Source organism: Mesorhizobium sp. LSHC412B00 (assembly GCF_000503035.1).
In the GTDB taxonomy this organism is placed as follows: domain Bacteria; phylum Pseudomonadota; class Alphaproteobacteria; order Rhizobiales; family Rhizobiaceae; genus Mesorhizobium.
This window is the reverse complement of record NZ_AYWB01000007.1, coordinates 62,672-118,953: the sequence shown is the minus strand read 5'-3', so window position 1 is coordinate 118,953 and position 56,282 is coordinate 62,672. Positions and strand designations below refer to the sequence as shown.

The following is a 56,282-nucleotide window of genomic DNA, read 5'->3' as shown; positions in this document are numbered from 1 at the left end:
CAGCTCGCCGACTTCCTCGACAGACCCGGCGAGAACGACACCACCATCATTTTCGTCGCCGGTCACGGCATCAACATCGACGAAGACTATTATTTCATCCCCACGGACGGCCGCAAACAGGATGCCGACCGCTGGAAGCGCTCCTCGCTGGTCGACTGGGGCGACATCCAGAAATCGGTTGAGCGGGCCAAGGGCATGCGCTTCATGCTGCTCGACACCTGCCACGCCGCCAACGCCTTCAACCCGCGCCTGGAAAAAGACGCGCAGGACGCACGCATCGTCGTCTTCTCGGCCACCGCTGCCAACAACACCGCCGCCGAGCTGCCCGAGCTCGGCCATGGCGTCTTCACCTATTCGATCCTCGAAGGCCTGCGCGGCCGGGCCAAGACCTCCGACGGCGGCGTGACGCTGTTCGGCCTCGCCGACTATATTTCGCGCGAAGTGCTGCGGCTGACCGCGTCCAAGCAGAAGCCGTTCTACTATGTCGGCGGCGTGGAGAACATTGTGCTGGCTGAGCCGTGAGAGGTCGGCGCCCAGGCACCCCCCTCTGGCCTGCCGGCCATCTCCCCCGCAAGGGGGGAGATCGGCAGCTGCTTTGGCAGCGCTTTTTTCTTCAACGTCGGAGATTCCCGAAAACCGCAGAAAAGCTAATCTCCCCCCTTGAGGGGGAGATGTCCGGCAGGACAGAGGGGGGTGCCTGGGCGCGGACCAGCATTCTGATCTTTGCCACCGCCTTGCTTATCCTCTCAGTGCTTCAAGCGTCTGCCGCCCCCATCACCTGCCCGCCCGGCGACACAAACTTCCCGTCCTTCTACTCCGACCCCACACTCTTCACCGACGCCATCGCCGCCGTCGCCAGAATCGAGCCGTCCAACCAACGCCTCACCGGCATCACAGTCCCCCACCACCTGCTCGTCGCAGATCTCGTCGCACTCGGTTTCCACGCCGCGTCCGGCTTCCGCTACAAGCGCATCGTCATCCTGTCGCCGGACCATTTCCACAAGACGCAGAAACTCTTCGCCACCACGACGCGCGGTTTTGAAACAGTGCTCGGTCCAGTCCAGGCCGACACGGAAGCCGTGCACCTTCTGGAAGCGAACAGCGACATGGTCGAAGACTCCTGCCTGTTCGCCAGGGAGCATGGCGTGCAGGCGATGCTGCCTTTCCTGCATCACTATTTCCCCGAAGCTGAAATCGTGCCGGTGGCGATGTCGGTCAAAGCCAAGCGAGCCGACTGGGACCGGCTGGCGCAGGCGCTGAAAGCGATCGTCGACAAGGACACGCTGATCGTCGAATCCACCGATTTCTCGCATTATCTGCCGCAGCACGAAGCCAGGCGTTTCGACCAGCAGACGCTGAACATGCTCGCCGCCGGTTCGCTCGACGGCATCGCGGCGCTGCGCCAGCCGGATCACGCCGATTCGGTCGGTGCGCTCTACATCCAGACCAGGCTGCAGCGCGAACTGTTCGGTGCTGCGCCGCTGGTCGTCGCCAACGAGAACTCGCAGGCGCATTCAAGCGACTATGTCGAGCGCACCACCAGCTATGTCGTGGCGCTGTTCGGCGCCTTCGGCCCCGGCATCAACAATCCTGCCCGTCCCGACGACAAGCTCTACTATTTCGCGGGCGACGTGAATTTCGGCCGCGCCATGAAGAAGATCCTGGTCCGCGACGGTGTTGCCGAGAAGATCGTCGAAAGCGTGCTGGCCCTGACCCGCTCGCGGCCGCTGATCGTCAATCTCGAAGGCGTCATCCTGCCCAACGTCCCTGAAGCGATCGACGACATGACGCTGGCCATGCCCGCAGACCTCGCCATCGACATGCTCAAGAAATTGCATGTCGCCGCTGTCAGCCTCGCCAACAATCACGCCTACGACCTCGGCCCGTCAGGCTATGCCGAGACGCTGGCCGCACTCGATGCGGCCGGCATCGCCCATTTCGGCCAGGGCGAGACGCTGGCGCTTGCCGATCTCGACCTGGTCGGGCTGACCGACATCGATACCAACTGCTCCAGGAACACCGACCTTCTGACGCCTGCTTTGCTCGACCGGCTGCTGCACGACAATGCCGAGCGGCCGGTGATTGCCTTCGTCCATTGGGGCCGCGAGTACAAGACGGAGCCGTCGCCGCGCGAGGAGATGCTTGCCGACCAGATGCGGCTGCGCGGTGTCACGGCAATCGTCGGCGGTCATCCACATGTATCGAGCGAGGCGATCCTGCCGCTCGGCGGCGGCGATGTTGCGGAGATCTATTCGCTCGGCAATTTCCTGTTCGACCAGAAAGCCGAACGATCGTCCGGGTCGATGCTGGAACTCAGGGTGTTCAGCCAGGACACGATCTTTGCCCGGCTGATCCCGCTGCCCAATTTTTTCGAGATGGGCTCGAAATGACGCGATTCCCGAAAGGACGTGACAGGACCTCAACAGCCTTGCAGATCTTCCGGCAGATAGCAGACCGCCGGCTTGGTGCTGGTTTCGAACAGCGACTGCTTCGGCCTGAAATAGAAGAACGTGGCCGGCTTGCTCTCGCGTGTGCTGCCATCGGCGAAATGGGCGGCGATGCTGAAGCGATGGATCGACGACATTGACGACCACATTTTCAGCCGTGCCGTGTAGGCGCTGAGATTCTTGTTGCCGCGCACCGGCATGGGGATGCTGTAATCGGTCTTGCCGATCGGAAATTCGATGTTCTGGTAGCGCAGCGCTTCGGGCGACGCGCCGCCGCCATCGCCGCATTCGGCGAGCGATTCTGGGACCTCGATGCTGACCAGCGAGACGATGACGCGAAACGGCTCGCTCTGCTGGTAGACAGCGCCCTGATCGTCCGCCCAGGAATAATCGAGCTTGCCAATCCCGGTCACGCTCATTTTCTCGACGCTGCCGCTGATGTAATCGGCAACGTCGCCGAACTTGACCTTGTTGGCCACCTGGGCGCGGCAGACATCCAGGCTGTCCCTTGACGGGCAGGTGAAGCGCTCGGTCTCGAGCGTGGTTGTGTCGACGCCGGCTTCAGTCAGCACGTCCTTGATCGAGACGTCGACGCCATCGCCGAAAGTGCCGATGTCCTTCGTGAACATGCGGCTCGGCTCGCCGGTCGCGTTGTCCTCCTCGTCGGTCCTGGTGAACTGGATCGACATCTTCATGTCTTTCACGTCGCCCCAGCCATTGTTGACGATCGAGAAGTCGGGGCGGAAGCCGACGCAGCCATAGTGCTCGCTGATCGACAGCATCGGCTTGCGGTAGGCCTCGCTCGCGGCCACCTTCATTTCCAGGCTGTCGATCTTGACCCTCGACTGGTCGGTGGTCTTGAGGTCGACTTCGGCGAAGGCCGGCGCCGTCTCCCAGTCCATGCCTTCATAGACATTGCCGGTACGAATCTCTCCGGTGCCGTTCCAGGCATCGTTGTACTGGTCCGACACCGGATAGATCGCGATGTCTTCGTCGCGCACCAGATGCTGGTACTGCATGTCGGCCTGCTGCGTCATGCGCTGGTCGACGGCAATGCCGATCTCGACCTTGTCGGCGGAACCGCCGCCGGTCTGCGCCTTGAGCAACCCGCCCACTCTGGCATCGGCCAGCACGTCGGGGCGCGCACCGCCGATCTCCTTGCCCATCGCCCATTGCGACCAGTAGACGGTGCCGCCGGGCAGCCGGGTGCGGCCCTTGCCGTCCTTCAGCCCATCGGCAAAAGAGCCGACGAATATCTCGCCTGTCTTCGTCTCCAGCCTGCCCTCGCCATTCGGCACACCGGCCCTGAATTGCCCTTCATAGCGATTGCCGTCGGCATCGACATGGATCGCATGGCCGTCGAGCTGGCCGGCGACCCAACGGCCGTCGAGAACCTCGCCTGAACGCAGCTCCAGCCGGCCTTGTCCTTCGGGGCGGCCATTCCTGATCTCGCCGAAATAGCTGGAATAGATCGTCTTGGGGTCATAGCTCGCCGAGCCGCGTACGCGCCAGACCAGCCTGCCCTTGCCGTTGACGGTGCCGTCGGCTGCGACGGTGCGGTCCGGCGACACGCCGGCTGCCGGCTCCCAGGTGAAATCAAGACCCAATTCCGGGTGGGAATCCCAGACCCGTACATTCTTGCGCAGCACCGAACGTGTTTCGCTTTTATAGAGGATTTGCACCCGCTCGGCCCAGGCGCCATCGGGTGTGGCACCGCCTTGATCGGCCATAGCGGAAAAGCATGTCAGTGCGGCCAGCATGGATGCAGCCGCCATCGCTTTGACTCCGAAGATCATTCTTGCCCGCGCCATCTTACCCAACCCCTTGGATCGCCTAGCGTAAGCACCGCTGTAACACAGTGCAAGAGAGGTGTTTCGATACAAAAAAACCGGCGGCAGGAACGTCCCGCCGCCGGTTTGGTAGTGCTGGTTATCGCCGCTGTTTGCCGGCGAAAGATCGGGCCTTATTTGTACAGGCTGTTGATCCACGCCACGTTGGCAGCGTTCAGGCGCACCGCAGTGTTGGCGTTGGGGCTTTCGGCCACGTTCACGCCGGTGACGACGCGCTGCTTGGCGCCATTGTCGTAGGCGTAGACCGAGCTGCCGCTCGACCCCGGATAGGTGTCGCAGTCGTACTGGAAATACTCCGCGCCGACGTTTTCGGCTTTCACTTCGCAGGTCGCCTTCCACATCGTTCCCATCGGCTTGTCGCCGGGATAGCCAACGATGTTTGCGGTGAAATCGCCGAGGTTCTCATAGTTGGCATAACCCAGCCAGCCGAGATTGGTGCCGACATCCTGCTTCAGCGTAATGATGCCGAGGTCCCACGGAATGACCGAGCCGTAGTAACCCTGATAATTGTCGATGAAGCCCTGCAGGATATAGACGCTCTCGTAGCTGAAAGCGCCAAACGGTGCATCGTCGGCGGTGTTGCCGTTGAGCGACGGCACGAAGATGACGTCGTCGAGCCAAGCCTTGTCTTCATTGCTGTAGAGGCAATGCGCGGCGGTGAGCACCGTGCGCGGACCGATCAGGGTTCCCGAGCAGCTGCCGTAACCGCTCTTGGCTTTGCCTTCGATATACCCGATCGCGGTGAACGGGTAGGTCTTGGTGTTCTTGATCTGCTCGCGATCGTCGGCCCCGAACACCTGGCGGCCGGCTTCGTCGCCGCCCGTCAATCCGGTCTTGTCGGCGTTCGGTGTGTTGGCGGGCGCGTTCAATTCCTTGATGACAAGGTCCTTCAGCGTCTCGCCTGCATCGATCTTGATGTCCTTGCCATCGGCGGAACGTCCGACGATGCCATAGGATTTGACCGCCGTGCCCTCGTCGGTCAGCGGCGCTGCCCGGCTGGCTTCATCTTCGGTCAGTTTCGGCGGCGCGATCGGCTTTGCACGGCCGGGCTGGTAGTCGCCCGTTCCGAGATCGCGCATGCTTTCGCCATTGCCGGCATTCGCTGAGCCGGGATCGGCGGCGAAGGCAGGCATCGTCCACAGTGCGGTGGATAGCAGTGCGGACGCAATGATAGTGCTTGTCAGTTTCGTCATGGTGAGACTCTCCCAAAAGTCAGCAAGGAGTGGAGCAAAATACAGAAATATTGTCGAGATCGTGGTGGAGTTAAAAAATTAGTTTGGTTACCCGCCCGTATCGGATCATCGGTCCGGGCGGCCTCGTTAAAGCCCTCCGCCAAACGCACCCGCGTCGATATACTGCCTAAAATAATCCAACATTGGCAATGACAAATCGCTTCCACGTAGCCCGTGGGGGGCTATAGGGTTTGGGTGGGCTCTGCCCGATGGGGCACGATTAGCAAAAGTGGTATTTCGGTTTTATAACCGCGCGGATGTCGTTCGTTCTGGCAGAAGGCGATCGAGGTACCGCTACCGCTTCTGTTGGTTATGCGTCATGGCGGCATGGCTCGGCAATTTTCATCTCAGGAGGGTTTCAAGGTGAACATTATCCATCGGTTCAGGCCGCTTGCCGCTGCATCGCTGCTGGGCATCGCGGCCGCTTTCCCCGCCGTCAACGCGCTCTATGCAGCCGACGACGCCGCCAGGCCGGAAGCGGCGGTCTCGCCGATGCAGCGCGTTGCCGAATCCCGGGACAAGGCCAAGGCCGAGAATCCCGACGGGGCCGACCGCGTCTATGGCGGCAAGGAAGCCGACAAAGGGGCCTATCCGTTCCAGGTGGCGCTGCTGACCAGCGCCCGGCTGGACCCCAGCCCGGCCTCGCAGCCGAACGCGCAATTCTGCGGCGGCAGCCTGATTGCTCCGCAATGGGTGCTGACGGCGGCGCACTGCCTCAACGACAAGGGCCGGCCGATTTCGCCCGACACGGTGACCGTGCTGACCGGCGCCACCGATCTTACCGAAGGCAAGCGCTACAAGGTGGTCGAGGTCATCGTCAACGAGGGCTACAGCGAACAGACGCTGGACAATGATCTCGGCCTGCTCCGGCTGGCGGAGCCCGCCGATGCGCCGGTCATCAAGATCACCAATGAGCCGACGCCAGACAGCGGCAAGACCACGGTCATCGGCTGGGGCAAGATGCAGGACGGCACCTTCCCGACCGCGCTGATGGTGGCCGATCTCGATCTCGAGCCGAGCGCTGCCTGCAACAGCGGCATCAAGTCGATCTATGCGCATGACCTGAAGGCGGCACTTGGCGATCTCTCGCATCGGATGCGTTATTCGGAAAAGGGCATCGATGCCGCCGCCAATGCGATCGCCGCCGATATGTCGGATCCGCTGACCAAGAACATGATCTGCGCCGGCACCGACAGCGGCGAACGCGACGCCTGCAACGGCGACAGCGGCGGTCCGCTGTTCATGACCGGCGCCAACGGTCCGGTCCAGGTCGGCGTCGTCTCCTGGGGCGAAGGTCCGTCCGACGGCACCGCCGCTTGCGGCCACAAGAATGCCTATGGCATCTACACGCGATTGGCCAACTATACGGGTTGGATCGAAGCCAAGATGAAGACCCCGGCTCCGGCAGCCGCGGCGGCGCCCAAGGCCGGTCTCGGCACGGCCAAGAAGCCCTGAACGGGCCCGAAGCTTGATAAACGCAAAACGGCGGGATCTTTCCCGCCGTTTTGATTCATGTCCGGTGCCGGCTGTTCCGCTTACTTCCGCGGCGGGCCTTTGCGCTCGGCCGACGCCGCCCACAGATTGATGTCGGACTCGCGTGCGTAAGTGTCGATTTCGGCGAGCTCGGCATCGCTGAACTCGAGCACCTTGAGCGCGCCGACGCAGTCCTCGACCTGTTCGGGCCGGCTGGCGCCGATCAGCGCCGAGGTGACCCGGCCCTTGCGCAGCACCCAGGCCAGCGCCATCTGCGCCAGCGTCTGGCCACGCTTGCCGGCGATCGCGTTCAGCGCCTGGATGTTAGCGATGGTCTTTTCGTTGATGAAGGCGGGCCGCAGCGACTTGCCTTGGCTGGCGCGGCTACCCTCGGGGATGCCGCCGAGATATTTGTCGGTCAGCATGCCTTGCGCCAGCGGCGAGAACACGATCGATCCGACACCGAGCCCTTCCAGCGTATCGAGCAGTCCGTCCTCTTCGACCCAGCGGTTGAGCATCGAATAGCTCGGCTGATGGATGATGCAAGGCGTGCCGAGCTGCTTCAATATGTCGGCCGCCTCGCGCGTGCGCTGCGAATTGTAGGACGAAATGCCGGCATAGAGCGCCTTGCCAGAACGCACCGCATGGTCGAGCGCGCCCATCGTTTCCTCAAGCGGCGTATCCGGATCGAAGCGGTGCGAATAGAAGATGTCGACATAGTCGAGCCCCATCCGCTTCAGGCTCTGGTCGAGGCTCGCCAGCACATATTTGCGGCTGCCCCATTCGCCGTAAGGCCCTGCCCACATCTCATAGCCGGCCTTGGTCGAGATGATCAGCTCGTCGCGATAGCTGGCGAAGTCGGTGCGCAATATCTCGCCGAAGGCGATCTCGGCCGAGCCCGGCGGCGGACCGTAATTGTTGGCGAGATCGAAATGGGTGATGCCGAGATCGAAGGCCTTGCGCGCGATCGCCTGCTTGGTCTTGTGCGGCGTGTCGTTGCCGAAATTGTGCCACAGGCCGAGCGAGATCGCCGGCAGTTTCAGGCCGGATCGCCCACATCTGTTGTAGAGCATTTTCTCATAGCGGTGTTCAGCCGGCTGCCAGCGCATGGGTACAGATCCTGGATTGTATGGGTGTCGGCGCGAGCGCGCCGACACCCTTCTACCTCATTTCTGCTTCGCCAACAGTTCTTTTGCGTCCTTGACGCCGAGTGCAGCCGGCCGCTCGCAGCTGGTCTGCATGGCGACGAACTTGCCGGTCTCGCCCGACCGCAACAGGCCGGTCATGACGTCGACGGCATGCAGCGCGAGCTCCATCGAGCAACGATGCGGCCGGCCCTCGGCGATCGCCAGCGCCATGTCGGCAAGGCCTGCGGTGCGGTAGTTGGCCATCATGCCCTGGCCGTGCATTTCGTTGGGCACGCCGAACGGATGCTGCCATTTCGGCAGTTTCTTCACCGGTTTTGCCGCCTTGGTTATGCGCACGTCGCCACCGAAGAAATTCGGATCCGGCACGAACACCGTGCCCGTCTCACCATAGAGTTCCATCGGCGCGTGACCATGCGCCCAGACGTCCCAGCTGGTGTTGAGCGTGATCACGGCGCCGTTCTCGAACTCCAGCAGGCCGTGGATCGTTGTCGGCGTGTTGACCGGGATTTTCTCGCCCGCGCGCGGTTTCGACGAGATCGTGCGCTCCTTGGCAGGCGTTGTCGCGAAGGCCGCCACCTGCTTCACCGGCCCGATCAGCTGGATCAGGTTGGTGATGTAGTAGGGCCCGATGTCGAGCACCGGCCCGGCGCCCGGCTGGAAGAAGAAATCGGGATTGGGGTGCCAGTGCTCCATGCCGTGGCCCATCACATGACAGGTGCCGCTGGTGATCTTGCCGAGCGCGCCGGTGTCGATGAGGTTGCGCACCAGCTGGTGCGCGCCGCCGAGGAAAGTGTCCGGAGCCGAACCGATGCGCAGCCCTTTCTTCTCGGCCCGGCTCTTGAGGTCGAGGCCTTCCTTGACCGACAGCACGAACGGCTTTTCCGAATAGACGTGCTTGCCGGCATCGAGGATCTGCTTCGACACCCCGTAGTGCACCGCCGGGATGGTGAGGTTGACGATGATGTCGATCTCGTCATCCTTGAGCAGTTCTTCGACGGTCTCGGCGCGCAGCTTGAACTCCTTCGCCCGTGCCTTGGCCGCGTCCATGTTGATGTCGGCGCAGGCGCGCATCTCGATGCCGCGAAACAGAGGCGCCAGCGAGAAATACGCTTTCGAGATGTTGCCGCAGCCGATGACGCCGATACCCAGTTTCTTTGCCATGATGATTGTTCCTAGTAAGCCTTGACGGATGCGAGCGAGCGGCTGGCGAAGCGCTCGATGTCGTTGGGGTTGTCCTGTTCCATGACGTAATATTTGGCCGCGCTCTTCGCCTGAAGTGTCTTGATCAGGCCGGCCCAGTCGATGGTGCCGTGGCCGACATCCGCCCAGCCGTCCTCGTCAAGGCCTTCGCCTGACTTGGCCATGTCCTTGACATGGACGGCGCTGATGCGCTTGCCGTGCTTTTCGATCCACGGCAGCGGATCAACGCCGCCGCGGATTACCCAGGCGACGTCCATCTCCCAGCCGATGTCGGGCGCAGCCGACAGGATGTGATCCTGCGGCACCGAGCCGTCGGCGAGTGTCTTGAACTCGAAATCATGGTTGTGCCAGGCAAAGCCGTAGCCGGCTTTTTTTGCGGTCTCGCCGACCTTGGCCAGACGCTCGCCAAAGCCGCGCCAGCCGGCAGCGTCGGCCGGCCGCTGCTCGGCCAGCAGATAGGGACAGATGACGAGCGTGATGCCGAGTGCGTCGGCTGTTTTGCGTACGCCGTCGAAATCATTCTCCAGCGCATCGATCGAGAAATGTCCGGTCGGCATCGAAAGCCCGTTCTTGTCGAGTTCGGCGCGGAACGCCTTGGGGTCGTCATAGACGCCGCCGAAACCTTCGACTTCCTTGTAGCCGAGCTTACCAAGCATTTTCAGGATGCCGTCCCACGGCTTGAAATTGCGGGCGCTGTAGAGTTGGAATGACCAGTTCATCGTCTCTGTCCGTTTCTTGGGTGGTTAAGGCTTGGGGATGTTTTCGGGGGATCGTTTTCGCGAGATCGTTTTAGGGGGATCGTTCTTGGGAGGATGGTTTGCGGATGATTCTAGAGGGTCACAGGCGATTGCCGGTCGCAGCGTCGAACAGCGAGGCGCGCGCCGGATCGAAACCGAACTGGATCGGATCGCCGCCGCGCAGCGTCCGTTCCGCCTCGACGCGGAAGGAGAGGTTGCGGCCGGCAAGCTTCGTCCACACCAGCGTGTCGGAACCCATCGGCTCCACGATCTCGACCGAACCGCCGGCTGAAAACGGCATCGACTTCGCCGCGTCACCGAAAGCGATATGTTCAGGCCGGATGCCCAGCACGCAAGCGCCGGCCGGGCGCTCCGTGCCGTCAAAGGTATAGCGATCGAGCGGCACCGAAACACCGTCAGTCCTGAACACTGGAGCAGCACTGGCCTCCAGCTCCCCTTCGAGGAAATTCATCGCCGGCGAGCCGAGGAAGCCGGCGACAAACCGGTTGACGGGCCGGTTATAGATCGTCTGCGGCGCGTCAAGCTGCTGGATGACGCCGCCGCGCATGACCGCGATACGGTCGGCCAGCGTCATCGCCTCGATCTGGTCGTGGGTGACGTAGATCATGGTGTTCTGCAGCTTGCGATGCAGAAGCTTGATTTCGACGCGCAGTTCCGAGCGCAGCTTGGCGTCGAGATTGGATAGTGGCTCGTCGAACAGGAAGACGTCGACGTCGCGCACCAGCGCCCGCCCGATCGCCACGCGCTGGCGTTGGCCGCCGGACAAGGCCGCGGGCTTGCGCTGCAAAAGCGGCTCGATCTGCAGGATCTCGGCGGCGCGGGCGATGCGCTTGGCGATCTCGTCCCTGGGCACGCCGGCAACGCGCAGGCCGAACGACAGGTTCTTCTCCACCGTCATTTGCGGATAAAGCGCATAGGACTGGAACACCATGCCGATGCCGCGATCCTTGGGCTCTTCCCAGGTGACGTTCTTGCCCTTGATGAAGATGCGGCCTTCGGAAATATCGAGCAGCCCGGCGATGCAGTTGAGCAAGGTCGACTTGCCGCAGCCCGAGGGACCGAGCAGCACGATGAACTCGCCCTCTGCGACCTCGAGATTGAGGGTCTGCAGCACCGATACAGAGCCGAAGTTCAGGGACAGGTCCTGGATCGAAACGCTGGTGCCGTTGGCTGCCGTCATCGCCATCACCCTTTCACCGCACCGGCGGCGATGCCGCGCACGAAAAGCTTGCCGGAAATGAAGTAGACGATGAGTGGCACAAGGCCGGTCAGGATGGTGGCGGCCATGTTGACGTTGTACTCCTTCACGCCTTGCACCGAATTGACGATGTTGTTGAGCTGCACCGTCATCGGATAGGTGTCGGGGCGGGTGTAGACGACGCCGAACAGGAAGTCGTTCCATATGCCGGTCACCTGCAGGATGATGGCGACGACGAAGATCGGCAGCGACATCGGCGCCATGATCCGCAGGAAGATGCCCCAGAAGCCGGCGCCGTCGACCCGTGCCGCCCTGAACAGCTCTTCCGGCATCGAGGCAAAATAGTTGCGGAACAAAAGCGTGAGGATCGGCATGCCGAAGATGGAATGGACGATCACCAGGCCGCTGAGGCTGCCGTAGAGGCCGATCTCGCGCAGGATGATGACGATCGGATAGATCATCACCTGATAGGGGATGAAGGCGCCGACGATCAGGATGACGAAGAATGTGTCGGCGCCCTTGAAGCGCCAGTTGGCCAGCGCATAGCCGTTCACCGAGGCGATCGCGATCGACAGCAGCACTGACGGCACAGTGATGCGCACCGAATTCCAGAAGCCGCGCGAAAGCCCGTCGCAATTGAGGCCGGTGCAGGCGGTCGCCCACGCCTTCACCCACGGTTCGAACGTGATTTCGAGCGGCGGCGAGAAGATATTGCCCATCCGTATCTCGGGCATGCCCTTGAGCGAGGTTACGACCATCACGTAGAGCGGCAGCAGATAGTAGACCGCCACAACGATCAGCGTGCCATAGAGGAAGATATTGCGGCGCGAGAAGACATGCCGCGGCTTCGGCCCGCGCGGCCCGGAGGCTTCGCGCTCGGCGGCACCCGCGCTGGCGGGCAAAGGGACGGCCGGGTCAGCCACGCTTCCTGCCTCCAAATTCAAGGTAGGCCCACGGCACGACGACGATCACCACCGAGAGCAGCATCATGGTCGAGGCGGCAAAGCCCTGGCCAAGATTCTGTGCGAAGAACATGTAGTCATAGACATATTTGGCCGGCACTTCGGAGGCGATTCCGGGGCCGCCGCTGGTCTGGGCGACAACGAGGTCGTAGACCTTGACGATGCCCGACGCGATGATGACCAGCGTGGTGATGAAAACCGGCCGCATCATCGGGATGACGATGAACAGATAGGTCTTCCACATCGGGATCCCGTCTACCCGCGCCGCCTTCCAGATGTCCTCGTCGATGCCGCGCAGGCCGGCCAGCATCAAGCACATGATGAGCCCGGTGCCTTGCCACAGCGCCGCAATCGAAATGCCGTAGATGACGATGCTGGAATTGTAGAGCGGGTCGAAGTTGAAGCTCGTCCAGCCGAGGTCCCGCACCACATGCTGGATGCCGAAATCCGGATTGAGCAGCCACTGCCAGACCAGGCCGGTGACGATGAAGGAAAGCGCGAACGGATAGAGGAAGATGGTGCGGAACGTGTCCTCGAAACGGATCTTCTGGTCGAGAAGCGCTGCAAGCAGGAAGCCGATGACCAGTGAGAACACCAGCGAGATCGCGCCGTAGATCAAAAGGTTCTCGATCGAGATCAGCCAGCGCGGCGTCGCCCAAAGCCGGTAATACTGGTCGAGCCCGGCGAAATTCAGCCGTGGCAGCAGCTTCGAATTGGTAAAGGAATAGAACACCGTCCAGACGGTGCCGCCGACGAAAACCACCGACGCGGTGAGGATCATCGGGATCGAGGCGACCTTCGCATTGATGTTGCGGAACAGCGGGTTGGGGCGTTCGCTCTTGCTCATCTCGTCAGCCGGCTGGGTAAGGGCGGTGCGATCCCGGCCCTGCTTTCGCAAGGCCGGGAGCGAGGTGTATTGCCTCCAACGTCAGTCTGCCGAAGCGATGAGGTCGGCGAAGCGCTTCTGCGCGTCTTCGATGGTCAGGTCCGGCTTGGCGAAGAATTCGGCGAAGAGATCTTCCTTCTGCTTCTGGGTATCCTGCGAAAGCAGTTGGTCCGTCCACGGGATGACGGCGCCCTTGGCGAGGATGGCCAGACCCTTCTTCATGCAGTCGTTCGCCGCATTGAGATCGACGTCACCGCGCACCGGCAGCGAGCCCTTCTTGAGATTGAAGGCGACCTGAGTCTTAGGGTCGAGCAGCGTCTCTGCCAACACCTCCTGCGCCTTGGACTTGTCGGCATCCTTGAGCAGCGGGAAATAGAAGGCGTCGCCGCCGGTGGCGATAACTTCGTTCAGACCGAGGCCCGGCAGGCAGGCATAGTCCTTGCCGGCGACCTTGCCGGCAACCTGGAACTCGCCTTGCGCCCAGTCACCCATGATCTGGCCGCCGGCCTTGCCGGTGATGACCAGATTGGTCGCCTGGTTCCAGTCCTGCACATTGGTGTTCTTCGCCATCTTGCGGGCATCGTCGGCGGCCTTGAAGACCTTGGCGATCTCGGGCCCAGCGGCGAACTTGGCGTCCTTGTCCTTGTAGACCTTGAGGAATGCATCGGTGCCGCCGACCGCCGCCAGCAGCACATCGAAGGCGCCGGAAGATTGCCAGGCTTGTCCGCCGACAGCGAGCGGGATGATGCCCGCCTTTTCCAGGGCGGGCGCTGCCGCCACGAATTCATTCCAGTCCTTCGGCAGCGGCACGCCGGCCTTCTCGAAGGCTTCGTTCGACAGCCACAACCACTGCCAGGAGTGGATATTGACCGGCACGCAGTAGATCTTGCCGTCTATGGTGCAACTGTCGAGCAGGCTCTTCGGCCGCAAGATTTCCGTCCACTTGCCCTTGGTGGCGACATCGGTGAGGTCGCGCATCAGGCCGGCCTGCACCAGTTCTTCGGCCTGCCGGCCGTGATTGAACTGGGTGGCGCCCATCGGATCGCCGCCGGTGATGCGGCTGATCATGATCGGCCGTGCCGTGCCGCCGGATCCGGCAATGGCGCCGTCGACCCAGTGATTGCCGGTCGCGTCAAAGGCCTTGGCGAATTCCGCAACCGCCGCCGCCTCGCCGCCCGACGTCCACCAATGGGTGACTTCCAGGTCGGTGGCGGCCGCCGGGCCGGCAAGCTGAAGCGCGGCCGTCGCGGCAAGGGCAGCGGTCAAAAGTCTATAGCGCATTTCGGTTCCTCCCAGAATCTGAAACGTTACAGATTTTCGATACGGCAATTATGCGGTGCGTGCAACCCCTGAGATAAACGCGCTCGAATGTTTTTTCGAGGCGCGAACAAATTCGTTGCGTGCAAACCGGCAAACTCCGCGCAAAACCGGGTGCTGCGCTGCAAAATCATGCTGCAGCGCAAGAAAACCGTCTCGAACCTGATTGTCGCGCAACGTTTCTGGCCGCCAAAACCCTGCCAAAACCATGGCTTGAGAGACCCACGCGCTGCGATATTGGAAATCTGTAACGTTTCAGTATATTGAGGCCTGACGGCGAAGAACCGTGCCACATCGTCATCGAAGCGATTGTCGGCTGGTCCGGCGGCTGCTATGCGCCTGACGGGGCGGGACGAATGGACAGGGACCATACGGAGAAGGACGACGAGGCGTCGGCGCATGAGCGGCCGACGCTGAAAACGCTTGCCTTCATGACCGGGCTCGGCGTCACCACCGTCTCGCGCGCGCTCAAGGATGCACCCGAGATCGGCGCCGAGACCAGGCGGCGGGTTCAACTCGTCGCCAGGCAGATCGGCTACCGGCCGAACCGCGCCGGCGTGCGCCTGCGGACTGGCAAGACCAATGTTATCAGCCTCGTGCTCAATACCGAGCGCGAGATCATGAGCTTTGTCTCGGACATCATCTACGGCGTCTCGGAGGTCATTGCCGACACACCCTATCACCTGATCGTCACGCCCTACTCGCGCTCGCAGGATCCGCTGGACCCGGTAAAGTATCTGGTCGAGTCCGGCTCGGCCGATGGCGTCATCATCTCACGCACGCAGCCCAACGATCCGCGCGCCCGCTACATGCTGGAGCGTGGCATACCCTTTGCCACACATGGCCGCACCGATATGGGGCTTGTCCACCCCTATCACGACTTCGACAATTACGCCTTCGCCGCCGAAGCGGTGCGCCATCTGGCCAGCGTCGGCCGGCGCCGGCTGGCGCTGGTAGCGCCGCCGGTCGGGCTCACCTATTACGACCACACGGTCAATGGCTTTGCCGACGCACTGAGCGAGGTCGACGCCAGCGAAGTGCCGTTCAACGCTGTTTCGATCGACCAGTCGATCGATCAGATCAGGACGCGGACCGCGCAGTTGATGCGCCGCGACGTCAGGCCGGACGGTTTCGTCAGCAGCGCCGCCGCAGCAACGCTGGCCATCGTCGCCGGCATCGAGGATGCCGGCCTGAAACTCGGCCGCGACGTCGATGTCGTGTCCAAGCAATCGTCGGAACTGCTGCATCTGTTCCGCCGGGAGTTGCTGATCGTCAACGAAGACTTCCGCCTCGCCGGCACCGAGCTTGCCCGCGCCGTGCTGGGCTGGATAGGCGGCGCGGCACCTGGCTCTTTGCAGACTGTGGTCAAGCCAGGCGACGTCGTCGCGTATCAGGGCTGACTGGCACGACCTGAGAGGCCGCCTCACCTGACCCTAGCCGGCAGCGCCGCTGCCCCATGGGCCATGGAAAGCCCCCTGCTCGCCGATGCGCTCGAAACCATGCGCGCCGAAGAAATCGCGCTGCGCCTGGATCAGGTTCGAGGTGCCGCGGCCCTGGCGGTAACTGTCGAAATAGGCAAGCGCCGACGCCAGCGCCGGCACGGGCGAACCGGCCTCCGACGCTCTTGCGACGATGCGCCGGAGCGACGGATGCGCCTCCTGCATCATGGTGGTGAAAGCCGGCGCCATCAAAAGGTTGGTGGACGCGCCGCCCGAGCCGAAGGCTTCCGCCATGGTGTCGAGCATCTGCGAGCGGATAATACAGCCGGCACGCCAGATCTTGGCGATGGTCGGCATCGGCAAGTTCCAGTTGAACTCCTTCGAGGCGGCGCTCATCACCGCGAAACCTTGTGCATAGGCGGCGATCTTGCCGGCGAGCAGCGCCAGCTCCATGTCTTTCAGAAGTGCCGCCTTGTCGCCGGAGATCTTGGTGACGCCGATATTGCCATAGGCTTTTTCGGCCGCCTGCCGCTCATCCTTGATCGAGGACAGCACGCGGGCCGCCACCGCCGCCTCGATGGCCGTCGCCGGAATGCCGAGCTGCTGCGCCTCGATGACAGACCATTTGCCGGTGCCCTTCTGGCCGGCACGGTCGAGGATGATGTCGACCACCGGCTTGCCGGTCTTTGCATCGTCGGCGGCCAGCACCTTGGCGGTGATCTCGATCAGATACGAATCGAGCCGGCCCTTGTTCCAGTCCTCGAAGACCTTGCCGATCTCCTTCGGCCCCATGCCGAGACCGTCACGCAGGATGCCGTAGATCTCGGCGATCATCTGCATGTCGGCATATTCGATGCCGTTGTGGATGGTTTTCACGAAATGCCCGGCGCCGTCTGTGCCAAGCCAGGCAGCGCACGGTTCATCCTTGAACTTAGCCGAGATCGCGGTCAGCACGCGTTCGACGCGCTTCCAGGAGTCTTCGGTGCCGCCGACCATGATCGACGGTCCATGGCGCGCGCCTTCCTCGCCGCCGGATACGCCCATGCCTATGAAGGTGAGACCTGAGCCCGACAGTTCCGAAAAGCGCCGCATCGTATCGCGGAAATTGGCGTTGCCGGCATCGATGACGATATCGTTGTCAGACAACACGCCGCGCAGCGCTTCGATCTGTTCGTCGACCGGCTTGCCGGCCAGCACCATGATGATGACCGGGCGCGGCGGCTTGATCGCAGCTGCCAGTTCCTCCAGGCTGTAGCAGGGCACCACCATGTCCCTGAGCGAACCGGCGCCTTCGAGGAAGGCATCGGTGCGCGCCTTGGTGCGGTTGAAGACGGCGATGCGGTGCCCGTGCTCGGCAATGTTGAGCGCGAGGTTGGAGCCCATTGTGCCAAGGCCGATCAGGCCTATTTCGGCTTTTTCCATCGTTTCTTCCCTGCTTTCGGATTTTGTTGAGGCCGCGTTTTTCGGGATGCCCATTTTTCGGCGAGATGATTGACGGGCCTTTCGCGCCACGTCAACCGCCTCGCCGAATTGTGTTGCGTCTGCGTTGTGTCAGACCGAGTCAGGAAGGGTCAGTTGGTGACCAGGCGACGCCTTGCCGATCGAACATATGACGTTAGGTTGAACTTATGGCAGTCAAACGGATGGACAATGTCGGAATCGTCGTCGATGACCTCGACGAGACGATTGCCTTCTTTCGCGAGCTCGGCCTCGAACTGGAAGGGCGGGCGACGATCGAAGGCGAGTGGGCCGGACGTGTCACCGGGCTCGGCGATCAGCACGTCGAGATTGCCATGATGCGCACACCGGATGGCCATAGCCGGCTCGAGCTCTCCCGCTTCCTCACGCCGACGGTCGTCGCCGATCACCGCAACGCCCCGGTCAATGCCCTGGGCTACCTGCGCGTCATGTTTACCGTGGACGACATCGACGACACGCTTGAAAGGCTCCGCAAGCGTGGCGCGCAGCTGGCCGGTGAAGTCGTCCGTTACCAGGACGTGTATCGGCTCTGCTACATCCGCGGGCCGGAAGGGCATCTCATCGGGTTAGCCCAGGAACTCGGCTGAGCGCCCTTCGCAGGCGGGCTGAATATCACTCGGCGCGGATATCGATCGGCGCTTCGATCTTTACCACTTCGAAATCCGAAACCAGAATATCGAGCCGCGCCGTCCAGCGGCCTGGAATCGGAATGACGAGATTATCGACGCGCCAGGTGCCGTCGCCTGGCTTGGTCGCCGGACGCTTGATCGGCTCGATCCCCGAATCGGGCTTGGACAGCACCAGCGTCACTTCCTTGGCGTCGAGCGGGCCGAAATCGCCATCCATGATGACGATGGAGGCGGTGACCTCCCCGGTATGGCCGGGCGTGATGTCGATGTCGGCCATCGCCTTCATAGTGTGGATATGGGTCGACGTCGGTTGTGCCGCGGCGATTGCCAGGGCCCGTGGCGGCGGCGTGAAGCGCCAGCCGGCGGCAACGCCGAAGATCAGGAGCACGATCAGCATTTCGACTGAGATCGAGCGGCTAAGCCGTCGCCGCACTTCCGTCGCTCCGGCCTCGGCCAAGGCGGTGAGCCGCCATCGATTGACCGCCGCCAGCGTGAACAGAAACACCAGCAGCGCCAGCTTGATCAGCAGCAGCCGGCCATAGGCGGTGTTGACCAGTGCCGCCGGTGTCTGCACCTGGATGATGGCGAGCACCACACCGGCGGCGGCAAGCACTACCACCACGGGCATGATCGCGCGCGAAAACCGCCGCAGGAACGCCCCGGCTTCCACCGATTGGCTGCTCAACGCCAGGCCGAGCGGCAGCAGTGCTCCAGCCCAGAAAGCGATGCCGGCGCCATGCAGGAACACCATAGGCCGCGTCAGCCATTGCGGTTCGGCTGCACTGGCATGGCCGCTGGCGGCAAGGGCTGCACCCACACCGGCCAGCCCGGCGAGCGCCAACGGCCTGGCGCCAGCACGCGATCCGACCAACGACAGCAGGCCAAGCCCGAGCGCCGCCAGCGAAATCAGCACCGTCCAGCCGAAGCTGGTGCCAAGCGCCGTCCGCCAGACCACCGGTTGCGCCAGCCGGGCGAGTGGCGCGCCCAGCGCGTCCAGCCCCTGGAACCCGAGCGACAGGGGTGCTGCGACCAGCCCGCACAGGATGGCGGCAATGACGAAGCGCTGGCCTGAGCGCTGGCCTTGCGCCAGCCATGTCAGCGCGAAGGCGCCGCCAATGCCGAGGAAAAGCCCGATGTAGAGAAGAACCTTGCCGGTCCAGATCGCTGACCGCAAATCTATATCGACAGCTTCCCCCACCGCCGGCGCCGCACTTGGCGCGCCAACGGAAAACAGCACCGAGCCGCCGACCGGATGGCCATCGGCGGAAATCACCCGCCAGCTCAAGACATGGGTGCCCGGCCCGAGCTTTTGTGGATTGTCGATCTCAACCGTTTGGTCGCTCAACCGAAACGAGGTCAAAGCGACAGGCGTACCGTCGGGCCGCACCAAGGTCAGCACCAGCGGCGACACAGGCTCGCTGAAGGTCAGCGAAAATTGCGTCGGCGCTCGCTCCAGAACCGCGCCGTCGGCAGGCTCGGCCTTGATCAGCGCCGCATGGGCAAAGGCCTGGTTTGGCGTGGCAAGGACGGCAAGCAGCAGGATCGCGGCCAGCAGGCCGAAGCACCTGCCGGCTGTCCGTTCTATCCGCTGAAAACAGGCCACGTTCATGCCATCCACCAAAACAGTGGCGCGCCGCTTCGAAGCAGCGCGCCGCCAATGCATCATTTCTTCGGCAGCAGGTTGAGGCCGGGCGCCGGATCTTCCAGCGCATCCTCATCCTGACCAGCCGCCGGAATCTCTATCCAACGCGTGGTGGCCCCATCGCATTCCTGCACCACCGGAAAATAGAGTTTTTGCCCGGCCGGCAGATCGGCGGCCAACGTGCCGCGGAAGACGAACTCGTCATAAAATTCATCCGGCAGGCTGCCGCCGCTCCAGTCGACTTCCTTGACGCCCGAGGTCACCGATCGCCATAGAGCTGGTAGGATTTCTCGTACTTGCCTTTCTTGACCTGCAGCGTCCAGCCGGGCTTGGGCATCGGCTTCACCCCGATCACCCCTTCCGGGATCTGCACGCGCACGGCAATCGTCGCCTTGCCTTCGCAGCCATGCGGCACGCGCAGCACGGCCTTGTAGGTCGAACCGACCGGCGCTTCCTGGGTTTCGAGCGTGATATGGCCGAAGGCAGCGCTTGTCCCCAGGACAAGGAATGCAGCGGCCGGCAAAAGATACTTGTTCATGATGGTCCCTCTCGAAAAATCGGTTGGCAAATTGATTGGTCAGTCGTTGTCTTCGAGGGGTGGCGCGCTGCCTATGGCTTGCACGGCAAACTCGACGGTCACGGTTCCGGCCTTCTCGAAAGTCAGCGTGGCGGCAAACATCTGGCCTTCTTTAGGCGGCTGCTTCAAATCCATGAACATCACGTGGTAGGCGCCAGGACCCAGCGTGATCTTGCCGCCCGCCGGAATGTCCAGGGCGCCACTGACCGGGCGCATGGTCATGACGCCATCCTTCATCCCCATTTCATGCAGTTCGGCCTTCCCCGAAATGTCGGAGGAAATCGACAGCAGCCGGTCTGGTGCGCTGCCCTTGTTGACGATGGTGAAATAGCCGCCGGCAACCTTGGCGCCGGCTGGCGTGGCACGGGACCAGGGATGCTCGATCTCGATGTCACCGGCCTTGAACTCATGCGCAAGGACGGAATGGGCGCCGACGAACAACAGTGCAAAGGCAAAGAGGGCGCTGCCGAGACGCTGCTCGATAGTGGTGAAGATAGGGGTGCTGCGGCGCAACGCGCCGGCATGACGAAAACGGGACATGGGTAGGCTCCATGAATATGAGGTCGCGCCTTTGTCCGGCTGCGAACGAGTTTATCATTGGATGATTATCGCCCGCGCGGGTTACGCCAAGCGAGCGGCGGTTTTTCAGCCCGCAAGCGGCGGGGCGCGCGGATTGGCCGGAGAGCGCTCACGCGTAACGTCGGGATGCCTGACTGCCGGCGGAAGAAACGCGACTGTTTCAAAAGACAGGCTCACCGGCGCCACGCCGACGCCTGCCGGCGGCGCATAGGCGACGGAGGCCATGCTGCAGCCGAGCATGCAGCATGCCGGCATGTGCGGCTGGTGCGGATCGCCGCCGGGAAGCTGGACCGCCCCCTCATGTGTACAGATGACGTTGCCGAAAACGTCGAGTTGCGAGGCATCCGGCGCAATGCCGAAAGCAAACACGCCGAGCGTCGACTGGAGCAACAGCACACAGGCCGCGACAAAGGCGGCCATCATGCTCCATCTCTTACGCCGGAAGTCCAAAGACCTGCCTCTTCACGCAGCAACGCTTGGATATCTAGCACGCGGCATGTCGGCGGAAAATCGCCAAATCATCGCTGCGGCAACGCGGCGCGTTAAGAAGCAATCCGACCGATTTCCGGGATCGACGTCAACAGCGTGTGGCGTGCCGACTTCAGATGCTTGCGGCAGGCGGCGTCGACCTTGCCGAGATCGCGCGATTTCAGCGCCGCGATGTAGGCGAGATGCTCGCTCACCGCGACTTCGTTGCGCTCGCGCTCCTGCGCCTTGTTCCACTGGTAGTGGTAGTGAAAGATCATGGCGATGACGTCGTAGAAATCGACGATGAAGCGGTTGTGCGACGCCCGGTGGATCAGCCGGTGGAAGCGCTCGTCTAGCTCCGAGAATTCGTTGAAGCGGATGGCGATTTCGCTGGCCAGAAGCCGGTGCTCGTCTTCCAGCCGGTCGAGATCCGCCCAGACCGGACTATCCCCAGGCAAGGCGGCAAAGGCCGCCGCCGAGCGTATCTCGAACATCTCGCGGATTTCAGTGAGTTCGAGCGCGAAGGCTCGCGTAAACCCCTTCAGCACCCAGTGGCTGTTGCGCCGCTTCTCGATCAGGCCGAAGCGGGAGAAGCGGATGAGGAACTCGCGCACGCTGGTGGTGCCGACGCCGATCTCGCGCGCCAGTTCGAGCTCGTTGATCTGCATGCCGGCCTCGGCGCCGCCAGCCAGCAATCTGCGCATAAACGACCGCTCGATGATCTGGGCCAGTGTGTCTGTCTCCTCCTCGGGGAAGAAATCATCCGGCTTCGGCGCCCTGAGCACTGTCTTGCTGCGTTTGTTCCACGCGATCAGCCCGGTCTCTTCCATGCGCGCCAGAATGGTGCGCACGGTGGTCCGGCTGACGCCGAGCAAAGTGCCCAGTTCCGGCTCCGACGGCAGGCTCTGCGTTTCATCGAGCAGCCGCAGACCCCTGTTGTAAGCGTCCTTGTAGACGTTGTTGCTCTTCGACATCCCTGCCCCGTTGCGCGCCGGCGCTTGCTGTGGCTGGCTTGAAGCGCGATATCACATATGTCCTGGCTCTCACCCGGCAGAGCAAACGCTCTGCGTGTCAGACGCCGCTCCCCACAAGCCAAGCGTCCATCGGACACATGGTCTCCTCCTGAAAAAACAATTGACGCACAAATGTTTTTTCACGATAAAAGACATTATATGTAAACAGACGCGTGTCAATCCGCGCATCCCCAGGAACAGACCCAGGAAACTGCCCGTGAACGCCTCGAACAGCATTCTTCTGTCCCCCGCCGACAATGTCGCGGTCGCCAATGGCCGCATCGAGATCGGCACCCCTCTGCCCGGCGGCGCCGTCGCCACGGCCTTGATCGAGCCCGGCCACAAGGTGGCGATCAAGCCTATCGCCGTCGGCGAGGCGGTGGTCAAGTATGCCCAGGCCATCGGCCGCGCCACCCAGGACATCGCGCCCGGCGACCACGTCCATTCGCACAATCTGGTCTTCGAGTCCGGCCGTCTGCCGGTCGTGCCGCCGAGCGAAGCGGAGCATGCCACCGAAGCCGACCGCGCCCGGACATTCATGGGCTATCGTCGCGCCGATGGCCGTGCCGGCACGCGCAACTTCATCGGCATCATCGCCAGCGTCAATTGCTCGGCCACCGTCTGCCACGCCATTGCCGACGAGGCCAACCGCGTGCTGTTGCCGAAATATCCGGGGATCGACGGCTTCGTCCCGATCGTCCATGGCCAGGGCTGCGGCATGAGCGGCACCGGCGACGGCATGATGGTGCTACACCGCACGCTCGCCGGTTACACCCGCCATCCGAATTTCGGCGGCGCGTTGATGGTCGGCCTCGGCTGCGAGGTCAACCAGCTCACCCTTTACGGCCAGAAGGGTGCGGCGGCGGGAAAACGCCATTTCAACATCCAGGACGCCGGCGGTTCGCGCAAATCGGTCGCAAAGGCGATGGGCGTGCTCGCCGAAATCGCCGAGGAAGTCGGCCAGTATCAGCGCGAGCCGATCCCGGTCTCGGAGATCGTCGTCGGCCTGCAATGCGGCGGTTCCGACGGCATGTCGGGCATCACCGCCAATCCCGCGCTGGGAGCGGCGGTCGACATCCTGGCCGGCGTCGGCGGCATCGGCATCCTGTCGGAGACGACGGAGATCTATGGCGCCGAACATCTGCTCGCCTATCGCGCGGCAACGCCGGAGATCGCCAAGAAGCTCGACGGTTTCGTCAAATGGTGGGAGGACCATGTCGCCAAGCACGGCGCCTCGATCGACAACAACCCCTCGCCCGGCAACAAGCGCGGTGGCCTGACCACCATCCTGGAAAAGTCGCTGGGCGCCGTGGCCAAAGGCGGCCAGACTCCGCTCAACGGCGTCTTCGGTTATGCCGAAAAGGTCACCGGCAGTGGCCTGGTGTTCATGGACACGCCCGGTTACGACCCGGTCTCGGCGACCGGTCAGGTGGCGGGCGGCGCCAACATCATCGTCTTCACCACCGGCCGCGGCTCCTGCTTCGGCTGCCGGCCCACGCCGTCGATCAAGGTCGCCACCAACTCGACCATGTACCACCAGATGGAAGAGGACATGGACGTCAATTGCGGCGTCATCGCTTCGGGTGAGAAGACCATCGCCGGCATGGGCCGGGAACTCTTCGAACTCATCGTCGAGACGGCATCGGGCCGCAAGACCAAGAGCGAGGCGTTCGGCTACGGCGACAACGAGTTCGTGCCGTGGCACCTCGGCGCGACGCTCTAACCACCGACGAAAAAAAACGGGCTGCAACGACGGCTCACAAGGGGAGGCTTTGGATGGACAAACGCCGCATCGGCACGACTGCGCTCGAGGTAACCGAGATAAGCTTCGGCGGGGCGGCGATCGGCGGGCTCTACCGGGCCTGTCCGCGCGAAGCGGCGATGGAGACGCTGCAGACAGCCTGGGATGCCGGCCTGCGCTATTTCGACACCGCGCCCTTCTATGGCTTCGGCCTGTCGGAGCGGCGGACCGGCGATTTCCTGCGCTACAAGCCGAGGGATTCCTATGTGCTGTCGACCAAGGTCGGCCGCCTGTTCCGCCCGGTGCCGGAAGACCAGGTTCCCGATCATTCCTATGTCGACCCGCTGCCTTTCGCGCTCGACTACGACTACTCGTATAACGGCATCATGCGCTCGGTCGAGTTCTCCTATGCCCGGCTCGGGCTGAACCGGATAGACATCCTGTTTGTGCACGACATCGGCACCTACACACATGGCGTCGAGAAGACGAAGCTGCACTTTCGCCAGCTGATGGACGGCGGCTTGAAGGCGCTGGACGAGCTTAAAACGTCGGGTGTAATTTCCGCCTATGGGCTCGGCGTCAACGAGGTGCAGATCTGCCTCGACGTGCTGCGCGAAGCACCGCTCGACTGCATCCTGCTGGCCAGCCGCTATTCGCTGCTCGACCGCTCGGCTGAAGCCGAGTTGCTGCCGCTGTGTCGTGAGCGACAGACTTCGCTGATCATCGGCGGCGTCTTCAACTCCGGCATCCTGGCAACCGGACCGGTGCACGGCGCGCATTTCGACTATCTGCCGGCGACGCAGGACATACTCGAGCGTGTCGGCGCGATGGAGAAAATCGCTGATGAGGGCGGATATCCGCTGGCGGCGGCTGCATTGCAGTTTCCGCTGCAGGAGCCTGTCGTGGCCAGCGTGCTGACCGGAACGGCCAAGCCTGCCAACCTGACGCGCAACCTCGACCTGTTCGACGTCCAGGTGCCGCAAGCGGAATTCGCCCGCTACGCTCCCTACACCATCGTGCAGGAGCTCGGGTGACGAAACGCCACAATCACGGTTCTCAAGAAGGAATGAATATTCCATATTGACTCGACGGTGGAATTAATATTCCATGATGATCAAGGAGGATCGGGAGCGTCTGGACGTGGCACTGAGGATCGGCAGGGAGGTTTCCCCGCCAAGCCATGCGCAGGCCGATATGAAACACCGCTTGCGTCGGCCGGACCGATGCACTATCAAAAAGCGGCAACTGTTTTTTATTGATAAAGTTCTGTTTGGGCCGCGCCTATCCAAATGGAGCTTCCGTAACCTTCACCGGGCGATCTAGGGAGGATTCCTAATGAAATTCGTGACCAGCATTCTCAACCGCCGCTCACTGATGGCACTAGCTGCCGCCTCGATGCTTGCCGGCACGCTGCACACGGCGCCGGCTTCGGCGGCGGACGTGACCATTCCGATCATCGTCAAGGACACCACGTCCTTCTATTGGCAGATCGTCCTGGCCGGCGCCCGCAAGGCCGGCAAGGATCTCGGCGTCAACGTACCCGAACTCGGCGCCCAGGCTGAAACCGACGTCAACGGCCAGGTCTCGATCCTCGAGAATGCCGTCGCCGGCAACCCGGCCGCGATCGTCATCGCGCCGACCGAATTCAAGGCGCTTGGCAAGCCGATCGATGAAGCGGCCAGCAAGGTCAAGGTCATCGGCATCGACTCCGGCGCCGACTCCAAGGCGTTCACCTCGTTCCTGACCACCGACAATGTGCAGGGCGGACGCGTCGCCGCTGACGGTCTTGCAGCAGCCATCGGCGAAGCCAATGGCGGCAAGATCGAGGGCGACGTCGCCCTGATCACCAACGCGCCGGGCGCCGGTTCGCTGGAGCAGCGCAAGCAGGGCTTCACCGAGCAGCTGGCCGCGAAATATCCGGGGCTCAAGCTCGTCGCGGACAAATATGCCGACGGCCAGGCAACGACCGGTCTCAACATCGCCACCGACCTGATCACCGCCAACCCGAACCTCAAGGGCATCTTCGCGTCCAACCTGATCATGGCGCAGGGCGTCGGTCAGGCAGTCGCCGAGAACAACCTTGGCGGCAAGCTGGCGCTGGTCGGCTTCGACAGCGATGAGAAGCTGATCAAGTTCCTCAATGACGGCGTCATTTCCGCGCTCGTCGTCCAGGATCCGTACCGGATGGGCTATGACGGCATCAAGACCGCGCTCGCCGCCTCGAAGGGCGAGAAGGTCGAGGCCAATGTCGACACCGGCGCCAACCTGGTGACCAAGGCAAACATGAAAGACCCCAAGATCGACGCCCTGCTCAACCCGAAGCTCTGAGCCCGTCAGGCAAAAATCGTTTCCGGGGCCTCGCGCCCCGGAAACATTCGATACCGGCTTGAATATCCACCGGCTTGAATTACCTCGGCGATGTGGCTGACTGCATCGCGACGTGCCAACCGTAAGGCCAACCTGGGAGGATTGTCATGACGCCCACGGCGCAGGAACTGCACCCGGCCCCAACGCTAGCGCCCGGCAGGACGATCCTCGAACTGCACGGACTGGAAAAGCGCTATCCCGGCACGCATGCGTTGAAGCCCGTTCACCTTGCCTTCAAGGCAGGTGAGATCCACGCCATCGTCGGCGAGAACGGCGCCGGCAAATCCACCTTGATCAAGCTTCTGACCGGCGTCATGCCGCGCACCTCCGGCGATGTCATCTGGGAGGGCAAACCGGCAGCACTGGCAACCCCGCACGAGGCGATGGCGCTGGGCATCAACGCCGTGCATCAGGAGGTCGTGCTCTGCCGCCATCTCACCGTCGCCGCCAACATGTTCCTCGGCGAGGAGAATTCGCGCTTCGGCATCCTGCAGCAGCGCGCCATGGTCAAGGAAGCGCAGAAGATCATCGACGGTCTCGGCTTCGACCTGCCGGCGCATGTCATGCTGGGTGACCTCACCATCGGCCAGCAGCAGCTGATCGCCGCCGCCCGCGCCACCGTGCGCGGCACCAAGTTCCTGATTTTCGACGAGCCGACCGCCTATCTCACCCGCAAGGAAGCCGACCAGCTGTTCACGCTGATCCGCAGGCTCAAGGGCGAAGGCGTCACCATCATCTACATCAGCCATCGCATGGAAGAGGTGTTCGAACTCGCCGATCGCGTCTCGGTGCTGCGCGACGGCACGCTGGTCGGCACCCGCAACATTGCCGAGACCAATGACGCCGAGCTGGTCAAGATGATGATCAACCGCTCGATCGAGCAAGTCTACCACAAGGAGCATTTCACCCCCGGTGCCGTGATCGTTGAAGCGAAAAACCTGTCGGGCAAGGGCTTCGAAGACGTCTCGATAACAGTGCGTGCCGGCGAGATCGTCGGGCTCTATGGCCTGATCGGCGCCGGCCGCAGCGAGTTTGTCACCACGCTCTATGGCCGCCACAAGAAGTCGGCCGGACAGGTCCTTTGGCAAGGCAAGCCGGTCCACATCAATTCCGAGCACGACGCGATCAAGCTCGGCATGGCGCTGGCGCCGGAAAGCCGCCGCGACCAGGGCCTGTGCCTGAACCTGCCGGTCGGCCTCAACCTCAACCTGCCGATCTACAAGCGCATCTCCAGCAACATGCTGATCTCCGGTGCGAAGGAAAAGGCCGAGGCCGATCGCCAGATCGCCGGCCTCCGCATCAAAACGCCGACGCGCGGCGCCCTGGCCTCCAGCCTGTCCGGCGGCAACCAGCAGAAGATCGTCATCGGCAAATGGCTGGCGCATGGCGCCAAGCTGTTCATCTTCGACGAGCCGACCGTCGGCGTCGATGTCGGCACCAAGGCCGAGATCTACCGCCTGTTCGGGGAACTGTTGTCCAAGGGCGCCGGCATCATCCTGATCTCGTCCTATCTGCCCGAGGTTTACGAGCTCGCCGATACGCTGCACGTGTTCCGGCGCGGCAAACTGGTCGCCAGCCACGGTTTTCGCGCCGCCAGCCATGAAGACGTGCTGACGCAGGCGATCGGCTGAAAACGCCGTCCAGACAAGAAGAAACGGGAGGAACCATGAGCATCGAAACCGCCGCGATCGAAAAACCGAAACGGAACTACAACGTCCTGTTCGGGCTGACGCTTCTGGCGTTGCTGGTTCTGCTCTGGATCGTGCTGTCGGTGGCGACGCCGAGCTTCGCGTCCTCCAACAACATCGCCAATCTTTTGCGGCAGGGCTCGATGATCGCCATCATGGCGGTCGGCCAGACCTTCGTCATCATCACCGGCGGCATCGACCTCTCGGTCGGCGCCGTGGTCGGCTTCGCCACCGTCATTGTCGCCATGATGATCAATGCCGGCTTCCCGATCTGGGTCGCCATTCTGGTGACGCTGCTGGTCGGCGTTGCCATCGGCCTGTTCCATGGCTTCGGCATCGTCAAGATGGGCCTGCCGCCCTTCATCATCACGCTGGCGACGCTGACCTCGTTGCGCGGCATCGGCCTGTTGATGACCAACGGCAATTCGATCAACATCAACAGCGACAGCTTCACCGCGTTCTCGCGCAGTTCCTTTGTCGGCATCCCCAATCTGTTCTGGATGGTGATCCTGGTCGGTATCCCGGCCTACATCTTCCTGCACCACAGCCGCTGGGGCCGCTATCTCTTCTCTGTGGGATCCAATGCCGAGGCCTCGCGCCTCTCGGGCGTCAATGTCCAGCGCACCATCTACATGGCCTACACGCTGTCGGGGCTATGCGCGGCCTTCGTCGGCGTGCTGCTGGCGGCGCGCATCGGCATCGGCAACCCGACCCAGGCGGAAGGTTGGGAGTTGCAGGCGATCGCCTCATCGGTGATCGGCGGCACCTCGCTGTTCGGCGCCGTCGGCTCGGTGCATGGCCCACTGCTCGGCGCCTTCATCCTGGCCACCATCAACAACGGCGCCAATCTGCTCAACGTCAACTCGTTCTGGCAGCGCATCATCACCGGCGCGCTGATCATAATCATCGTCTATTTCGACGGGCTGCGCCGTCGCGGCAAGTAATTCTCCCTGACCTTCTGCGCCGGCCTGCTTAACAACGGACCGGCGCCTTTTTGAGAAACACTGGAATTGCCGAATGAAAGCTGTTGTCTGCCGCTCGCCCGGCGAGCTTGTCCTGGAAGACCGGCCGGCGCCAGGAGCGCCGCCTGCCGGCTGGGCGCTGGTCGCCGTCAGCCATGTCGGCATCTGCGGCACCGACTACCACATCTTCGAAGGCAAGCACCCGTTCCTTGCCTATCCCCGCATCATGGGCCATGAAGTGTCGGGCACCGTCGTCGAGACCGGCGAAGATGTCGACCTTGCCGTGGGCGAGCCCGTCATCATCAATCCCTATCTCGCTTGCGGAAAATGCATCGCCTGCCGGCACGGCAAGCCGAATTGCTGCGTCAGGATCGAAGTGCTTGGCGTCCATCGCGACGGCGCCATGGCCGAGCAGATCCTGGTGCCGGCGCAGAATCTTTATCCGGCAAACGGCTTATCGCTGGCCGATGCGGCGGCGGTGGAATTCCTCGCCATCGGCGCGCATGCCGTGCGGCGCGCTCGCGCCGAACCAGGCGCCCGCACGCTGGTCATCGGTGCCGGGCCGATCGGCCTTGGCGCAGCGCTGTTTGCGCGCATCGCCGGGCTCGATGTCAGCCTGCTCGACATGAGCACGGAGCGGCTGGATTTTGCAAAAGGCGAACTCGGCTTCGCCACGCTCGACGGTTCACAAAAAGCGGCAGCCGAACTGGTGCGCGAGGCAACCGGCGGCGAAGGGTTCGACGTCGTCTTCGACGCCACCGGCAACACCGCCTCGGTGCAGTCGGCCTTCGCCCATGTCGCGCATGGTGGCACGCTCGTGCTGGTCAGCGTCGTCAAGGACGACATCGTCTTTTCCGACCCGGAATTCCACAAACGCGAAATGACGCTGGTCGGCAGCCGCAATGCGCTGAAAGTCGACTTCGACCACGTCGCCGCCTCCATCCGCAACGGCGCGGTGCCGCTGGCGAAACTTGTCACCCACCGCACGACACTGGCCGGAACGCCGCGCGATCTCGCAAGATGGGCGCATGAGAAATCCGGGCTGATCAAGGCGGTGATCGAGGTGGGTTCTTAACATGGCAGGCGGTGAACCCGGCCGGAATTGACCATGCCCTGCGCAGGTCGACCCCCACTCCGTCGAGCTTCGCTCGACACCTCTCCCCCGATCGACGGGGGAGAGGAAAGGCGCGAGCTTGGCAAGGCGGGCTCCCTTCCTCTCCCTCCGGAGGGGGGAGAGGTGGCTCGGCGAAGCCGAGACGGAGTGGGGGAAGGCGGTCCTCAAACGTCAAGCCGCTGACAAGTGAGCGCGACCGAGTTGGTCTGATATCGCATGAGTCTCGACGCTCCCTACAGCGCCGACAGCTTCAGCTCCACCCGCTCCGCCGGAAACCGCGTTTCGGCAAACTGGATCGGCTGGCCGTCCGGTGTGACGTTGACGGCGACCGCGACCAGCACGATGGCGCCGGGCTGCAAATCGAGATCNATCGGCAAGGTCGGCGGCGTCGGCATGACGCGCCGACAGAACCGTCGATTGCCGGAGATAATCGTCGATGCCGAAACGCCGGAGCGAGGCGGTTATCGAACCGGTCTCCGCCATCACGGCATCGATGCCGGCGAAGCGCTTTGCTTCGTACCAGCTGGCGGCGCGGGACACCGGCCGTCCATCGGCTTCGCCGCGCGTCTCCAGCCGGATCACCTCGGTGCCCCTGGCAAGGCCGAGGCCGTCGGCGACGCGCTGGCTGGCCGTTTCAACTACGGACGTGAGCAGCACGATATGCCGTTCCGAAGTCTGTCCCTGCAGGCCCGTCGAAAAACGCGTGCGCGCGCCGATCGGATAGGACAGCCGCTTGCGCGACAACACGAAAGTGCCGCGTCCCTGCTCGGCCCGCAGCACACCGTCCTGTACCAGGGCCGATATGGCGCTGCGCACCGTGTGGCGGTTGACGCCGTAGCGTTCGGCCAGCGCCATCTCCGGCGGCAGCGCGGCATTCTCGGCGAAATCGCCGGACGCAATCGAATGCAGGATCTGGTCGGCGATCTGCCGCCAGAGCGAGACGCCACTGCGGCGTTCGATGCTGCTCGCGCTCTTTTGAGCCACCATTTCCCCCCCGCTCCAGCCCCTGTCATCCACCCGTCATGGACACGGGTTAGATAATAGGTATAATTTGTATAGTTGTCTATATCACTAGACAAATTTTACATGGTCCGGGAGTAACCCAATGCGAGGACAGGAAGCGCGGGAACAGGCCGAGCGCAAAGACGTCATGGCAACGCTGGCGCAGGCTAACGGCGACGACATCGCCCGGCTCTGGAACGAGGCCGGCCTGACCTCCGAGGCCGAGCTTCTGCGTGGCCCGGAAACCGGTCTGGTCACCGTGCGTGGTCGCATCGGCGGCGGCGGCGCACCCTTCAATGTCGGTGAAGCGACGGTCACCCGCGCCACAGTTCGGCTCCCTTCCGGACAGGTCGGCCACAGCTACATGCTTGGCCGCGACAGGAAGAAGGCCAGGCTGGCCGCAATCGCCGACGCGCTCTGGCAGGACCCGGCGCAGCGCAGGACGGTCGAAACCGCGCTGGTGGCGCCGCTGCGTGCCGCCCAAGGCGAAGCGCGCGAAAAGCGCCGCGCCGAGACGGCGGCAACGAAAGTGGATTTCTTCACCATGGTGCGCGGAGAAGACTGATGGACATCGCAGCTCAATCGATCGACGGCGGTTTCGCCGATCCGGTGTTCAACGCCCAGACCGTCTTCCGCGCAATCATGGACGCCATGGCGCGGCCGGGCAGCGTGCAGCCTCTGCCGGCCTTCGCCCGGCCGCCGGCGCCGCTGTCGGCAACCGCCGGCGCCATCGCGCTTTCGCTATGCGACAACGACACCCCGCTCTGGCTCGACCCTGCCTTGCAGGCGTCCGCGGCAGTCAAATCCTGGCTCGGTTTCCACACCGGCGCGCCACTTGCCAACACGCCGGCCGATGCGCATTTCGCCTTGATCGCCAACCCGGCCGAGATGGCTGCTCTCGACGGCTTTTCGCAAGGCACGCAGGACTATCCCGACCGCTCGACGACACTGATCCTGCAGGTCAGCAATCTCGTCTCGGGCGCGCCGCTGTTGCTCGAAGGTCCTGGCATCGAAGTCTCTGCCGCGATCGCGCCGGCGCAGATGCCGCGCCATTTCGTCGAACAGTGGAAGCAGAACAGCCAGCGCTTTCCGCGCGGCGTCGACATCATCCTGGCGGCGCCCGACGGTATCGCCTGCCTGCCGCGCACGACGCGCATCAAGACGATGGAGGCATAAATGTATGTCGCGGTAAAAGGCGGCGAAGTCGCAATCGCCAATGCCCACAGTCTGCTTGCGGACCGCCGTCGCGGCGACCGTTCGGTGCCGGCGCTGCGCCTCGACCAGATCGTCGAACAGCTGGCGCTCGGCGTCGACCGGGTGATGAGCGAAGGATCGCTCTACGACCGGGAACTGGCGGCGCTCGCCATAGTCCAGGCGCGCGGCGACATGATCGAGGCGATCTTCCTGGTGCGCGCCTACCGCACCACACTGCCGCGCTTCGGCTACACCAACGCCATCGACACCGGCGCCATGCTGGTCGAGCGGCGCGTGTCGGCGACCTACAAGGATTTGCCCGGCGGCCAGCTGCTTGGGCCTACCTTCGACTACACCCACCGCCTGCTCGACCCGGAACTCGCCGCCGGCGCCGATGTCGCCGAACCGCTGCAGCGCGAGACGGAAACGCAGGCCATGCCGCGCGTTTCGACGATCCTCGCCCGCGAAGGGCTGATTGAGCCGGATGGCGACATGCCGCAGGACCATGTCCCCGGCGACATCACCCGTGAGCCGCTTGAGTTTCCGATGGCGCGCGACATCCGCCTGCAGGCGCTGTCGCGCGGCGATGAAGGGTTTCTGCTGGCGCTCGGCTATTCCACCCAGCGCGGCTATGCCCGCAACCACCCCTTTGTCGGCGAGGTGCGTATCGGCGAGGTCGAGCTGGAACTCGACGTGCCGGAACTGCCCTTCGCCGTGCTGCTCGGCAAGGTCCGCGTCACCGAATGCCAGATGGTCAACCAGTTCAAGGGCTCGGCCAAGGCGCCGCCGCAATTCACCCGCGGCTACGGACTGGTCTTCGGCCAAAGCGAGCGCAAGGCGATGGCCATGGCGCTGTGCGACCGCGCGCTGCGCGCAACGGAACTCGGCGAAGATGTCGTCGCCGCCGCGCAGGACGAGGAGTTCGTCATCTCGCACTCCGACAATGTTCAGGCGACCGGCTTCGTGGAGCATTTGAAGCTGCCGCACTATGTCGACTTCCAGGCCGAGCTCGATTTGGTGCGCCGCATGCGCGCCGAATACGAAGCTCGAGAGAACCCTGCAAAGGTGCAAGAGAAGCGGGAGGCGGCCGAATGAGCCTAATCGCCCCCGCCATTGCCGCCACCCCCGTTGCCGCCATCCCCGTTGCCGCCGTCATGGGAATGGCTGCTATGCCCGCCGACGTAGCTGCCGTTTCCGCCTGTGACATGCGCGCCATCTCTGGAAGCAGGCAGAAACAAGCGCCGAGGTACAAAACCGACCACGCAGACAAACGCCAGAAGCAGAATTGCAATCTGGATCCAACCGGTCTGAGTCATTCGACTTCGCCTTTATTTCCGTTTTCTGGGCGTCAATGCAATAGCAGGGAGTGGATTTGATCGCCATGACCGACATCGCCACCTACAACTTCGCCTATCTCGACGAGCAGACCAAAAGGATGATCCGCCGGGCGATCCTCAAGGGCATCGCCATCCCTGGCTATCAGGTTCCCTTCGCTTCGCGCGAAATGCCGATGCCCTATGGCTGGGGCACTGGCGGCGTGCAGGTCACCGCCTCGATTATCGGGCCGGACGATGTGCTGAAAGTCATCGACCAGGGCGCCGACGACACCACCAATGCCGTCTCGATCCGCGCCTTCTTCAAGAAGGTAGCCAACGTCGCGGTGACGACCGATACCGCCAGCGCCACCATCATCCAGACCCGCCATCGCGTCCCGGAACACCCGCTGAGCGCCGGCCAAGTTCTAGTCTACCAAGTGCCGATACCCGAGCCGTTGCGCTTCCTCGAGCCGCGCGAAACCGAAACGCGCAAAATGCATGCGCTCGAGGAATACGGCCTGATGCATGTGAAGCTCTACGAGGACATTGCCAAACACGGCCGCATCGCCACCACCTATGCCTATCCGGTCAAGGTCGAGGGCCGCTATGTCATGGACCCCTCGCCGACGCCGAAATTCGACAACCCCAAAATGCACCGTTCGCCGGCCCTGCAACTGTTCGGAGCCGGGCGCGAAAAGCGCATCTATGCCGTGCCGCCCTTCACCGATGTCGTCAGCCTCGACTTCGAGGATCATCCCTTCGAGGTCCAGACCTTCGACCTGCCCTGTGCGCTGTGCGCGGCGGAAAATGTCTATCTCGACGAGGTCATCCTCGACGACCATGGCGACCACATGTTCGTCTGCTCCGACACCGACCATTGCGAGAAGCGGCGCGCCGAAGGACATCGCGGCCACCTTGCGGCTGAAAGCCATGTTACCGCAGGAAAGATGAGGCCAGCAGAATGACCGGCGACCCACTGCTGCGCGTCTCCGAACTGTCCAAATTCTACGGCTCGCGCGTCGGCTGCGAGAACGTCACCTTCGACCTGTGGCCGGGTGAGGTTCTGGCCGTCGTCGGCGAATCCGGCTCCGGCAAGACGACGCTGCTCAACTGCCTGTCGACGCGGCTGCTACCATCTTCTGGCACCGCCAGCTACCGCATGCGCGACGGCCAGTTCCGCGAACTCTACCGTATGAGCGAGGCCGAGTGCCGCTTCCTGATGCGCACCGACTGGGGCTTTGTTCATCAGAACCCCGCCGACGGCTTGCGCATGACGGTGTCTGCCGGCGCCAATGTCGGCGAGCGGCTAATGGCGGTCGGTGACCGCCATTACGGCAAGATCCGCGCCACTGCCGTCGACTGGCTGTCGCGCGTCGAGATCGACGAGGACCGCATCGACGACGAGCCGCGCGCCTTTTCCGGCGGCATGCGCCAGCGCCTGCAAATCGCCCGCAACCTCGTCACCGGACCGAGGCTGGTGTTCATGGACGAGCCGACCGGCGGCCTCGACGTCTCGGTGCAGGCGCGCCTGCTCGATTTGCTGCGCGGGTTGGTCACCGATCTCGGCCTGGCGGCCATCGTCGTCACCCACGATCTCGCCGTCGCCCGGCTTCTGTCGCAGCGTATGATGGTGATGAAAGACGGCCGTGTCGTCGAAAGCGGCCTGACGGATCGCGTGCTCGACGATCCCCGCGCGCCTTACACGCAATTGCTTGTTTCCTCGATTCTACAGGTGTGAAGATGGCGCCAAGGCACCCCCCTCTGGCCTGCCGGCCATCTCCCCCTCAAGGGGGGAGATCAGCAGCTTTTATGTCCCGCCCCTTCTACGATGCAGAAGAATGGCGAAGTCGAACGCGACAGCCAATCTCCCCCCTTGAGGGGGAGATGCCTGGCAAGGCAGAGGGGGGTGTTGGCCCGCGGACGAACAACGATTGGAGAACCTTCTGATGCCGACGCCCCTCGTTGTTTCCGGCGTCGCCAAAAGCTTCACCATGCATCTGCGCGACGGCATCAGATTGCCGGTTGTCGCCGGCGTCTCATTCTCGATCCGGGCCGGTGAATGCGCCGTGCTCGGCGGGCCTTCCGGCGCCGGCAAAAGCTCGATCCTGAAAATGCTCTATGGCAATTATGCCGTCGATGAAGGCCAGATCATCGTTCAGCATGAGGGCGGCCTGATCGATCTCGCCATCGCCAGCCCGCGCACGGTGCTTTCCGTGCGCCGCCAGACGATCGGCTATGTCAGCCAGTTCCTGCGCACCGTGCCGCGCGTCTCCGCGCTCGACGTGGTCGCCGAGCCGCTGGTCGAACGCGGCGAGGACCGCGAGAGCGCGCGGAAAAAAGCACGCACCTTGCTGGGGCAGCTCAATTTGCCGGAAAAGCTCTGGGCGCTGCCGCCGGCGACTTTCTCGGGCGGTGAGCAGCAGCGCGTCAATATCGCGCGCGGCTTCATCACCGAGCATCCGGTCTTGCTGCTCGACGAGCCGACAGCTTCGCTCGATTCGAAAAACCGCAACGTTGTGGTTGCGTTGATCGCCGCCAAGAAGGCCGGCGGTGTCGCCTTGCTCGGCATCTTCCATGACCCGGATGTGCGTGACGCCGTCGCCGATCGCATCATCGACGTGACCTCTTTCGCCGCCGGAAAAATCGCTGCATGAGCAGGAAACTATCGGAAGCGCCGTTGGTCCACGCCACGGCGCAGGTCGAGAACTCGACATTGGGGCGCTGGACAGAGATCGCCGACCGCAGCCGCGTGTCCGAAAGCATCCTCGGCGACTATTCCTACATCATGCAGGACTGCGTCGTCTGGTGCGCGACCATCGGCAAGTTCTCCAACATAGCCGCCGCCGTGCGCATCAACGCCACAAACCACCCGACCTGGCGGCCGACGCTGCATCACTTCACCTATCGCGCCTCCGACTATTGGGACGACGCCGAGCACGAAACAGAATTCTTCGCCCAGCGCCGCGCCAAACGCGTCTCCATCGGCCACGACACCTGGCTCGGCCACGGCTCGACCATCCTGCCCGGCGTCACCGTCGGCGATGGTGCTGCCGTAGGCGCCGGCGCTGTGGTGTCGAAGGATGTCGCGCCCTACACCATCGTTGGCGGGGTGCCAGCCAAGCCGATCCGCGAGCGTTTCGATCGCCGCACGGCCGAACGCTACCAGGCGCTCGCCTGGTGGGACTGGGACCACGCCAGGCTGCGCGCCGCGCTCGACGATTTTCGCGTACTCGAGGCAGACGCGTTCCTCGAGAAATACGGCGCCTGATCGGGTGCGACCACCCCCCACTTGCCGCACGGCTGTGGAGCGTAACAAAACTGACATCGTGATGACATGGCAGGTTCATGTCGCTGCGCTAGGCGAGAACCAGACGATCAATTCAGGTCTGGAACTCTTCGATGTTATCGACCCCTGCCACGCTCGAAATCCGCGGCGTCTCGCGCCGATTTGGCAAGAACACCGCTGTCAGCGCCATCGACCTGTCGATCCCGCAGGGCCAGATGGTCGGCATCATCGGTCGTTCCGGCGCCGGCAAATCCACCCTCCTTCGCATGATCAACCGTCTCATCGACCCCAGCCAGGGATCGATTTTTTTTGACGGTGCCGAGGTCTCGCGGCTGCGTGGCTCGCCGCTGCGACGCTGGCAGCGCGACTGCGCCATGATCTTCCAGCAGTTCAACCTGGTGCCGCGCCTCGATGTGCTGACCAATGTGCTGCTCGGCCGTCTCAATCATCGCTCGACCTTTTCCAACCTGCTCGGCATGTTTACCCGCGCCGAATGCGCTGAGGCGATTGCAGCACTCGAGCGCCTCGACATCGCCCGCACCGCACTGCAGCCAGCCGGCACGCTGTCTGGCGGCCAGCAGCAGCGCGTCGCCATTGCCCGCGCCATGATGCAGCAGCCCAAGGTGCTGCTCGCCGATGAGCCGATCGCTTCGCTCGACCCGCTCAACGCCAAGGTGGTGATGGACTCGCTGCAGGACATCAACCTGCGCGAAGGCATCACCGTCGTCACCAATCTGCACACGCTGGACACCGCCCGCACCTATTGCAACCGCATCATCGGCATGGCTGCCGGCAAGATCGTCTTCGACGGTCCGCCGGAAGCGCTCAACCGCGAGGCCGTGCGCCTGGTCTATGGCGCCGACGGCAACGGCGTCGATATCTCCGAGGCCATCACCTCGACCAGCATCGCCTACAAGCAAAAGATCGCCGCATCCGCCAGCCCGCTCGAGCCCGCATTCCCCGGGTACTGATCCATGATCCCGAAAAGTGGATACCGGTTTTCGGAAAAGATCATGGACCAAAACTGAGCCGCACTGGATCGACCGCCCGCGTCAAGGGCACTTGCAAAAATCAAGAACGCTGCCGGCGCGGGGCCGGAACTTACAGGAGAGACATCAAATGTTCAGGAAGATGGTATTCGGCGCCGTTTCGGCTCTCGCCATGGCAACCAGCGCCGCGCATGCGGCCGACCTCAAGGAATTCCGCGTCGGCATCCTCGGCGGAGAGAACGAAACCGACCGCCTGCGCAACTATCAGTGCCTGGCCGATCACCTGAAGACCGAATTCGGCTTCGAAAAGGTCTCGCTGTTCCCCGCCGCCGACTATGACGGCGTCATCCAGGGCCTGCTCGGCGGCACGCTCGACTTCGCCGAACTCGGCGCTTCCGGCTACGCCAGCGTCTACATCAAGGACCCGAAGGCGGTCACCCCGGTCCTCACCACCCAGCAGACCGACGGCGCCACCGGCTATTATTCCATCGGCCTGGCGCTGAAGTCTTCGGGCATTACCGACATCAAGTCGGCCAAGGGCAAGAAGCTCGGCTACGCCGATCCGGACTCGACCTCGGGCTACCTGATCCCGCTGACCCAGATCCCGAAGGACACCGGCGCCTCGAACGACGCCTACTTCGCCTCGACCCAGTTCAATGGCGGCCATGAAAACAACATCCTCGCCGTTCGCGACGGCAAGGTCGACGTTGCGGTTGACGATTCCTCCGGCATCGGCGACTTCAAGAACGGCTACACCTCCGGCACCTTCCACAAGGTCACCGCCAAGGGCGCCGTCGACCCCAACGACTTCGTCGAAGTCTGGCGCTCGGGCCTGATCCCGAACGGCCCGCTGGTCGTGCGCACCGCGCTCGGCGACGACATGACCGCCAAGCTTGCCGCCTTCTTCACCGACCTGCCGAAGAAAGACAAGGCCTGTTTCGAAGGCGTCGAAGGCGGCGACTTCACCGGTTACGTCCCGGTCAAGCCTGACTTCTACAACGTCATCGTCGAAGCCCGTAAGGCAGCCATCGGCGGCTGACGGCAAAATCAGAAAGGGCGACGTGAAAAACGCCGCCCTTTTTGCATGTCCCGATCATGACCATCTCAGCAACAGCCCGCTCCAACGCGACCCTGCAGGTAGCCAACGCTTGGCAGCGCCAGATATCGTTGCGGCGGCTTTATACCATCCTCGGCATCGGCCTGCTGCTGGCGGCGACGCTGTCGAGCATGTGGTTCGCCGACGAGGCCAATGCCGGTCACTTCTGGGACCGGCTGCCGCATATATTCGACTTCCTCAGCTGGCTGATCCCGAAGGACTGGAACGACGTCTGGCGGGCGCTGTTCGACATCGCCTCGCCGCATGACACCGGCACCCAGGAGTTCAACTTCCCGCTCGGCCGCGTCTATGTCTGGGGCGGCTTCTACATCCCCGAATATTTCGAGCTGATGCTGACCACACTCAACGTGGCGCTGGTCTCGACTTTCATCGGTTTCATCTTCGCCGTGCCGTTTTCGTTCATCGCCGCGCGCAACCTGACGCCGCATCCGGCGCTGCGGCTCGTCGTCAAGCGCTTCATGGAATTGCTGCGCGCCTTTCCCGAAATCGTCATTGCCGGCCTGTTCGCCGCCATTGTCTCGACCGGGCCGATCGCAGCCATCATCGCCATCGGCCTGCATTCGATCGGCGCGCTCGGCAAGCTGTTCTATGAAATCAACGAGAACATCGACATGCGCGCCGAAGAGGGCCTGAGAGCGGTCGGCGGCAACTGGTTCGAGCGCGTGCGCTTCGCCGACCTGCCGCAGGTGCTGCCCAATTTCATGTCCTACACATTGCTGCGCGTCGAGATCAACGTGCGGGCCTCGACCATTATCGGCGCCGTCGGCGGCGGCGGTATCGGCGAGGAACTGAAGCTCTCGATATCGCGCGGTTTCGGCGCCAAGACGGTGGCGTTGGTGCTGCTGTTGTTCACGACGATCTTCATCGTCGACCAGTTCTCCGCCTGGCTGCGCCGCAAGCTGGTCGGCGAGCAAGCTTTTCTGATGAGCGCTTAAATGACCGCTTTGACCACTGATCAGGTCCAGTCGATCGAGGAACGCTATCCGCAAATCTTTCGGCGGCCGGCCTACAAGCGATTCGCGCCGCTGTTCCTGTTCGGCGGCATCCTGCTCTACCTCGTTTACGCCTTGTGGTTTTTCAACCTGCCGCAGGTGATGCGCGACTCGCATTGGGAGCGCCTGCCGCTCTTCCTGACGCAATGGATCAGCTACGATCTGCAGCCTGAATTCCGCCTCGACCAGCCTGAAATCACGCCGAAATACCCGCGGTTTTCAGCACTCGGCGAGAACCCAGATCCCGACTGGGTTGTCAAGAACGCGGATGGCACCTTCACCGTCCTGATCGATGGCGCGGCCAGGTCCGTCACCTTCGACAAGACCAAAGCGACGATCGTCGCCAATGGCGAGATGGTGCCGGTGGCGCTGACCAGCGGTAAGCCGGTAATTACAGGTCCGGTGCCTGGCTGGATCACCGCGCATGACGACGAGATCGTCGCCAGGATGGGCTTTGTCGGCGAAGTGCGCGTCACCGTCGATCGCGTCAAGGTCCGCAAGCGCTTCCTCGGCTGGGCAAATTTCGTCTTCGACACGCGCTCGCCCTTCTTCGGCAAATCGGCCAGTGAAGTGATCTCGCTGATCTGGTCCGGACCGGAACTTAAGCCTGGCACCTCGAACCTCGCGCTCGCCGGCGACAACATCTGGAACAATGCGCAGTGGCAGCATGGCGACGTCTGGACGAAACTGCTGCAGACCATCGTCATGGCCTTTCTCGGCACGTTGCTCGGCGGCCTCGTCGCCTTCCCGCTCGCCTTCTTCGCCGCCCGCAACATCACGCCGAGCGGATTGTTCGGCCAGGTGCTCAAGCGCTTCTTCGATTTCATGCGATCGGTCGACATGCTGATCTGGGCGCTGTTCTTCACCCGCGCCTTCGGCCCGGGACCGCTCGCCGGCAGCGCCGCGATCTTCTTCACCGAAATAGGCACGCTCGGCAAAATCTATTCGGAAAGCCTGGAAAACATCGACGACAAACCGCGCGAGGGCATCAAGTCGACCGGCGCCAACGGCCTGCTGGTGCAGCGCTATGGGGTCATGCCGGAAGTGATCCCGGTCTTCATCAGCCAGACGCTCTACCAGTGGGAATCCAACACAAGAGGCGCCACCATCATCGGCGCCGTCGGCGCTGGCGGCATCGGCCTGAAACTCTGGGAAGCCATGCGCACCAATTCCAACTGGGCCAACGTCTTCTACATGGTGCTGCTGATCCTGCTCGTCGTGTTTGTGTTCGACAACATCTCGAATTTCCTGAGGCGCCGGCTCAGCCGGACCATCCATGATTACAACAGGATGCAGGCCGAGGAGGGGTGACGTGCGAGGGACAGCACCCCCTCTGTCCTGCCGGACAGAGGGGGGTGTGAAGGAACGCAGCACTCCTTGGGCGGCGCGGCTAAGCCGCCCGCTTCCACCCATCCCTGATATGCCTGTATCCCTCGCGATAAACTGCCTCCGGCGTCTCGGAAAAATCCCGCCACACCTTGGTCGCCGCCGCCAGATCCTTCAGCGACCTGCCAAACGCCTCGATCGTCAGCCAGTCGTCATAGCCGCTCTTGCGGATGGCCGCGAAAGTCTCTTTCCACGGAATGTTCCCGCGTCCCGGCACGCCGCGATCGTTCTCTGAAATGTGGATGTGCACGACATTCCTGCGGTGCTTCGTATAGGCGCCGATCGGGTCGGCCTCCTCGATATTGGCGTGGAAGGTGTCGTACATCGCCTTGATGTGCGGCCGGTCGATGGCGTCGACGTGCTCGGACAGATCGGCCATCGTGTTCAGCAGATAGCACTCGAAACGGTTGAGCGCCTCCAACCCGATGGTAACGTTCCGCTTGCCGGCATGATCGCCAATGGCGCGCTGCGACGCGATCGAGCGCTTCTTTTCCGCAGCGGTCGGCCCGCTGCCGGAGAAGGCGCCGAGCGTCGAATGCAGCGGCCCGCTCAGCGTACTCGCGCCGAGCGCCTGGGCGCAATCGATCGCCCATTTCATGTAGCCGATGCCGGCCTTGCGGGTCACGGCATCCGGCGAAATCAGATTCATCGCCGGGTCGCCCATCGCCGTAACAGCCGTGCGCTCCAACCCGATGCGGTCGAGCAAATCGCCAAGCTTCTTGTAGTCCTCTGGCGTGCCTGAGAAGATCGGTATCTCGACGCCGTCGAAGCCGGTCGCCTTGATGTCGCGCAGCAACGGCTCGTGTTTCTTAGACACGGAAGTCGTCCACAAAAACATGCACATGCCGATTTTCATCGACAGCCCCTCCCCATTTGACGGCGCGCTGGTTTCTTTCGCACCTCGCACCATGCGCCCTCATTCGGCCGCTTAGCGGCCACCTTCTCCCCGAAGGGAGAAGAGACTTGGCGCCGGCGGTCCCTAAAGTTTCGTCCACGCCCCGTTCTTCTTCGATGACTTCACGCAGGCCTCGATGAACGCCATACCTTCGACGCCGTCCTGGATGGTCGGGAACACCACGTCCTTGCCCGGCTTGCCGCCCTTCTTGCGTGCCGCGCGGATCGCCCGCGCCGCCTCCTGGTAGATGTTGGCGAAGCCTTCGAGATAGCCTTCCGGATGGCCAGACGGAACGCGGCTGACGCGTCCCGCAACTGGCAGCGCGCCGGCGCCGTTGCGGGTGAGCAGCTGCTTGGGCTGGCCGAACGGCGTGTACCAGAGATAGTTCGGATCGGCCTGCACCCATTCCAGCCCGCCTTTCGAGCCATAGATGCGCAGCTTCAGCCCGTTCTCGTGGCCGGGCGCCACCTGGCTCGCCCAGATCATGCCCTTGGCCGGATGCACCTTGCCGACCGGCTTGAAGCGCAGCATGACATTGACATTGTCGTCGAGCTGCCGCCCCGGCACGAAGGCGTCGAGATCGGCCGACAGCGAATCGAGCTCCAGCCCGGAGACGAAGCGCGCCAGATTGTAGGCATGCGTGCCGATGTCGCCGAGCGCACCGCCCGCGCCCGCCTGCTTGGGGTCGGAGCGCCACGCCGCCTGCTTCTGGCCGGTGGCGGCAAGATCTTCGGTCAGCCAGTCCTGCGGGTACTCGGACTGAACGATGCGGATATCGCCAAGCTGCCCCTTGGCCACCATCTCGCGCGCCTGCCGGATCATCGGATAGGCAGTGTAATTGTGGGTCAGCACGAACACCTTGCCGGTCTTTTCGACTATCGCCGCTAGCTTCCTGGCTTCAGCCAAGGTGGTCGCCAGCGGCTTGTCGCAGATGACGTGGATGCCGGCCTCGAGAAACGCTTTGGCCGCCGGCACGTGCACATTGTTGGGGGTGACGATCGCCACCGCCTCGATGCCGTCCGGGCGCTTGGCCTCGGCCTTGGCCATCTCGGCATAGGAGGCGTAGCTGCGCGCCGGGTCGAGACCGAGTTCGGCGGCGGAAGCCTTGGCGCGCTCGGGATTGGCCGACAGGGCGCCGGCCACCAGCACGAAGTCATTGTCCATGCGCGCCGCGATCCGATGCACCGCGCCGATGAAGGCGCCTTGGCCGCCGCCGACCATACCATAGCGGATCGGGCCGCCCCCCGCTTCCGACTTCGATGCGCCGACCATGTCTTTCTCCTGCTTGTCTCAAATACCCATCATGGCGCGCAGCATCTTCTTGTCGGTGGTGCCGCCGGCGAAATCATCAAAGGCCTTTTCCGTCACCCGGATAATGTGGTGCTGGATGAAGGGCGCGCCTTCGGCCGCGCCGTCCTCCGGATGCTTGAGGCAACACTCCCATTCCAGCACCGCCCAGGAATCGTAGCCATACTGGGTAAGCTTGGAGAAGATGCCGCCGAAATCGACCTGCCCGTCGCCAAGCGAGCGGAAGCGGCCGGCGCGATTGGTCCAGCTCTGATAGCCGGAATAGACGCCTTGCCGCCCCGTCGGATTGAACTCGGCATCCTTGGCATGGAAGGCCTTGATCCGCTCGTGATAGATGTCGATGAATTCGAGATAGTCGAGCTGCTGCAAAAGGAAATGCGATGGGTCGTAGTTGATGTTGCAGCGCTTGTGGCCGCCAACCGCATCGAGGAACATTTCGAACGTGGCGCCGTCGAAGATGTCCTCGCCAGGATGGATCTCATAGCCGACATCGACGCCGTTCTCGTCATAGACGTCGAGGATCGGCTTCCAGCGCGTGCCGAGTTCGGCAAAGGCCTCCTCGATCAGCCCGGCCGGCCGCTGTGGCCAGGGATAGAGATACGGGAAGGCCAGAGCGCCGGAAAACGTCACCGAGGCTTTCAGGCCAAGATTCTTCGAGGCCTTGGCGCCGAACTCCATCTGTTCGACCGCCCATTTCTGCCTGGCCTTGGGGTTGTTGTGCACCGCAGGCGGTGCAAAGCCGTCGAACTGGGCATCATAGGCCGGGTGCACCGCCACCAGCTGCCCTTGAAGATGCGTCGACAGTTCGGTGATCTCGACGCCGGCATCCGCGCAGATGCCTTTCACCTCGTCGCAATAGGTCTTGGAAGATGCCGCCTTCTTGAGGTCGAACAGGCGTGCATCCCAGGTCGGGATCTGCACGCCCTTGTAACCGAGACCGGCCGCCCATTTGGTGATCGAGGCCAGCGAATTGAACGGCGCGGTATCCCCCGCGAACTGCGCCAGAAACAGCCCCGGACCCTTCATTGTCGACGGCATCGGCATCCTCCCAATTCATTTTTCCAAGGACCAAGCATAGCGTCTGATGAAAGCAGGGCCAGCCTCTTTGGTCTCTCGTGATGTGCATTCTCGTATCGGCATTCTGGTATTACCAAATACCGAAAATGGGTCAAGCCATTTGACTCACGCGCAAAGCTGCCAGGGCATTCCATTTTTGGCGATATATACCAGCATAATCAATACGGTACACAGATGTCGATATCGCATGGCGGCGGTTCTTGCCGCGCGACAAAAATTGCTGTAGACCTCCATTAGGGCCCAATTGGTCGAACCAGTTGCGCAAAAACGCTGGAGCGCCTTGGGGAGGAAACACGCAACGCGCCTTGTGGGGCGCGTCGCAGGCGAACTGGCACAGACGAATTCTGGGAAGGATAGACCATGCATCTTTCGACGCACAACTGGATGCGCGCGGAACCGTTGGAGGTGACGCTGAAGCGCATCAAGAAATTCGGCTACGAGTCGATCGAGATTTCCGGCGAGCCCGAGCAATACAAGACCAAGGAGACCCGCGCGCTGCTGAAAGAATACGGCATCCGCTGCTGGGGGTCGGTGACGCTGATGCTGGGCGAACGCAACCTTGCCGCCAGGGACCAGGGCCAGCGCGAACGCTCGGTGCAGTACGTCAAGGACGTGCTGACCATGGTCAGCGAACTTGATGGCGAGATCATAACGCTGGTGCCCGCGACCGTCGGCAAAGTGGTACCGGACGGCACCGAGGAAGAGGAATGGAAGTGGGTGGTCGACGCCACCCGCGAATGCTTCACCCATGCCAAGAAGGTCGGCGTCAAGATCGCGGTCGAGCCGCTCAACCGCTTCGAGACCTATCTGTTCAACCGCGGCGCGCAGGCGTTGGCCCTGGCCGATGCGGTCAGCCCCGAATGCGGCGTCTGCCTCGACGCCTATCACATCCATATGGAAGAATTTAACGTCCATGACGCGATCCGTCAGGTCGGCAAACGGCTGTTCGACTTCCACGTCGCCGACAACAACCGCTTTGCCGCCGGCCTTGGCCAGATTGATTGGCCACGGATCGTGCAGACGCTGAAGGAAGTCGGCTATGACGGCGCGCTGACGAACGAATTTGTCGCGCCAGTCGACCGCACACCCGCCGCGCCCTATCCCGACATGGTCGAGCGCAATCCGGTCGACATTTCTCCCGAACAGCTGAAGTTCATCCAGGATCACGGCTCCAGCGTGCTGACGGAGAAATTCTACACCGACCAGATGCGCATCACGGCCGAAACGCTGCTGCCGCTAATCAAGTAGCCGATCGGGATGCGCATCAAAACGGTCCAGGCGTGGTGGGTCCGCGTGCCGATTGAGGCCGCGAAGCAGCATCGCAGCGACTTTGGCCAGGTGACGACGTTCGACGCCGCCATCCTGCGCATTGAGACTGACGACGGGCTGATCGGCTGGGGCGAGGGCAAGAACGCCGCCGGCAGCGCCGGCAGCTATGGTGCGCTGGTCTACATGCTGAATCACGAGGTCGGGCCGCAGCTGATCGGCCGCGACCCCGCCGACATCGGCATGATCTGGGAGATGCTCTACAACGGCGTGCGCCATGACAGTGCCGCGCGCGCCGGCCATGCCATGCCGCAGCTGGCGCGGCGCGGCATGAGCATTGCGGCAATCAGCGCCGTCGATATCGCGCTCTGGGATATTCTGGGCAAGTCGTTGGGACAGCCGGTGTGGCGGCTCATCGGCGGCCGCAAGCTCGACCGCATGCCGGCCTACGCCTCCGGCGGCTGGGCTGCCGCCGACGCTATCGGCGAGCAGCTCAAATCCTACATCGCCAAAGGCGGCTTCAAGGCGCTGAAGATGCGCGTCGGCGCCATGGACGGCGCCCCGCACATTTCCGCCGCCCGCGTCCGCGCCGCACGGCAGGCGCTCGGTCCTGACGTCGAGTTGATGGTCGACGCGCACGGCACCTATACGGTGGCCGAGGCCAAGCGCTTCATCAGCCTGGCCAGCGATCTCGACCTCGCCTGGTTCGAGGAGCCTGTTATCGCCGACGACAAGGCTGGTATGGCCGAGGTGCGCGCCTCGGGTTCGATCCCGATCGCCACCGGCGAAAGCGAAGCGACGCGCTACGCCTTCCGCGATCTCGCGGTGCTGAAATCCGCCGACATCTTCCAGCCGGATCCGGCCTTTTGCGGCGGTATCAGCGAGGCGATGAAGATCGGCACCATCGCCAGTGCCTTCAATCTGCGCTTTGCCCCGCATCTGTGGGCCGGCGCGCCATGCTTCTTCGCCGGCCTGCATGTTTGTGCGGCCTCGCCTGCCAGTTTTACCGTCGAATATTCGCTCGGCGCCAACCCGATGATCCACGATCTTATCGAAGAGACTGTCGAAGCAAGGGACGGTATGATAGCGATCCCTGAAAAGCCGGGTCTGGGATTCACCATTTCGGAGCGGTTCCTGGAGGCGCACGCGCAACGCGGTTGACGATGAAAGAAAAGAACCTTCTCGCCGAGCTCGCCGCCTATCTCTTCGCCCATTCGGACAAGGAGACCGGCCGCACGCCTTCGGAGCGCGAACTGGCGGAGCATTTCGTCGTCAGTCGCGGCCAGATCCGCGAGGCGCTGGCCATTCTGGAGGCCATGCGCATCGTCGAGCGCCGCGCCAAATCCGGCATCTATGTCGACACCAGGCAGGCCAGTGTCGAGGCGCTGGCGCTGTTTGCCCGTGCCGGCCTGCCGCTCGACCCGGTGCAAATCTACGAGACCGTCGAACTGCGCAAGATCCACGAGATTAAGGCCGCCGAACTTGCCTGTTCCCGCGCCACTGAAGAGAATTTCGAACGCCTGCGGGAGATCCTGAAAGCCTCGGAGGAGTGCATCGCCGCCGGCGAAGGCCTCGCCAAGGAAGACCGCGAATTCCACCTCGAAATCGTGCGGGCGACCAAGAACGGCGTCTTCCACAATATCTGCAGTGTCTATTACCTGATGGGCGAGCAGCGGCTGCCGATCTACTTCAACGATCCCGAGCGCTCAGTGCGCTCGCATGCCGAGCATATCCAGATCTACGAGGCGCTGCTGCGTCGCGACGGCAATCTCGCCCAGGCGCTGATGAGCGCCCACCTGCAAGGCGCGGAAAGCTACTGGAAGGGGATCATCGAGGGCCGGGAGGCGCAAGCGCAAAGCCTGGCACTTGAGAAGGTCTAGTGCAATTCCAGGAAAGGTGTGAAACGGTTTTTCTGGGAAAAGCGCGCGGCGCTTTCCTTTGAGAATTGCGACTAGCGAGAGCCCCATGCCCAGAATCCTGTCGACGCACACGCTGCATCCGCGTGCCTCCGCAATGCTGGCGGGCGCCGGTGAACTCGTCGTCGCCTCAGCGCTTGATGCGGCAACGCTGACCGCCGAGGCGAAGCATGCCGACGTCATCATCGTTCGCGCACCGCTGCCGCCGTCGCTGTTCGAAAACGCCACGAAACTCAGAGCAGCTGTCCGCCACGGCGCCGGGCTCGACATGGTGCCGATGGAGGCCGCGGCCGCGGCCGGCGTGCTGGTCGCCAACGTGCCGGCGGTCAATGCGCGTTCGGTCGCTGAATATGTGATGTTCGCGGCCCTTGCCCTGCTTCGGCGCTTCCGTTCGGTCGACCGCGACTTGCGCGCCAAGGGCTGGAATGCCGGCCGCGACCACGCCAGCCATGCCAGCGAGCTTGCCGGCAAGACCATCGGCATCATCGGCTTCGGCGCCATCGGTCAGGCGGTCGCCCATATCGCCGCGCACGGCTTCGGCCTCGACGTCGTGGCGACGACCCGCAGCATGCAGCCGGCACCCGACAGGATCGGCTTCCTGTCGATCGATGCGCTGATCGAACAGAGCGACATCATCGTGCTCTGCTGCCCGCTGACGCCGGAAACGCGCGGCCTGATCAGCCGCGAACGCATTGCCCGCATGAAGCCGGACGCGCTTTTGATCAACATTTCGCGCGGACCGGTGATCGACGACGAGGCGCTGATCGAGGCCTTGCGCCAAGACCGGATCGGCGGCGCCGCACTCGACGTCTTTGCCACGCAGCCGCTGCCGGCAAACCATCCCTATTTCGGTTTCGACAATGTTATCGTCACCCCGCATATGGCGGGGATTACCGAGCAATCCATGATGCGCATGGGCGTGGGCGCGGCCGGCGAGACCTTGCTGGTGCTGGCCAACCGGCTGCCTGTCAATCTGCGCAATCCCGACGTGGTCGAGCATTACCGCAGACGGTTCCCGGCGGACGCGTGAACCATGTCCGGTTTTCGCTTCGCATCTCTGGTTCTCGCAGTGTCGTCGATCGTGGCCTTACCTTCGCTCGCGGCGGCACAAAGCAGCGATTATGTCTATTGCAGCAATGGGATCGTCTGCATGATGGCGCCCTGCCCGTCAGGCAATGCGCTGGATCTGACCACCGGCAATGTCGTTAAAGGCGTGGAGCTCAATACTACGGAATTGCCGCCGTGGACAGATCGGCACCTGACCTCTCCGACAAGCTTTATGCTGGAAAACTCGTCGTCCGAGGATCGATCCAGCATCGCGGCCAGCCGAACGATCCGCCGATGCTGGTCGTTACCAAAATCGAACGCTCCTCCAAGAAAAGCGAGCGCAAGCGCTGCGCGGCACGTTGACTGCCGACCTACGGCTCGCTGCCTATCGGAGCAGCCGCTCGACTTCAGCCGCGATGCGCAGCAGATGGTGGTCGTGGCCATTGCGCGCCACCAGCATCAGTCCGGCCGGCAGCGTCATGCCGGGCATCGGCAGCGAGATCGCGCAGAGGTCGAACTGGTTGGCGACCTGGGTATTGCGCAGCAGCAGACCTTCGGTGCGTTCACGCAGAGCCGTATCCTCGGCCATCGAAACGATAGTCGGCGCTGTCACCGGCGTGGTCGGCAGAGCTAGCACATCGACCGAACCCAACCGCTCGTCCATGGCTATGCACAGTGCCGCGCGACGACGCATTGCCCTGATATAAACCGGCGTCGGTATGGCCGCCGCCCGCGACAGCGGCCCGCTGACATGGGGATCGACCGGCACCGATGCGCCCGTCGCCAGCCAGTCGGCATGGATTTCAGAACCTTCCATGGCCGCGATCGAGCCGCGTTTGGTGGCCAGGCGCAGATCGGCAATGAGGTCGTCGATCGAAATGTCCGTGAGCCACGCGCCTGCCTGCTCGATCCCGGCAAGGCTGCGATCGAACGCGGCGGCAATCTCCGTTTCCGTGTCTTCGAAAAGCAGGCCGCGCGGAATGCCGACACGAAGCCCGGCAAGCGCTAACGGCAGGTGCAGTTGCGGCATCTGCTCGCCCGTCATCGCGGCGTCAGCCAGGGCACACGCAGCAACACTCAGCGCCAGCGGCCCGATCGAATCCAGCGTCGCGGAAAGGGGATGGGCACCAGTCAGCGGCACGCGCCGCGCCGTCGGCTTGAAACCGACGACGCCGTTCAGCGATGCCGGGATGCGCACCGAACCGCCGGTGTCGGAGCCGATGGAAATGTCGCTCGTCCCCTCGCCAACGGACACGGCGGCGCCCGACGACGAACCGCCTGGAATGCGGCTGGTGTCGGCGGCATTGCCCGGTGTGCCGTAGTGCATGTTGTCGCCGATGGCGGTGAAGGCGAATTCGGTCATGTTGGTCTTGCCGATGATGACGGCGCCGGCCTGGCGCAGACGGTTGACGATCGCCGCATCGTGCCGACGGGGCGCGGTGTCCCTCAGCATCAGCGACCCGGCCGTGGTCGGCTCGCCGGCGACATCGAACAGATCCTTGATCGACACGATGGTGCCGTCGAGCGGCCCGAGCGATACGCCGGCCTTCTTGCGCGCATCGGTGGCCTCGGCCGCTGCGCGCGCCGCCTCGGCATAGAGTTTGGTGAACACCTTCTCGCCTGCCGCGCAACTGGCAAGACGTGACAGGATGATCTCGAGACGATCGCGGATTGATTGCATGTCGATGTCGGATTCCGTCAAGGTGGAGCGTCTTTAAGGCATATGGGCCGCTAGGTCAGCGGAAGGAATAGCCCGGACAGCGTGCCTTTGCACCTGCCAGCGATAGGAAGGGACTGATGCTGTACAAAGGCAGCTGCCACTGCGGCAAGGTTGCGTTCGAATTCAAGGCGCAGCTGACCGGCGCCGTGCGGTGCAATTGTTCGATCTGCTCGCGCAAGGGCGCGCTGTTGGCCGCCATCCCGCATGACAGCCTGACGGTGCTGGCGTGGGGCGACGATCTCGGCACCTACACATTCGGCAATCATGCAATGGCGCATCGCTTCTGCCGCACCTGCGGCATCCATCCCTTTGCCGAGGATGTCAGTCAGGGCAGCGAACGCAGCGCCTACATCAACCTCAACTGCGTCGCCGATTTCGATCCCACCGGCCTGCCGGTCTTCGACTTCGACGGCCGCGCGGTCTGACCCTACGGTGGCCTCTCACCACAAAAGCAACGCCCCGAAAACCTTGATAGTTCTCGGGCCCGCTGCTTTAGCCAAGGATGGCTATCGGCTATTCGACGCGCTTAGGGCCGCGCGCGAACACAACGATCGCCGCCAGCAAGGTCGCAGCGCCACAATAGGCGAAGGCGCTGGCCACACCGGCATTGTCGACCACCAGGCCGCCGAAGACGGCGCGTTTCTGGTGCTCGCCGNGTGCTCGCCGTTTCTTGCGTCTTTCCCGCTCGCGCCTTTGCCCTCGAGGACAGCCTTGCTGAAAGTTCCCGGCAACTGGCGCGCGCCGGTTCATGCGCACACCGCCGACTATCGCGCGTTGGTCATCAAGGGTCTGTGGGCGCATTGGCAAATGGACGGCGGCGAAGCGACGAAGGTCGAATTGCCGCGGGGATCCTACTGGACCCAGAAGGCCAACGAGATGCACGACGACGCCTGCCTCTCAGAGACGGAGTGCGTGATCCTGCTGATCAACGATACGCCTTACGAGACCTACTTCCAGAAATAGTCAGGCGGCGCCGTCGTTCGACCGCAACTAGCTGGCGTGCCGCAAGCTCACGCCGCTGCCCTTGTCGAACAGCACCACCTTGTCCTGATTCCAGGCAAAGCGCACCGGCTGCTCGATCTGGACATCGGTTCTGGCCGGCACCGTGGCGCGCAGCGTCGTGTCGCCGACCCGCAGAGTCAGGATCTTTTCCACGCCATGGTTCTCGACATCGTGGACGCGTGCCTCGACCGGCGCACCGCTTTCAAGATACACATCCTCAGGTCGAATACCGAAGACGAGCGGGCGACCGTCGGTCGCACCGCCCGCCTTGGCACCCCCAGAGAAAGGCAGTTCGAAATTCAGCGGCGCCATCACCGCGCGGCCGTTGACCAGCTTGCCATCGATCAGGTTCATCGGCGGCGAGCCGACGAAGCTGGCCACATAGGTATCGCGCGGATTGTTATAGATCTCGTGCGGCGTGCCGGTCTGGATGATGCGGCCATGGTTGAGCACGCCCACCTTGTCGCCCATCGACATCGCCTCGATCTGGTCGTGGGTGACGAACAGGAAGGTGGCGCCAAGCTGGATCTGCAGGTTCTTCAGTTCCGTGCGCAGCGCCTCGCGCAGTTTGGCGTCGAGCGCCGACAGCGGTTCGTCCATCAGGAACACGCGCGGCTTGCGCACGATGGCGCGCCCGATAGAGACGCGCTGCATCTCGCCGCCTGAAAGGCGGTCGGTCTTGCGGTCGAGCAGATGCTCGATCCGCAGTGTCTTGGCCGCTCGTGCAACACGGTCCTTGATCTCGGCATCCGGCAGCCGACGTATCTTCGGCTTCAGCGGGAATTCGAGATTTTCGCGGACTGTATAGCGCGGATAGAGCGAATATTGCTGAAGCACCAGCGCCACATCGCGCTCGGCCGCACCCCAGTCGGCGACGTCGACGCCGTCGATGAACACCTGACCCTCGGTCGGCTTTTCCAGACCCGCGATCATGCGCAGCGTCGTCGTCTTGCCGGCGCCGGTCTCGCCGAGCAGCACGAAGAACTCGCCATCGGCGATCTCGAGATCGAGCCCGGTCAGTGCGGTGTGGTTGCCGAAGCTCTTGGAAATATTCTTGAGCTGGATATAAGCCATCAAAGCCTCACCTCAAGCGACTTGCCGCTTGCCGTGTCGAAGAAATGTGCTTGCGTCGGATCGATCCTGGCGAAGACCTTTTCGCCCGGGCCGCCGACGAAGCCGCTCTTGGTGCGCGCGCGCAGCATCTTGGAGCCGACCTTGAGATCGACAATGTCGAACGAGCCGAGCGGCTCGACGATCTGTGTCTCGACCGGCAAGAAACCCTCCGCTGCTTCATGGCGCACCAGCACGCCTTCGGGCCGGATGCCGAGCGCCAGCTGGCCGCCGGCATGGCCGTTGAGCTTGGACAAAAGCGTGCGCGGAAATTCGAAGCCGGCGGCAGCGCCACCGACGGTGACCGAGGCCGCCGATGCGGTCTCGGCGATCGCCGCATCGGCGACGTTCATCACCGGGCTGCCGACGAACTGCGCCACGAACAGATTGGCCGGATGCGAATAGACCTCGTCGGGCGAACCGACCTGCTGCAGCACGCCCTCATGCATGATCACGATGCGGTCGGCGAGGCTCATCGCCTCGATCTGGTCGTGCGTGACATAGATGGTGGTCGAGCCCTGTTTGATGTGCAGCCGCTTGATCTCGGCCCGCATCTCTTCGCGCAGCTTGGCGTCGAGGGCGCCGATCGGCTCGTCCATCAGCATCGCCTTCGGCCGCCGCACCAGAGCCCGGCCGATGGCCACACGCTGCATGTCGCCGCCCGACAGCGCCGACGGCTTCTTGGCCAGCAGTTCCGTGATCTGCAGCGTCTTGGCGACCGAGCGCACCTCGCTATCGATCTCGGCCTTGCTCTTGCGCGTCGCGCGCAAGGGAAAAGCAATGTTCTCATAGACGCTCATATGCGGGTAGAGCGAGAACGACTGGAACACCATGGCGATGTCGCGGTCGGCGGCCTTGAGGTGTTGCACCGGCTTGCCGTCGATGAGGATGTCACCGCCGTCGATCGTCTCCAGCCCGGCAACCGCCCTCAATGTCGTCGTCTTGCCGCAACCCGACTGACCGAGCAGCACGATGAACTCGTTGTCGTCGATCTTGAGGTTGAGGTCCTTGATGACCTGGACCGCACCGAAGAATTTCTGGACGCCGCGAAGCTCAATCTGGGTCAATGCTCTGCTCCCGGATTGCGCACCTGGCCGGTACCGGCCTTCTCCGCCGGCGCGATCTTCGAGGTGATGTTGAAGCCGATCAGGCCGATCAGGATGATGGTCACGCCATAGCTGTGCAGCAGCAGGTTCCACGGCTGGCAAAGCGCGATGATGCCGAGGACCATCAGCACCTGAGACCCCGGTTCGAGATATTTCTGGTTGATGGCTCGAAAGCTCATTTGCGGATCGCTCCGAAGGACATGCCGCGCAGCAAATGGTTGCGGAGCAGGAAGGTGAAGATTGCGACCGGCAGCAGGAACAGGAAGGTTCCGGCGGCGATCACCGTCCAGTCGGGCAGGCCGGCGCCGACCTGGCTGGGGATGAAGGGCGGCGCCGTCTGGGCGCGGCGGTTGGTCATGATCAGCGCGAAAGCATACTCGTTCCACGCCGTGATGAAGCAGAAAACCGCGGTCGCGGCGATGCCGGTGGCGGCCTCCGGCAGCACGATCTTGAAGAAGGCTTCCATGCGGGTGTAGCCGTCGACCAGCGCTGCCTCTTCATACTCCTTCGGGATCTCGTCCATGAACCCCTTCATCAGCCACACCGAAAAGGACAGGTTGAAGGCGGTATAAAGGATGATCAGCCCAATATGGGAATCGTTGAGGCCGACGGCCCGGTACATCAGGAACATCGGGATCGCGACCACCACCGGCGGCAGCATGCGCGTCGACAGGATAAAGAAGAGCAGATCCGCCTCCCCCTTCACCTTGAAGCGCGAGAAGCCGTAGGCGGTGAAGGTACCCATGCCGACAGCCAGCACCGTCGAGGTGATGGCGATGATCAGCGAGTTCATGAAGCGGCTCGGATAGCCGGACCATTGCACCTGGCCCTTGCCGTCGCGCACGATCTTTTCACCGCCGTCGAACACGACACGTTCCCACCAGGGTGCCGCCGCATACTCTTCCGGCGACGGCGGGTTGCGCATCTGCGAGCGCTTGGTGAACAGCTTGACGAACGGCGATATCTCGGGCTGGAACACCACCGTCGGCGGGATGGTCGTGGCAAGATTGCGCGGCTTGAACGCCGTCGAGGTGATCCAGTAGATCGGCGCCAGGAAGATGATCGTCACCAAAAGGACGGCGACGATGGCGACGCGATTGAAGCCTATTTCGGAAGAAGTGCGGACGGCGGCCATCTCAGCGCTCCTTCACCTTGTTGAGGTACTTGACGTAGATGTTGGTGATGGCCAGCACCATGATCAGCACGATGTAGGCGAGCGCGCAGGAGCGCCCGGTCTGCCATTCCTGGAACGCCATCTTGTACAGCCGGATAGAGATCAGCTCGGCCGTCGGCTGGCTGGTCAGGATATAGGCGAGGTCGAAGGTCTTGAACGCTTCCATGGTGCGGAAGATGACCGCGATCATCAGGATCGGCGCGACCAGCGGCAGCGTGATGCGGAAGAAGGTGTAGAACGGTCCGGCGCGGTCGATCGCCGCTGCTTCGTAGAGATGCTTCGGCACCGCTGAAAGGCCGGCCAGCGACAACAGCATGACAAAGGGTGACCACATCCAGATGTCGGTCAGCGCAACCGCATAGAGCGCCATCTTGGGGTCGGCCAGCCACTCGAAATTGCCGAGGCCAAGCGCATAGTTGATGACCCCCCATGACGGATCATAGAGCAGTTTCCAGAACAGACCGACGACGGCCATCGACAGCATCATCGGCAGCAGCAGCAGCGTTGTGATGAGACCCTTGAGGGGAATATCCCTGTTGAGCAGCATGGCCACGCCGAAGCCGACGAGCAGCTGACCCGCGACCGAGATGATGACGTACTTGGCGGTGATGGCGAAGTTGGACCAGACATAGGGGTCGTTGAGCAGGTCGCGATAATTCTGCAGCCCGACGAAATTCGCCGGCGCGTTGGTCGACGCGCGGAAATCGGTGAAGGAATAGCCCAGCGAATAGATCAGCGGGAAAATGTTGAAGACGATCAGGAACAGGATCGTCGGGATTATGAAGAGGTTGCGGATCGACATGTCGCTCAAGCCGAGTGCAGCGGCCCGCGAGGAAGTGTCCAGCGTGGTGATCATCGTGGTCGCCAAGACCCTGCTCCCGTTTCGGAAAAAAGAACGGAGGAGGCACGGATGCCTCCTCCGCGAGAAAAGCTGCTTATTGGCCGCGGCCGTATTTCTTGAACGTCGCGTTCCAGTCGCCTGCGAGCGCGTCCAGCGTTTCCTTGGCGGTGCCTTCGCCGCCGATCATGTAGGGATAGACGCGCTGGTTGAGCTGCTGCAGCAGCTCGGCATATTCCGGCACCGCCCAGAAGTCCTTCACCTTGAACATGGTCTCGTAGAAGGCCTTGTTGTACGGCGTGGCGTTCTGGAACTCCTCCGACTTGAGCACGGCGGCACTGCAGGTGTAGCCGCCGAGCGCCGCCCACTTCT

General features: G+C 63.0%; 54 protein-coding genes and 3 pseudogenes (2 of these 57 running past the window's edge). 30 read left to right on the top strand and 27 right to left on the bottom strand.

What is annotated here, in order from left to right:
* Window positions 1–522, top strand: the end of a protein-coding gene (locus X757_RS149675) for a caspase family protein (RefSeq protein ID WP_023726446.1). Its footprint begins 2,481 nt before the window's first position; the window shows 522 of its 3,003 coding nt (coding positions 2,482–3,003); its start codon lies beyond the left edge, outside the window; it ends in the stop codon at window positions 520–522.
* 149 nt (window positions 523–671) lie between these two features.
* The gene (amrB, locus tag X757_RS149680) at window positions 672–2,390 is read left to right on the top strand and encodes an AmmeMemoRadiSam system protein B (RefSeq protein ID WP_023726445.1); all 1,719 of its coding nucleotides are present in this window, start codon (window positions 672–674) and stop codon (window positions 2,388–2,390) included.
* A 29-nt stretch (window positions 2,391–2,419) separates the two neighbouring features.
* On the opposite strand, the gene X757_RS149685 is transcribed toward amrB, so the two are convergent.
* A complete protein-coding gene (locus X757_RS149685; protein ID WP_245260505.1) occupies window positions 2,420–4,222 on the bottom strand; it encodes a hypothetical protein in 1,803 nt (600 codons plus the stop codon).
* A 188-nt stretch (window positions 4,223–4,410) separates the two neighbouring features.
* Complete coding sequence (locus tag X757_RS149690) at window positions 4,411–5,490, bottom strand: serine protease (RefSeq protein WP_023691993.1); 1,080 nt, start codon at window positions 5,488–5,490, stop codon at window positions 4,411–4,413.
* 402 nt (window positions 5,491–5,892) lie between these two features.
* Here X757_RS149690 and X757_RS149695 point away from each other — a divergent pair, with 402 nt between their 5' ends.
* On the top strand, window positions 5,893–6,984 hold the full coding sequence (locus X757_RS149695; RefSeq protein WP_023713445.1) for a serine protease: 1,092 nt from the start codon (window positions 5,893–5,895) through the stop codon (window positions 6,982–6,984).
* Window positions 6,985–7,064: 80 nt separating this feature from the next.
* Here X757_RS149695 and mgrA read toward each other — a convergent pair whose 3' ends face one another.
* The 7 genes from mgrA to X757_RS149730 all read right to left on the bottom strand — a co-directional run bounded on the left by mgrA (window position 7,065) and on the right by X757_RS149730 (window position 14,435).
* The gene (gene mgrA, locus X757_RS149700) at window positions 7,065–8,111 is read right to left on the bottom strand and encodes an L-glyceraldehyde 3-phosphate reductase (RefSeq protein WP_023683033.1); all 1,047 of its coding nucleotides are present in this window, start codon (window positions 8,109–8,111) and stop codon (window positions 7,065–7,067) included.
* A 57-nt stretch (window positions 8,112–8,168) separates the two neighbouring features.
* Complete coding sequence (locus tag X757_RS149705) at window positions 8,169–9,311, bottom strand: Gfo/Idh/MocA family protein (protein ID WP_023683032.1); 1,143 nt, start codon at window positions 9,309–9,311, stop codon at window positions 8,169–8,171.
* Window positions 9,312–9,322: 11 nt separating this feature from the next.
* Window positions 9,323–10,069 carry a sugar phosphate isomerase/epimerase gene (locus X757_RS149710; protein WP_023726443.1) on the bottom strand — a complete coding sequence of 249 codons (747 nt, stop codon included), beginning with the start codon at window positions 10,067–10,069 and terminating at the stop codon, window positions 9,323–9,325.
* A 118-nt stretch (window positions 10,070–10,187) separates the two neighbouring features.
* Window positions 10,188–11,288 carry an ABC transporter ATP-binding protein gene (locus X757_RS149715; RefSeq protein WP_023726442.1) on the bottom strand — a complete coding sequence of 367 codons (1,101 nt, stop codon included), beginning with the start codon at window positions 11,286–11,288 and terminating at the stop codon, window positions 10,188–10,190.
* Between the two features lie 5 nt (window positions 11,289–11,293).
* Window positions 11,294–12,229, bottom strand: a complete 936-nt coding sequence (locus X757_RS149720) for a carbohydrate ABC transporter permease (protein WP_023669802.1) — start codon at window positions 12,227–12,229, stop codon at window positions 11,294–11,296.
* On the bottom strand, window positions 12,222–13,115 hold the full coding sequence (locus tag X757_RS149725) for a carbohydrate ABC transporter permease (protein ID WP_023683029.1): 894 nt from the start codon (window positions 13,113–13,115) through the stop codon (window positions 12,222–12,224). Before X757_RS149725 ends, X757_RS149720 begins: the two co-directional genes overlap by 8 nt.
* Before the next feature lie 81 nt (window positions 13,116–13,196).
* Window positions 13,197–14,435 carry an ABC transporter substrate-binding protein gene (locus tag X757_RS149730; protein WP_023726441.1) on the bottom strand — a complete coding sequence of 413 codons (1,239 nt, stop codon included), beginning with the start codon at window positions 14,433–14,435 and terminating at the stop codon, window positions 13,197–13,199.
* A 392-nt stretch (window positions 14,436–14,827) separates the two neighbouring features.
* Here X757_RS149730 and X757_RS149735 point away from each other — a divergent pair, with 392 nt between their 5' ends.
* Complete coding sequence (locus X757_RS149735; RefSeq protein ID WP_023726440.1) at window positions 14,828–15,871, top strand: LacI family transcriptional regulator; 1,044 nt, start codon at window positions 14,828–14,830, stop codon at window positions 15,869–15,871.
* Window positions 15,872–15,904: 33 nt separating this feature from the next.
* On the opposite strand, the gene gndA is transcribed toward X757_RS149735, so the two are convergent.
* Window positions 15,905–17,332 (bottom strand): NADP-dependent phosphogluconate dehydrogenase, encoded by a 1,428-nt coding sequence (gndA, locus tag X757_RS149740; protein WP_023726439.1) that lies wholly within the window; start codon window positions 17,330–17,332, stop codon window positions 15,905–15,907.
* Window positions 17,333–17,538: 206 nt separating this feature from the next.
* Between gndA and X757_RS149745 the strand changes: the two genes are divergently transcribed.
* Window positions 17,539–17,976: a VOC family protein gene (locus tag X757_RS149745; RefSeq protein WP_023692002.1), complete on the top strand. Its 438-nt coding sequence runs from the start codon at window positions 17,539–17,541 to the stop codon at window positions 17,974–17,976.
* Window positions 17,977–18,001: 25 nt separating this feature from the next.
* On the opposite strand, the gene X757_RS149750 is transcribed toward X757_RS149745, so the two are convergent.
* The 5 genes and pseudogenes from X757_RS149750 to X757_RS149765 form a co-directional block, all read right to left on the bottom strand.
* Window positions 18,002–19,627 carry a copper resistance CopC/CopD family protein gene (locus tag X757_RS149750; protein WP_023686611.1) on the bottom strand — a complete coding sequence of 542 codons (1,626 nt, stop codon included), beginning with the start codon at window positions 19,625–19,627 and terminating at the stop codon, window positions 18,002–18,004.
* A 53-nt stretch (window positions 19,628–19,680) separates the two neighbouring features.
* A pseudogene (locus tag X757_RS01000000164845) lies at window positions 19,681–20,198 on the bottom strand (YcnI family protein).
* Window positions 20,199–20,237: 39 nt separating this feature from the next.
* Window positions 20,238–20,777: a copper chaperone PCu(A)C gene (locus X757_RS149755; protein ID WP_023712310.1), complete on the bottom strand. Its 540-nt coding sequence runs from the start codon at window positions 20,775–20,777 to the stop codon at window positions 20,238–20,240.
* Window positions 20,778–20,882: 105 nt separating this feature from the next.
* The gene (locus X757_RS149760; RefSeq protein WP_023713447.1) at window positions 20,883–21,239 is read right to left on the bottom strand and encodes a DUF2946 family protein; all 357 of its coding nucleotides are present in this window, start codon (window positions 21,237–21,239) and stop codon (window positions 20,883–20,885) included.
* A 119-nt stretch (window positions 21,240–21,358) separates the two neighbouring features.
* Window positions 21,359–22,258, bottom strand: a complete 900-nt coding sequence (locus X757_RS149765) for a GntR family transcriptional regulator (protein ID WP_023692007.1) — start codon at window positions 22,256–22,258, stop codon at window positions 21,359–21,361.
* A gap of 256 nt (window positions 22,259–22,514) precedes the next feature.
* Here X757_RS149765 and X757_RS149770 point away from each other — a divergent pair, with 256 nt between their 5' ends.
* The 7 genes from X757_RS149770 to X757_RS149800 all read left to right on the top strand — a co-directional run bounded on the left by X757_RS149770 (window position 22,515) and on the right by X757_RS149800 (window position 30,130).
* Window positions 22,515–24,020 carry a UxaA family hydrolase gene (locus X757_RS149770; RefSeq protein WP_023712307.1) on the top strand — a complete coding sequence of 502 codons (1,506 nt, stop codon included), beginning with the start codon at window positions 22,515–22,517 and terminating at the stop codon, window positions 24,018–24,020.
* Between the two features lie 53 nt (window positions 24,021–24,073).
* Window positions 24,074–25,072, top strand: coding sequence for an aldo/keto reductase (locus X757_RS149775; protein ID WP_023726438.1), 999 nt, complete (start codon window positions 24,074–24,076; stop codon window positions 25,070–25,072).
* Between the two features lie 73 nt (window positions 25,073–25,145).
* Entirely contained in the window at window positions 25,146–25,361 is a 216-nt protein-coding gene (locus tag X757_RS149780; RefSeq protein ID WP_023669815.1) for a hypothetical protein, read from the top strand.
* 12 nt (window positions 25,362–25,373) lie between these two features.
* The gene (locus X757_RS149785; RefSeq protein WP_023669816.1) at window positions 25,374–26,366 is read left to right on the top strand and encodes an ABC transporter substrate-binding protein; all 993 of its coding nucleotides are present in this window, start codon (window positions 25,374–25,376) and stop codon (window positions 26,364–26,366) included.
* A 146-nt stretch (window positions 26,367–26,512) separates the two neighbouring features.
* Window positions 26,513–28,036 carry a sugar ABC transporter ATP-binding protein gene (locus tag X757_RS149790; RefSeq protein WP_031251325.1) on the top strand — a complete coding sequence of 508 codons (1,524 nt, stop codon included), beginning with the start codon at window positions 26,513–26,515 and terminating at the stop codon, window positions 28,034–28,036.
* A 35-nt stretch (window positions 28,037–28,071) separates the two neighbouring features.
* Window positions 28,072–29,037, top strand: a complete 966-nt coding sequence (locus tag X757_RS149795) for an ABC transporter permease (RefSeq protein ID WP_023669818.1) — start codon at window positions 28,072–28,074, stop codon at window positions 29,035–29,037.
* 73 nt (window positions 29,038–29,110) lie between these two features.
* Window positions 29,111–30,130, top strand: coding sequence for a zinc-binding alcohol dehydrogenase family protein (locus tag X757_RS149800; protein WP_023700146.1), 1,020 nt, complete (start codon window positions 29,111–29,113; stop codon window positions 30,128–30,130).
* A 272-nt stretch (window positions 30,131–30,402) separates the two neighbouring features.
* On the opposite strand, the pseudogene phnF reads toward X757_RS149800, so the two are convergent.
* Window positions 30,403–31,156: pseudogene (phnF, locus tag X757_RS01000000164840) on the bottom strand (phosphonate metabolism transcriptional regulator PhnF).
* Between the two features lie 118 nt (window positions 31,157–31,274).
* Here phnF and phnG point away from each other — a divergent pair.
* From phnG to X757_RS149815, 3 genes are read left to right on the top strand one after another with little or no spacing between them, the layout of a single operon-like run.
* Window positions 31,275–31,736 carry a phosphonate C-P lyase system protein PhnG gene (gene phnG / locus X757_RS149805; protein ID WP_023700148.1) on the top strand — a complete coding sequence of 154 codons (462 nt, stop codon included), beginning with the start codon at window positions 31,275–31,277 and terminating at the stop codon, window positions 31,734–31,736.
* Window positions 31,736–32,347: a phosphonate C-P lyase system protein PhnH gene (gene phnH / locus X757_RS149810; RefSeq protein WP_023726435.1), complete on the top strand. Its 612-nt coding sequence runs from the start codon at window positions 31,736–31,738 to the stop codon at window positions 32,345–32,347. Before phnG ends, phnH begins: the two co-directional genes overlap by 1 nt.
* On the top strand, window positions 32,348–33,460 hold the full coding sequence (locus tag X757_RS149815; protein WP_023726434.1) for a carbon-phosphorus lyase complex subunit PhnI: 1,113 nt from the start codon (window positions 32,348–32,350) through the stop codon (window positions 33,458–33,460).
* 2 nt (window positions 33,461–33,462) lie between these two features.
* Here the strand turns inward: X757_RS149815 and X757_RS149820 are convergent, their stop codons facing one another.
* On the bottom strand, window positions 33,463–33,681 hold the full coding sequence (locus X757_RS149820; RefSeq protein ID WP_023699000.1) for a hypothetical protein: 219 nt from the start codon (window positions 33,679–33,681) through the stop codon (window positions 33,463–33,465).
* Window positions 33,682–33,746: 65 nt separating this feature from the next.
* Here X757_RS149820 and X757_RS149825 point away from each other — a divergent pair, with 65 nt between their 5' ends.
* From X757_RS149825 to phnE (X757_RS149860), 8 genes are all read left to right on the top strand, one after another.
* A complete protein-coding gene (locus tag X757_RS149825) occupies window positions 33,747–34,646 on the top strand; it encodes an alpha-D-ribose 1-methylphosphonate 5-phosphate C-P-lyase PhnJ (RefSeq protein WP_023726432.1) in 900 nt (299 codons plus the stop codon).
* The gene (phnK, locus tag X757_RS149830; protein ID WP_023669826.1) at window positions 34,643–35,419 is read left to right on the top strand and encodes a phosphonate C-P lyase system protein PhnK; all 777 of its coding nucleotides are present in this window, start codon (window positions 34,643–34,645) and stop codon (window positions 35,417–35,419) included. The genes X757_RS149825 and phnK overlap by 4 nt, the downstream gene beginning before the upstream one ends.
* Window positions 35,420–35,627: 208 nt before the next feature.
* A complete protein-coding gene (phnL, locus tag X757_RS149835; RefSeq protein ID WP_023712301.1) occupies window positions 35,628–36,335 on the top strand; it encodes a phosphonate C-P lyase system protein PhnL in 708 nt (235 codons plus the stop codon).
* The gene (locus X757_RS149840) at window positions 36,332–36,949 is read left to right on the top strand and encodes a DapH/DapD/GlmU-related protein (RefSeq protein ID WP_023669828.1); all 618 of its coding nucleotides are present in this window, start codon (window positions 36,332–36,334) and stop codon (window positions 36,947–36,949) included. Before phnL ends, X757_RS149840 begins: the two co-directional genes overlap by 4 nt.
* A gap of 131 nt (window positions 36,950–37,080) precedes the next feature.
* Entirely contained in the window at window positions 37,081–37,938 is an 858-nt protein-coding gene (phnC, locus tag X757_RS149845; protein WP_023669829.1) for a phosphonate ABC transporter ATP-binding protein, read from the top strand.
* A gap of 148 nt (window positions 37,939–38,086) precedes the next feature.
* Entirely contained in the window at window positions 38,087–38,995 is a 909-nt protein-coding gene (phnD, locus tag X757_RS149850; RefSeq protein WP_023698997.1) for a phosphonate ABC transporter substrate-binding protein, read from the top strand.
* 56 nt (window positions 38,996–39,051) lie between these two features.
* Entirely contained in the window at window positions 39,052–40,008 is a 957-nt protein-coding gene (gene phnE, locus X757_RS149855; protein ID WP_023669831.1) for a phosphonate ABC transporter, permease protein PhnE, read from the top strand.
* Window positions 40,009–41,376, top strand: coding sequence for a phosphonate ABC transporter, permease protein PhnE (gene phnE, locus X757_RS149860; protein ID WP_023669832.1), 1,368 nt, complete (start codon window positions 40,009–40,011; stop codon window positions 41,374–41,376).
* A gap of 79 nt (window positions 41,377–41,455) precedes the next feature.
* On the opposite strand, the gene X757_RS149865 is transcribed toward phnE (X757_RS149860), so the two are convergent.
* From X757_RS149865 to X757_RS149875, 3 genes are all read right to left on the bottom strand, one after another.
* Entirely contained in the window at window positions 41,456–42,307 is an 852-nt protein-coding gene (locus X757_RS149865) for a sugar phosphate isomerase/epimerase (RefSeq protein WP_023669833.1), read from the bottom strand.
* A 123-nt stretch (window positions 42,308–42,430) separates the two neighbouring features.
* Window positions 42,431–43,618, bottom strand: coding sequence for a Gfo/Idh/MocA family protein (locus X757_RS149870; protein WP_023726431.1), 1,188 nt, complete (start codon window positions 43,616–43,618; stop codon window positions 42,431–42,433).
* A gap of 18 nt (window positions 43,619–43,636) precedes the next feature.
* Window positions 43,637–44,692: a sugar phosphate isomerase/epimerase gene (locus X757_RS149875; RefSeq protein ID WP_023726430.1), complete on the bottom strand. Its 1,056-nt coding sequence runs from the start codon at window positions 44,690–44,692 to the stop codon at window positions 43,637–43,639.
* Between the two features lie 399 nt (window positions 44,693–45,091).
* On the opposite strand from X757_RS149875, the gene X757_RS149880 reads away from it, so the two are divergent.
* The 5 genes from X757_RS149880 (at window position 45,092) to X757_RS1000000168955 (ending at window position 49,323) form a co-directional block, all read left to right on the top strand.
* Window positions 45,092–45,979 (top strand): sugar phosphate isomerase/epimerase, encoded by an 888-nt coding sequence (locus tag X757_RS149880; protein WP_023692016.1) that lies wholly within the window; start codon window positions 45,092–45,094, stop codon window positions 45,977–45,979.
* 9 nt (window positions 45,980–45,988) lie between these two features.
* Window positions 45,989–47,158: a mandelate racemase/muconate lactonizing enzyme family protein gene (locus X757_RS149885; protein WP_023683009.1), complete on the top strand. Its 1,170-nt coding sequence runs from the start codon at window positions 45,989–45,991 to the stop codon at window positions 47,156–47,158.
* Window positions 47,159–47,160: 2 nt separating this feature from the next.
* Window positions 47,161–47,877: a FadR/GntR family transcriptional regulator gene (locus tag X757_RS149890; RefSeq protein WP_023686625.1), complete on the top strand. Its 717-nt coding sequence runs from the start codon at window positions 47,161–47,163 to the stop codon at window positions 47,875–47,877.
* A gap of 85 nt (window positions 47,878–47,962) precedes the next feature.
* A complete protein-coding gene (locus tag X757_RS149895; RefSeq protein ID WP_023686626.1) occupies window positions 47,963–48,943 on the top strand; it encodes an NAD(P)-dependent oxidoreductase in 981 nt (326 codons plus the stop codon).
* A gap of 212 nt (window positions 48,944–49,155) precedes the next feature.
* A complete protein-coding gene (locus X757_RS1000000168955; RefSeq protein ID WP_245275068.1) occupies window positions 49,156–49,323 on the top strand; it encodes a hypothetical protein in 168 nt (55 codons plus the stop codon).
* A gap of 22 nt (window positions 49,324–49,345) precedes the next feature.
* Here X757_RS1000000168955 and X757_RS149900 read toward each other — a convergent pair whose 3' ends face one another.
* Window positions 49,346–50,641 carry an amidase gene (locus X757_RS149900; protein WP_023726429.1) on the bottom strand — a complete coding sequence of 432 codons (1,296 nt, stop codon included), beginning with the start codon at window positions 50,639–50,641 and terminating at the stop codon, window positions 49,346–49,348.
* 116 nt (window positions 50,642–50,757) lie between these two features.
* Between X757_RS149900 and X757_RS149905 the strand changes: the two genes are divergently transcribed.
* Both X757_RS149905 and X757_RS1000000169695 read left to right on the top strand, forming a co-directional pair.
* On the top strand, window positions 50,758–51,105 hold the full coding sequence (locus tag X757_RS149905; protein WP_023669842.1) for a GFA family protein: 348 nt from the start codon (window positions 50,758–50,760) through the stop codon (window positions 51,103–51,105).
* A gap of 238 nt (window positions 51,106–51,343) precedes the next feature.
* Window positions 51,344–51,643: pseudogene (locus X757_RS1000000169695) on the top strand (DUF4437 domain-containing protein); the annotation flags it as partial.
* A gap of 27 nt (window positions 51,644–51,670) precedes the next feature.
* Here the strand turns inward: X757_RS1000000169695 and X757_RS149910 are convergent.
* The 6 genes from X757_RS149910 to X757_RS149935 form a co-directional block, all read right to left on the bottom strand.
* Window positions 51,671–52,756 (bottom strand): ABC transporter ATP-binding protein, encoded by a 1,086-nt coding sequence (locus X757_RS149910; protein ID WP_023726428.1) that lies wholly within the window; start codon window positions 52,754–52,756, stop codon window positions 51,671–51,673.
* A complete protein-coding gene (locus tag X757_RS149915) occupies window positions 52,756–53,859 on the bottom strand; it encodes an ABC transporter ATP-binding protein (RefSeq protein ID WP_023683000.1) in 1,104 nt (367 codons plus the stop codon). The genes X757_RS149910 and X757_RS149915 overlap by 1 nt, the downstream gene beginning before the upstream one ends.
* Entirely contained in the window at window positions 53,856–54,077 is a 222-nt protein-coding gene (locus tag X757_RS149920) for a hypothetical protein (RefSeq protein ID WP_023669846.1), read from the bottom strand. Before X757_RS149920 ends, X757_RS149915 begins: the two co-directional genes overlap by 4 nt.
* Entirely contained in the window at window positions 54,074–55,033 is a 960-nt protein-coding gene (locus X757_RS149925) for a carbohydrate ABC transporter permease (protein ID WP_023726427.1), read from the bottom strand. Before X757_RS149925 ends, X757_RS149920 begins: the two co-directional genes overlap by 4 nt.
* A gap of 1 nt (window position 55,034) precedes the next feature.
* Window positions 55,035–55,940 carry a carbohydrate ABC transporter permease gene (locus tag X757_RS149930; RefSeq protein ID WP_023726426.1) on the bottom strand — a complete coding sequence of 302 codons (906 nt, stop codon included), beginning with the start codon at window positions 55,938–55,940 and terminating at the stop codon, window positions 55,035–55,037.
* A gap of 67 nt (window positions 55,941–56,007) precedes the next feature.
* Window positions 56,008–56,282, bottom strand: partial view of an ABC transporter substrate-binding protein gene (locus X757_RS149935; protein ID WP_023669849.1) — the 3' portion only. 1,042 nt of this gene lie beyond the right edge of the window; the window shows 275 of its 1,317 coding nt (coding positions 1,043–1,317); its start codon lies off the right edge, out of view — the gene reads right to left on this strand; the stop codon is at window positions 56,008–56,010.

What these genes read in the sequence shown, in the direction of transcription:
- amrB (WP_023726445.1), top strand. Translation starts at nt 672, where the DNA reads ATGTCCGGCAGGACAGAGGGGGGTGCCTGGGCGCGGACCAGCATTCTG.
- X757_RS149685 (WP_245260505.1), bottom strand. Translation starts at nt 4,222, where the DNA reads ATGGCGGCTGCATCCATGCTGGCCGCACTGACATGCTTTTCCGCTATG.
- X757_RS149690 (WP_023691993.1), bottom strand. Translation starts at nt 5,490, where the DNA reads ATGACGAAACTGACAAGCACTATCATTGCGTCCGCACTGCTATCCACC.
- mgrA (WP_023683033.1), bottom strand. Translation starts at nt 8,111, where the DNA reads ATGCGCTGGCAGCCGGCTGAACACCGCTATGAGAAAATGCTCTACAAC.
- X757_RS149705 (WP_023683032.1), bottom strand. Translation starts at nt 9,311, where the DNA reads ATGGCAAAGAAACTGGGTATCGGCGTCATCGGCTGCGGCAACATCTCG.
- X757_RS149710 (WP_023726443.1), bottom strand. Translation starts at nt 10,069, where the DNA reads ATGAACTGGTCATTCCAACTCTACAGCGCCCGCAATTTCAAGCCGTGG.
- X757_RS149715 (WP_023726442.1), bottom strand. Translation starts at nt 11,288, where the DNA reads ATGACGGCAGCCAACGGCACCAGCGTTTCGATCCAGGACCTGTCCCTG.
- X757_RS149725 (WP_023683029.1), bottom strand. Translation starts at nt 13,115, where the DNA reads ATGAGCAAGAGCGAACGCCCCAACCCGCTGTTCCGCAACATCAATGCG.
- X757_RS149730 (WP_023726441.1), bottom strand. Translation starts at nt 14,435, where the DNA reads ATGCGCTATAGACTTTTGACCGCTGCCCTTGCCGCGACGGCCGCGCTT.
- X757_RS149735 (WP_023726440.1), top strand. Translation starts at nt 14,828, where the DNA reads ATGGACAGGGACCATACGGAGAAGGACGACGAGGCGTCGGCGCATGAG.
- gndA (WP_023726439.1), bottom strand. Translation starts at nt 17,332, where the DNA reads ATGGAAAAAGCCGAAATAGGCCTGATCGGCCTTGGCACAATGGGCTCC.
- X757_RS149745 (WP_023692002.1), top strand. Translation starts at nt 17,539, where the DNA reads ATGGCAGTCAAACGGATGGACAATGTCGGAATCGTCGTCGATGACCTC.
- X757_RS149750 (WP_023686611.1), bottom strand. Translation starts at nt 19,627, where the DNA reads ATGAACGTGGCCTGTTTTCAGCGGATAGAACGGACAGCCGGCAGGTGC.
- X757_RS149755 (WP_023712310.1), bottom strand. Translation starts at nt 20,777, where the DNA reads ATGTCCCGTTTTCGTCATGCCGGCGCGTTGCGCCGCAGCACCCCTATC.
- X757_RS149760 (WP_023713447.1), bottom strand. Translation starts at nt 21,239, where the DNA reads ATGATGGCCGCCTTTGTCGCGGCCTGTGTGCTGTTGCTCCAGTCGACG.
- X757_RS149765 (WP_023692007.1), bottom strand. Translation starts at nt 22,258, where the DNA reads ATGTCGAAGAGCAACAACGTCTACAAGGACGCTTACAACAGGGGTCTG.
- X757_RS149775 (WP_023726438.1), top strand. Translation starts at nt 24,074, where the DNA reads ATGGACAAACGCCGCATCGGCACGACTGCGCTCGAGGTAACCGAGATA.
- X757_RS149780 (WP_023669815.1), top strand. Translation starts at nt 25,146, where the DNA reads ATGATGATCAAGGAGGATCGGGAGCGTCTGGACGTGGCACTGAGGATC.
- X757_RS149785 (WP_023669816.1), top strand. Translation starts at nt 25,374, where the DNA reads ATGAAATTCGTGACCAGCATTCTCAACCGCCGCTCACTGATGGCACTA.
- X757_RS149790 (WP_031251325.1), top strand. Translation starts at nt 26,513, where the DNA reads ATGACGCCCACGGCGCAGGAACTGCACCCGGCCCCAACGCTAGCGCCC.
- X757_RS149795 (WP_023669818.1), top strand. Translation starts at nt 28,072, where the DNA reads ATGAGCATCGAAACCGCCGCGATCGAAAAACCGAAACGGAACTACAAC.
- X757_RS149800 (WP_023700146.1), top strand. Translation starts at nt 29,111, where the DNA reads ATGAAAGCTGTTGTCTGCCGCTCGCCCGGCGAGCTTGTCCTGGAAGAC.
- phnG (WP_023700148.1), top strand. Translation starts at nt 31,275, where the DNA reads ATGCGAGGACAGGAAGCGCGGGAACAGGCCGAGCGCAAAGACGTCATG.
- phnH (WP_023726435.1), top strand. Translation starts at nt 31,736, where the DNA reads ATGGACATCGCAGCTCAATCGATCGACGGCGGTTTCGCCGATCCGGTG.
- X757_RS149815 (WP_023726434.1), top strand. Translation starts at nt 32,348, where the DNA reads ATGTATGTCGCGGTAAAAGGCGGCGAAGTCGCAATCGCCAATGCCCAC.
- X757_RS149820 (WP_023699000.1), bottom strand. Translation starts at nt 33,681, where the DNA reads ATGACTCAGACCGGTTGGATCCAGATTGCAATTCTGCTTCTGGCGTTT.
- X757_RS149825 (WP_023726432.1), top strand. Translation starts at nt 33,747, where the DNA reads ATGACCGACATCGCCACCTACAACTTCGCCTATCTCGACGAGCAGACC.
- phnK (WP_023669826.1), top strand. Translation starts at nt 34,643, where the DNA reads ATGACCGGCGACCCACTGCTGCGCGTCTCCGAACTGTCCAAATTCTAC.
- phnL (WP_023712301.1), top strand. Translation starts at nt 35,628, where the DNA reads ATGCCGACGCCCCTCGTTGTTTCCGGCGTCGCCAAAAGCTTCACCATG.
- X757_RS149840 (WP_023669828.1), top strand. Translation starts at nt 36,332, where the DNA reads ATGAGCAGGAAACTATCGGAAGCGCCGTTGGTCCACGCCACGGCGCAG.
- phnC (WP_023669829.1), top strand. Translation starts at nt 37,081, where the DNA reads ATGTTATCGACCCCTGCCACGCTCGAAATCCGCGGCGTCTCGCGCCGA.
- phnD (WP_023698997.1), top strand. Translation starts at nt 38,087, where the DNA reads ATGTTCAGGAAGATGGTATTCGGCGCCGTTTCGGCTCTCGCCATGGCA.
- phnE (WP_023669831.1), top strand. Translation starts at nt 39,052, where the DNA reads ATGACCATCTCAGCAACAGCCCGCTCCAACGCGACCCTGCAGGTAGCC.
- phnE (WP_023669832.1), top strand. Translation starts at nt 40,009, where the DNA reads ATGACCGCTTTGACCACTGATCAGGTCCAGTCGATCGAGGAACGCTAT.
- X757_RS149865 (WP_023669833.1), bottom strand. Translation starts at nt 42,307, where the DNA reads ATGAAAATCGGCATGTGCATGTTTTTGTGGACGACTTCCGTGTCTAAG.
- X757_RS149870 (WP_023726431.1), bottom strand. Translation starts at nt 43,618, where the DNA reads ATGGTCGGCGCATCGAAGTCGGAAGCGGGGGGCGGCCCGATCCGCTAT.
- X757_RS149875 (WP_023726430.1), bottom strand. Translation starts at nt 44,692, where the DNA reads ATGCCGTCGACAATGAAGGGTCCGGGGCTGTTTCTGGCGCAGTTCGCG.
- X757_RS149880 (WP_023692016.1), top strand. Translation starts at nt 45,092, where the DNA reads ATGCATCTTTCGACGCACAACTGGATGCGCGCGGAACCGTTGGAGGTG.
- X757_RS149885 (WP_023683009.1), top strand. Translation starts at nt 45,989, where the DNA reads ATGCGCATCAAAACGGTCCAGGCGTGGTGGGTCCGCGTGCCGATTGAG.
- X757_RS149890 (WP_023686625.1), top strand. Translation starts at nt 47,161, where the DNA reads ATGAAAGAAAAGAACCTTCTCGCCGAGCTCGCCGCCTATCTCTTCGCC.
- X757_RS149895 (WP_023686626.1), top strand. Translation starts at nt 47,963, where the DNA reads ATGCCCAGAATCCTGTCGACGCACACGCTGCATCCGCGTGCCTCCGCA.
- X757_RS149900 (WP_023726429.1), bottom strand. Translation starts at nt 50,641, where the DNA reads ATGCAATCAATCCGCGATCGTCTCGAGATCATCCTGTCACGTCTTGCC.
- X757_RS149905 (WP_023669842.1), top strand. Translation starts at nt 50,758, where the DNA reads ATGCTGTACAAAGGCAGCTGCCACTGCGGCAAGGTTGCGTTCGAATTC.
- X757_RS149910 (WP_023726428.1), bottom strand. Translation starts at nt 52,756, where the DNA reads ATGGCTTATATCCAGCTCAAGAATATTTCCAAGAGCTTCGGCAACCAC.
- X757_RS149920 (WP_023669846.1), bottom strand. Translation starts at nt 54,077, where the DNA reads ATGAGCTTTCGAGCCATCAACCAGAAATATCTCGAACCGGGGTCTCAG.
- X757_RS149925 (WP_023726427.1), bottom strand. Translation starts at nt 55,033, where the DNA reads ATGGCCGCCGTCCGCACTTCTTCCGAAATAGGCTTCAATCGCGTCGCC.